Source organism: Brachybacterium phenoliresistens (assembly GCF_000576425.1).
Taxonomy (GTDB): Bacteria; Actinomycetota; Actinomycetes; order Actinomycetales; family Dermabacteraceae; genus Brachybacterium; species Brachybacterium phenoliresistens.
Window position 1 is genome coordinate 57672 of the sequence record NZ_KK069989.1, and the last position, 56245, is coordinate 113916.

General features: G+C 70.8%; 54 protein-coding genes (2 of these 54 only partly in view). 28 read left to right on the top strand and 26 right to left on the bottom strand.

What is annotated here, in order from left to right:
* A protein-coding gene (locus BF93_RS03310) for a xylulokinase (protein WP_038370652.1) crosses the window boundary here: on the bottom strand, positions 1-631 show its start. The gene continues 821 nt to the left of window position 1, outside the view; only the first 631 of its 1452 coding nucleotides appear in the window; its start codon is at positions 629-631; the stop codon falls past the left edge of the window.
* Positions 628-1680, bottom strand: a complete 1053-nt coding sequence (locus BF93_RS03315; protein ID WP_038370653.1) for an NAD(P)-dependent oxidoreductase — start codon at positions 1678-1680, stop codon at positions 628-630. The genes BF93_RS03310 and BF93_RS03315 overlap by 4 nt, the downstream gene beginning before the upstream one ends.
* Before the next feature lie 53 nt (positions 1681-1733).
* On the opposite strand from BF93_RS03315, the gene BF93_RS03320 reads away from it, so the two are divergent.
* Entirely contained in the window at positions 1734-2483 is a 750-nt protein-coding gene (locus BF93_RS03320) for a DeoR/GlpR family DNA-binding transcription regulator (protein ID WP_038370654.1), read from the top strand.
* 26 nt (positions 2484-2509) lie between these two features.
* Here BF93_RS03320 and BF93_RS03325 read toward each other — a convergent pair whose 3' ends face one another.
* Both BF93_RS03325 and rhaI read right to left on the bottom strand, forming a co-directional pair.
* Positions 2510-3829 (bottom strand): MFS transporter, encoded by a 1320-nt coding sequence (locus BF93_RS03325; protein ID WP_084148225.1) that lies wholly within the window; start codon positions 3827-3829, stop codon positions 2510-2512.
* Between the two features lie 202 nt (positions 3830-4031).
* Positions 4032-5210: an L-rhamnose isomerase gene (gene rhaI / locus BF93_RS03330; protein WP_038370655.1), complete on the bottom strand. Its 1179-nt coding sequence runs from the start codon at positions 5208-5210 to the stop codon at positions 4032-4034.
* A gap of 178 nt (positions 5211-5388) precedes the next feature.
* Here rhaI and BF93_RS03335 point away from each other — a divergent pair, with 178 nt between their 5' ends.
* On the top strand, positions 5389-6714 hold the full coding sequence (locus tag BF93_RS03335) for an MFS transporter (RefSeq protein ID WP_051486474.1): 1326 nt from the start codon (positions 5389-5391) through the stop codon (positions 6712-6714).
* A gap of 234 nt (positions 6715-6948) precedes the next feature.
* Entirely contained in the window at positions 6949-8172 is a 1224-nt protein-coding gene (locus BF93_RS03340) for an IS110 family RNA-guided transposase (protein WP_038371013.1), read from the top strand.
* 262 nt (positions 8173-8434) lie between these two features.
* Here BF93_RS03340 and BF93_RS18805 read toward each other — a convergent pair whose 3' ends face one another.
* Together BF93_RS18805 and coaA are read right to left on the bottom strand one after the other, a co-directional pair.
* Entirely contained in the window at positions 8435-9385 is a 951-nt protein-coding gene (locus BF93_RS18805; protein WP_051486475.1) for an HAD family hydrolase, read from the bottom strand.
* A 543-nt stretch (positions 9386-9928) separates the two neighbouring features.
* Positions 9929-10885, bottom strand: coding sequence for a type I pantothenate kinase (gene coaA / locus BF93_RS03350; protein ID WP_038370657.1), 957 nt, complete (start codon positions 10883-10885; stop codon positions 9929-9931).
* Positions 10886-11100: 215 nt separating this feature from the next.
* Between coaA and glmS the strand changes: the two genes are divergently transcribed.
* From glmS to BF93_RS19735, 6 genes are read left to right on the top strand one after another with little or no spacing between them, the layout of a single operon-like run.
* Positions 11101-12969, top strand: coding sequence for a glutamine--fructose-6-phosphate transaminase (isomerizing) (gene glmS / locus BF93_RS03355; protein ID WP_038370659.1), 1869 nt, complete (start codon positions 11101-11103; stop codon positions 12967-12969).
* Between the two features lie 15 nt (positions 12970-12984).
* Entirely contained in the window at positions 12985-13488 is a 504-nt protein-coding gene (locus tag BF93_RS03360; protein ID WP_332248903.1) for a holo-ACP synthase, read from the top strand.
* Entirely contained in the window at positions 13485-14675 is a 1191-nt protein-coding gene (alr, locus tag BF93_RS03365) for an alanine racemase (RefSeq protein WP_038370660.1), read from the top strand. Before BF93_RS03360 ends, alr begins: the two co-directional genes overlap by 4 nt.
* Positions 14672-15292 (top strand): tRNA (adenosine(37)-N6)-threonylcarbamoyltransferase complex ATPase subunit type 1 TsaE, encoded by a 621-nt coding sequence (tsaE, locus tag BF93_RS03370; protein WP_084148226.1) that lies wholly within the window; start codon positions 14672-14674, stop codon positions 15290-15292. The genes alr and tsaE overlap by 4 nt, the downstream gene beginning before the upstream one ends.
* A complete protein-coding gene (gene tsaB / locus BF93_RS19730; RefSeq protein WP_038370662.1) occupies positions 15292-16059 on the top strand; it encodes a tRNA (adenosine(37)-N6)-threonylcarbamoyltransferase complex dimerization subunit type 1 TsaB in 768 nt (255 codons plus the stop codon). Before tsaE ends, tsaB begins: the two co-directional genes overlap by 1 nt.
* Positions 16056-16556: a GNAT family N-acetyltransferase gene (locus tag BF93_RS19735; RefSeq protein WP_232226177.1), complete on the top strand. Its 501-nt coding sequence runs from the start codon at positions 16056-16058 to the stop codon at positions 16554-16556. Before tsaB ends, BF93_RS19735 begins: the two co-directional genes overlap by 4 nt.
* An 11-nt stretch (positions 16557-16567) precedes the next feature.
* On the opposite strand, the gene BF93_RS03385 is transcribed toward BF93_RS19735, so the two are convergent.
* Complete coding sequence (locus BF93_RS03385) at positions 16568-18280, bottom strand: hypothetical protein (protein ID WP_038370664.1); 1713 nt, start codon at positions 18278-18280, stop codon at positions 16568-16570.
* Complete coding sequence (locus tag BF93_RS03390; RefSeq protein WP_232226178.1) at positions 18265-19236, bottom strand: ABC transporter ATP-binding protein; 972 nt, start codon at positions 19234-19236, stop codon at positions 18265-18267. The genes BF93_RS03385 and BF93_RS03390 overlap by 16 nt, the downstream gene beginning before the upstream one ends.
* A gap of 181 nt (positions 19237-19417) precedes the next feature.
* On the opposite strand from BF93_RS03390, the gene BF93_RS03395 reads away from it, so the two are divergent.
* Complete coding sequence (locus tag BF93_RS03395) at positions 19418-20608, top strand: AI-2E family transporter (RefSeq protein WP_051486476.1); 1191 nt, start codon at positions 19418-19420, stop codon at positions 20606-20608.
* Between the two features lie 151 nt (positions 20609-20759).
* Here BF93_RS03395 and greA read toward each other — a convergent pair whose 3' ends face one another.
* Positions 20760-21251 (bottom strand): transcription elongation factor GreA, encoded by a 492-nt coding sequence (gene greA, locus BF93_RS03400; RefSeq protein WP_084148227.1) that lies wholly within the window; start codon positions 21249-21251, stop codon positions 20760-20762.
* 168 nt (positions 21252-21419) lie between these two features.
* Entirely contained in the window at positions 21420-21812 is a 393-nt protein-coding gene (locus BF93_RS03405; protein ID WP_038370668.1) for a DUF4307 domain-containing protein, read from the bottom strand.
* 344 nt (positions 21813-22156) lie between these two features.
* Between BF93_RS03405 and mca the strand changes: the two genes are divergently transcribed.
* Together mca and BF93_RS03415 are read left to right on the top strand one after the other, a co-directional pair.
* Complete coding sequence (gene mca, locus BF93_RS03410) at positions 22157-23002, top strand: mycothiol conjugate amidase Mca (protein ID WP_038371020.1); 846 nt, start codon at positions 22157-22159, stop codon at positions 23000-23002.
* 82 nt (positions 23003-23084) lie between these two features.
* The gene (locus BF93_RS03415) at positions 23085-23519 is read left to right on the top strand and encodes a hypothetical protein (RefSeq protein ID WP_038370670.1); all 435 of its coding nucleotides are present in this window, start codon (positions 23085-23087) and stop codon (positions 23517-23519) included.
* A gap of 259 nt (positions 23520-23778) precedes the next feature.
* On the opposite strand, the gene trhA is transcribed toward BF93_RS03415, so the two are convergent.
* On the bottom strand, positions 23779-24516 hold the full coding sequence (gene trhA / locus BF93_RS03420) for a PAQR family membrane homeostasis protein TrhA (RefSeq protein WP_084148228.1): 738 nt from the start codon (positions 24514-24516) through the stop codon (positions 23779-23781).
* A 205-nt stretch (positions 24517-24721) separates the two neighbouring features.
* On the opposite strand from trhA, the gene BF93_RS03425 reads away from it, so the two are divergent.
* Together BF93_RS03425 and BF93_RS03430 are read left to right on the top strand one after the other, a co-directional pair.
* Positions 24722-25480, top strand: a complete 759-nt coding sequence (locus BF93_RS03425) for an isoprenyl transferase (protein WP_038370672.1) — start codon at positions 24722-24724, stop codon at positions 25478-25480.
* Between the two features lie 122 nt (positions 25481-25602).
* Positions 25603-27018, top strand: coding sequence for a PhoH family protein (locus BF93_RS03430; protein ID WP_232226179.1), 1416 nt, complete (start codon positions 25603-25605; stop codon positions 27016-27018).
* Positions 27019-27209: 191 nt separating this feature from the next.
* On the opposite strand, the gene BF93_RS03435 is transcribed toward BF93_RS03430, so the two are convergent.
* A complete protein-coding gene (locus tag BF93_RS03435; RefSeq protein WP_051486477.1) occupies positions 27210-27602 on the bottom strand; it encodes a helix-turn-helix domain-containing protein in 393 nt (130 codons plus the stop codon).
* On the bottom strand, positions 27583-27960 hold the full coding sequence (locus BF93_RS03440; RefSeq protein WP_156954026.1) for a hypothetical protein: 378 nt from the start codon (positions 27958-27960) through the stop codon (positions 27583-27585). Before BF93_RS03440 ends, BF93_RS03435 begins: the two co-directional genes overlap by 20 nt.
* 122 nt (positions 27961-28082) lie before the next feature.
* Here BF93_RS03440 and BF93_RS03445 point away from each other — a divergent pair, with 122 nt between their 5' ends.
* Entirely contained in the window at positions 28083-28964 is an 882-nt protein-coding gene (locus tag BF93_RS03445; protein ID WP_038370676.1) for a hypothetical protein, read from the top strand.
* 93 nt (positions 28965-29057) lie between these two features.
* Here BF93_RS03445 and BF93_RS03450 read toward each other — a convergent pair whose 3' ends face one another.
* From BF93_RS03450 to BF93_RS03460, 3 genes are all read right to left on the bottom strand, one after another.
* The gene (locus tag BF93_RS03450; RefSeq protein WP_198025334.1) at positions 29058-30023 is read right to left on the bottom strand and encodes a hypothetical protein; all 966 of its coding nucleotides are present in this window, start codon (positions 30021-30023) and stop codon (positions 29058-29060) included.
* Between the two features lie 38 nt (positions 30024-30061).
* Positions 30062-31471 (bottom strand): class II fumarate hydratase, encoded by a 1410-nt coding sequence (locus BF93_RS03455; RefSeq protein ID WP_038370680.1) that lies wholly within the window; start codon positions 31469-31471, stop codon positions 30062-30064.
* Between the two features lie 147 nt (positions 31472-31618).
* On the bottom strand, positions 31619-32539 hold the full coding sequence (locus BF93_RS03460) for a carbohydrate kinase family protein (protein ID WP_038370681.1): 921 nt from the start codon (positions 32537-32539) through the stop codon (positions 31619-31621).
* A 56-nt stretch (positions 32540-32595) separates the two neighbouring features.
* On the opposite strand from BF93_RS03460, the gene BF93_RS03465 reads away from it, so the two are divergent.
* Positions 32596-33267 carry a DUF4245 family protein gene (locus tag BF93_RS03465; RefSeq protein WP_038371024.1) on the top strand — a complete coding sequence of 224 codons (672 nt, stop codon included), beginning with the start codon at positions 32596-32598 and terminating at the stop codon, positions 33265-33267.
* Between the two features lie 23 nt (positions 33268-33290).
* On the opposite strand, the gene BF93_RS03470 is transcribed toward BF93_RS03465, so the two are convergent.
* Both BF93_RS03470 and xseA read right to left on the bottom strand, forming a co-directional pair.
* Positions 33291-33596 carry an exodeoxyribonuclease VII small subunit gene (locus BF93_RS03470; protein WP_198025335.1) on the bottom strand — a complete coding sequence of 102 codons (306 nt, stop codon included), beginning with the start codon at positions 33594-33596 and terminating at the stop codon, positions 33291-33293.
* Positions 33593-34903: an exodeoxyribonuclease VII large subunit gene (gene xseA / locus BF93_RS03475; protein WP_051486479.1), complete on the bottom strand. Its 1311-nt coding sequence runs from the start codon at positions 34901-34903 to the stop codon at positions 33593-33595. The genes BF93_RS03470 and xseA overlap by 4 nt, the downstream gene beginning before the upstream one ends.
* A gap of 185 nt (positions 34904-35088) precedes the next feature.
* Between xseA and BF93_RS03480 the strand changes: the two genes are divergently transcribed.
* On the top strand, positions 35089-37197 hold the full coding sequence (locus tag BF93_RS03480; RefSeq protein ID WP_038370682.1) for a VWA domain-containing protein: 2109 nt from the start codon (positions 35089-35091) through the stop codon (positions 37195-37197).
* A gap of 66 nt (positions 37198-37263) precedes the next feature.
* Here the strand turns inward: BF93_RS03480 and BF93_RS03485 are convergent, their stop codons facing one another.
* A complete protein-coding gene (locus BF93_RS03485) occupies positions 37264-38481 on the bottom strand; it encodes a DNA recombination protein RmuC (protein WP_232226180.1) in 1218 nt (405 codons plus the stop codon).
* Positions 38482-38611: 130 nt separating this feature from the next.
* Complete coding sequence (locus BF93_RS03490; protein ID WP_038370684.1) at positions 38612-39079, bottom strand: hypothetical protein; 468 nt, start codon at positions 39077-39079, stop codon at positions 38612-38614.
* An 82-nt stretch (positions 39080-39161) separates the two neighbouring features.
* Between BF93_RS03490 and ychF the strand changes: the two genes are divergently transcribed.
* Positions 39162-40247 (top strand): redox-regulated ATPase YchF, encoded by a 1086-nt coding sequence (ychF, locus tag BF93_RS03495; RefSeq protein ID WP_038370685.1) that lies wholly within the window; start codon positions 39162-39164, stop codon positions 40245-40247.
* 573 nt (positions 40248-40820) lie between these two features.
* On the top strand, positions 40821-44834 hold the full coding sequence (locus BF93_RS03500; RefSeq protein WP_038370686.1) for an NACHT domain-containing protein: 4014 nt from the start codon (positions 40821-40823) through the stop codon (positions 44832-44834).
* A 338-nt stretch (positions 44835-45172) separates the two neighbouring features.
* On the opposite strand, the gene BF93_RS03505 is transcribed toward BF93_RS03500, so the two are convergent.
* Entirely contained in the window at positions 45173-45820 is a 648-nt protein-coding gene (locus BF93_RS03505; RefSeq protein WP_051486480.1) for a M23 family metallopeptidase, read from the bottom strand.
* A gap of 216 nt (positions 45821-46036) precedes the next feature.
* Here BF93_RS03505 and BF93_RS03510 point away from each other — a divergent pair, with 216 nt between their 5' ends.
* From BF93_RS03510 to BF93_RS03520, 3 genes are read left to right on the top strand one after another with little or no spacing between them, the layout of a single operon-like run.
* Positions 46037-46318 (top strand): type II toxin-antitoxin system RelE/ParE family toxin, encoded by a 282-nt coding sequence (locus BF93_RS03510; protein WP_038370688.1) that lies wholly within the window; start codon positions 46037-46039, stop codon positions 46316-46318.
* Positions 46305-46607, top strand: a complete 303-nt coding sequence (locus BF93_RS03515) for a HigA family addiction module antitoxin (RefSeq protein WP_038370690.1) — start codon at positions 46305-46307, stop codon at positions 46605-46607. Before BF93_RS03510 ends, BF93_RS03515 begins: the two co-directional genes overlap by 14 nt.
* Complete coding sequence (locus tag BF93_RS03520) at positions 46604-47407, top strand: 2-phosphosulfolactate phosphatase (RefSeq protein WP_232226181.1); 804 nt, start codon at positions 46604-46606, stop codon at positions 47405-47407. Before BF93_RS03515 ends, BF93_RS03520 begins: the two co-directional genes overlap by 4 nt.
* A gap of 111 nt (positions 47408-47518) precedes the next feature.
* On the opposite strand, the gene BF93_RS03525 is transcribed toward BF93_RS03520, so the two are convergent.
* Positions 47519-48139, bottom strand: a complete 621-nt coding sequence (locus BF93_RS03525; RefSeq protein ID WP_038370692.1) for a hypothetical protein — start codon at positions 48137-48139, stop codon at positions 47519-47521.
* A 107-nt stretch (positions 48140-48246) separates the two neighbouring features.
* Between BF93_RS03525 and BF93_RS03530 the strand changes: the two genes are divergently transcribed.
* The 5 genes from BF93_RS03530 (at position 48247) to BF93_RS18810 (ending at position 52696) form a co-directional block, all read left to right on the top strand.
* Entirely contained in the window at positions 48247-49059 is an 813-nt protein-coding gene (locus BF93_RS03530; protein WP_038371029.1) for a helix-turn-helix domain-containing protein, read from the top strand.
* On the top strand, positions 49034-49417 hold the full coding sequence (locus BF93_RS03535; protein WP_156954028.1) for a hypothetical protein: 384 nt from the start codon (positions 49034-49036) through the stop codon (positions 49415-49417). The genes BF93_RS03530 and BF93_RS03535 overlap by 26 nt, the downstream gene beginning before the upstream one ends.
* A 71-nt stretch (positions 49418-49488) precedes the next feature.
* Positions 49489-49896, top strand: coding sequence for a hypothetical protein (locus BF93_RS03540; RefSeq protein ID WP_038370693.1), 408 nt, complete (start codon positions 49489-49491; stop codon positions 49894-49896).
* A 282-nt stretch (positions 49897-50178) separates the two neighbouring features.
* Complete coding sequence (locus BF93_RS03545; protein ID WP_038370694.1) at positions 50179-51051, top strand: hypothetical protein; 873 nt, start codon at positions 50179-50181, stop codon at positions 51049-51051.
* A gap of 589 nt (positions 51052-51640) precedes the next feature.
* On the top strand, positions 51641-52696 hold the full coding sequence (locus BF93_RS18810; protein ID WP_051486482.1) for a DUF6357 family protein: 1056 nt from the start codon (positions 51641-51643) through the stop codon (positions 52694-52696).
* A 26-nt stretch (positions 52697-52722) separates the two neighbouring features.
* Here the strand turns inward: BF93_RS18810 and BF93_RS03555 are convergent, their stop codons facing one another.
* The 3 genes from BF93_RS03555 to BF93_RS03565 all read right to left on the bottom strand — a co-directional run bounded on the left by BF93_RS03555 (position 52723) and on the right by BF93_RS03565 (position 54809).
* Positions 52723-53280 (bottom strand): dihydrofolate reductase family protein, encoded by a 558-nt coding sequence (locus BF93_RS03555; protein WP_038370695.1) that lies wholly within the window; start codon positions 53278-53280, stop codon positions 52723-52725.
* A gap of 244 nt (positions 53281-53524) precedes the next feature.
* Positions 53525-54091 carry a hypothetical protein gene (locus BF93_RS18815; protein WP_051486483.1) on the bottom strand — a complete coding sequence of 189 codons (567 nt, stop codon included), beginning with the start codon at positions 54089-54091 and terminating at the stop codon, positions 53525-53527.
* A 286-nt stretch (positions 54092-54377) separates the two neighbouring features.
* Positions 54378-54809, bottom strand: a complete 432-nt coding sequence (locus BF93_RS03565) for a winged helix-turn-helix transcriptional regulator (protein ID WP_038370696.1) — start codon at positions 54807-54809, stop codon at positions 54378-54380.
* Between the two features lie 131 nt (positions 54810-54940).
* Here BF93_RS03565 and BF93_RS03570 point away from each other — a divergent pair, with 131 nt between their 5' ends.
* On the top strand, positions 54941-55807 hold the full coding sequence (locus tag BF93_RS03570) for an oxidoreductase (protein ID WP_038371035.1): 867 nt from the start codon (positions 54941-54943) through the stop codon (positions 55805-55807).
* A 118-nt stretch (positions 55808-55925) separates the two neighbouring features.
* On the opposite strand, the gene BF93_RS03575 is transcribed toward BF93_RS03570, so the two are convergent.
* Positions 55926-56245, bottom strand: the final stretch of a protein-coding gene (locus tag BF93_RS03575; protein WP_038370697.1) for a DEAD/DEAH box helicase. 1411 nt of this gene lie beyond the right edge of the window; 320 of the gene's 1731 nt are visible here — the last part of the coding sequence; its start codon lies beyond the right edge, outside the window; its stop codon occupies positions 55926-55928.

Consider the following 56245-nt stretch of genomic DNA (forward strand, 5'->3'; position numbering starts at 1 on the left):
TGACGGCGCCGACCACGGCCGTGGTCGGCACGATCTCGCCGAGCAGCTCCGCGGGCACCCCGGCCTCGGCGAGGCGCGCATCGAGGGCGCCGGTGGTCTCGTCGAAGGCCTGCAGCAGCGCGGCGGTGCTGTCGTCCAGGGCGGCGCGGCCGGTGAGGCGGCGGACGACGAAGCCGTTGGCGGAGACCACCGTGCGGGTGCGGGCGAGGACCTCGGGCCGCTCCCGGCGCAGCCACAGCAGCTTCGCGGTGCCGAAGAAGGGATCGGCCCCGTGCCGGTGCCCGGGGGCGACGGCCGCGATCTCGTGGGCCTCGGCCTCGGCCCGGCGGTCGAGCCAGGTCAGCGCGGGACCGGCGGGCTCGCCCTCGGCGTCCAGCGGGACGAGCGTCGGGGCCTGGCTCGTCACCGCGACCCCGGCGATCGGCTCGGGGCCGAGGAGGGAGCGGGTGAGCTCCGTGAGCGCCGACCACCATGCCCCGGGGTCCTGCTCGGCGCCGCCGCGGGCGTCCACCGAGGTGGGGTAGCGGCGGGCGCCGTCGCGCACCAGGGCGCCGTCGCGATCGGAGAGGACCACCTTCACCCCGCTGGTGCCGACGTCGATGCCCAGCAGCAGTCCGGTCGCGGCGGTCATCGGGGCACCTCGGTGAGGGGGTGCAGCGGCGCCTCGCCGTCCAGGAAGCGCCGCAGCTCCTCGGCGACGCCCTCGGCGGCGCGGGCGGCGGTCTCGCGGCTGGCCCCGGCGATGTGCGGGGTGAGCACCACGTCGTATCCCTCTCGGGCGAGCGTCAGCACGCCCTCGTCCATGTCCACGGGCTCGTCGGGGTAGACGTCGAAGGCGGCCGCGCCCAGCTGTCCGGAGCGGATCGCGTCCGCCACGGCCGCGTAGTCGACCAGGCCGCCGCGGGCGGCGTTGACGAGGATCCCGCCGGGCCGCATGGCGGCCAGGCGCTCGGCGCTGACGATCCCGGCGGTGTCCTCGCTCAGCCGGGCGTGCACGGAGACGGCGTCGCTGCGGCGGAACAGCTCCTCGACCTCGGCGACCTGCTCGGCGATCCCGTCCAGCGCCCCGGGGGCGAGGTAGGGGTCGAAGACGAGCACCTCGGCGCCCAGGGCGGCGAGCACGCGGGCCACGTGCGCCCCCACGGCCCCGGCGCCGATCAGGCCGATGGTCGCGCCGTGGACCTCCCGGCCCACCTGGTCGTACCGGTACAGGTCGCCGCGCCACCGCCGCTCCAGCAGGGAGCCGTGCGCGGTGGGGATGCGGCGGAACGCCGCCAGCAGCAGGCCCAGGGTCATCTCCGCGGTGGCGATGCCGTTGCGGCCGGGCACGTTGACCACGAGGATCCCGAGCTCCTGCGCGGTGCGCAGGTCCACATTGGTGGGGCCGCCGCGGGAGACGCCGATGAAGCGCAGGTCGGGGCTCTCGCGCAGCACCCGCTCGGACAGCGGGGCGAGCTGGGTGAGGATCGCCGCGCGGCCCTGCAGGGCCTCGAGGAGCTCCTCCTCCGTGCCGGAGGCCTCGTGGATGCCGCCGACGCTGTGGAAGGGGACGTCGGGCCATTCGAGCTGCAGGGTGGAGATGTCCGCGTGCTCGCCAAGGCGCCGGGCGGCGGCCTCGGCGAACAGCTCCGGGAGGATGAAGCGGTCGCCGGCGGCGAGGATCGGAGGGGGCGTCGACATGCGGTGTCCTTTCATGCCCCGGGGTGGGGCGCGGGCTGCTCTATGCTGGTCAGGTGGTATCTCTCGCGGCCCAGGAGCGTCAGGACCGGCTGCTCGCCGAGCTGCGTGCGACCCAGTCCGTGGCCCTGTCCGATGCCGCGATGCAGCTGGGCGTGAGCGAGATGACCGTGCGGCGCGACCTCGATCGGCTCGAGGAGCGGGGGCTGGCGCGCCGCGTGCGCGGGGGCGCGGTCTATGCGGGGCCGGTGAGCTTCGGCGGGCGCTCGCGCTCCCACAGCGAGGAGAAGCGGGAGATCGCCCGCAAGCTGCTGCCGCTGGTCCCGGAGGAGGGCGTGATCGCCCTGGACTCGTCGACCACCATGCACCATCTGGCCGGGGCGATCGAGGGCGGCGGGGACCTCACGGTGGTCACCAACGGCCTGCTCACCTTCGAGGCGCTGCGCGGCCGGCCCGGCATCGTCGCGATCCTCACCGGCGGCAGGCAGGACGCCCGCAGCGACTCGCTGATCGGCCCGGTCGCCACCGCGACGCTCGACGCGATGCGCTTCACCGCGTTCTTCGCCTCCGCCGCGGCGATCGATCCGCAGTTCTGCTTCGAGGACACCTTCGAGGAGGCCGAGGTGAAGAAGGCCTTCGCCCGCGCCGCGGGCCAGGTGGTGCTCGGCGCGCACTCCGACAAGCTGGGCGCCGTGGCGACGGCGGCGGCGGTGCCGCTCGAGCGCGTGGGCGTGCTCGCGACCGAGCTGCCCGCCGCCGCGCCCGAGCTCCAGGAGTACCGCGGGCGCGTGCCCCGCGTGCTCTGAGCCGCGGCCCGCGCGGTGCCGGGGTCTCATCGGCCCGCGGCCTCGCCGGCCGTCGCGGCGGCGGGGGAGGCGGCCGGCGCCCCGGCGTCCTGGGCGAGGGCGCGCTGGTCGACCTTCTGCAGGAAGCTCAGGCCGAAGGAGACGAGGTAGGTCGCGGCGAGGGCGATCACCGTGCCGGTGGTGCCGATGCGGTCCCACAGCAGCGTGACCATGAGCGATCCGATGAACTGGGAGAGCCCGGCGGCGAGGTTCAGCAGGGCCACGGCGCTGCCGCGACGATGCGGCTCGAGGGCCGGCATGAGCGCGGAAAGCGGCACGTAGGCGGCAAGGGCGAAGCCGAAGACGACGACCGCCGCCGCGGTCAGCCACGGGTTCGGGCCGAAGATCACGGGCACGAAGTACAGCAGCAGCGTCGCCGCGCACATGCCGATCGCGCCGAACCAGCGCACGGTGCGCACCCAGCCGATCCGGTCGCCGAGCACGCCCCACAGGAGGTTGGTGAACACGGTGACCAGGTAGACGAGGCTCCACAGCTTCAGCCAGGTGCCCTGCGCGAAGCCGAGGTCGCGCACGAAGACGATCGGCAGCATGACGATGAAGCCGTACAGGGAGATCTGGTTGATGATCCGCTGGATCATGCCGTAGGCGAGCTGCACGTTGCGCACGGGCATCACGAGCGTCTCGGTGAGCACGCCCAGCAGTCCGGCGAGGGTGCGCGGGCCGTGCTGCTCGGGCCCCCGGCCGCGGACGAGGAGGCCGGCGAGCAGGCCGCCGACGGCGATGAAGGCGATCGAGGCCCACAGGGTCGCGATCTCGCCGATCCACGGGATGGTCAGGCTGGGCAGGTAGGAGCCGAAGACGCCGACGCCGATGGAGTAGAAGCACCAGAACCAGCCCATCGCCGAGGACAGGCGGTCCCCCGGCGCGGCGTAGGAGATCCAGACGACGAAGCTGTACACGAACATCGGGTAGGCGGCGGCGCGGATCGCGTACATGACCAGGGTCATGGCGAAGTCGCCCTGCATGACGCCGAAGTACAGGAAGCCGACGTGGAAGACGATCCACATGATCGTCGCGAGGATCATGACGCGGCGGGGCCCGAAGTACTCCGCGAGCACGCCGGAGGCGAAGGCGCCGAGGGCGACGATCAGCCCGTAGACGGTGAAGATGCTGCCGGTCTGGGCGGTGGTGAAGCCGGCGTGGGTGACGAGGTAGTCGGAGAGGAAGGCCTGCTCGAGGCCGTCGCCGGTCATGAAGAAGGCGATCGCGACGTAGCCCCACAGCAGGGCGGGGGAGAGCCCGAGGAAGCTCCGGCCGGTCGTCGGCGACGTCGTTGTCGGGGACATGCAATGACTCCTGTGTCGGGGGCGGGCGCGGACGACCCGCCGAGGTCTGTCAGAACATGTTAGATGATGTGAGAGCGTGTGAAAAGAGGGGTAGGCGCGGCGGGGTCGCGGCGGGATGCGGCCTGCGCGCGCGCAGGAGCCCCCGCCTGCTCGTCCGCGCAGGCGGGGGCTCCGTGGGGGCGCGCGATGCGGGGCGCGGGCGTCAGGCCCCCCATCCCATCTGGTTCCCGCCGACCCGCTCGGCGGCGACCTTCTCCTCGTAGCCGGAGGCGCGGAAGGCCTCGAACGGATCCGCCGGGAGGCCCTGCTCCTCGCGGAAGGCCGCCAGGGCGGGGCGCACGTCGGTCCAGAAGGCATCCATGAGGATGCCGTTCGCCTCGAGCACGTCGTTGCGCTCCTGGGCGTCGGCCAGCGCCTCCCGGTCCACCAGCAGCGCCTTGGCGAGGGTCTCCTGGACGTTGAGCACCGAGCGGATCTGGCCCTGGATCTTCGACTCCACGTTGTGGCACTGGTCGAGCATGAAGTTCACGCCGGAGGCCGGGCGGTGCGCATCCTGCTGGACGATCTCGAAGAGGATCCGGAACAGCTGGAACGGATCGGCCAGGCCCACGATGAGATCGTCGTCGGCGTAGTTGCGCGAGTTGAAGTCGAAGGCCCCCAGGCGGTTCTGGCGCAGCAGCTGGGCGACGATGAACTCGATGTTCGTGCCCGGGGCATGGTGCCCGGTGTCCAGCACGACCAGCGCCTTCTCGCCGAGGGCCAGGCAGTGCAGCAGGCTCGTGCCCCAGTCCGGGACGTCGGTGTGGTAGAACGCCGGCTCGAAGAACTTGTACTCCAGTACGATCCGCTCGTCCTCGCCCAGGCCCTGGTAGACCTCCGCGAGGGACTCCGCCAGACGGTCCTGGCGGGCGCGGATCGAATCCTGGCCGGCGTAGTTGGTGCCGTCGGCCAGCCAGATCTTCAGCTCCTTCGACCCGGCGGCGCGCATGACCTCCAGGCACTCGAGGTGGTGGCCGATCGCGCGGCGGCGCACGGTCATATCCCCCGCGGTGAGCGAGCCCCACTTGTACTCGTCGTCCTGGAAGGTGTTGGAGTTGATCATCCCGATGCTCACGCCGAGGTCCTCGGCGTGGGAGCGCAGCGCCGCGACGTCCTCGACCCGGTCCCAGGGGTAGTGCAGGGACACGCGCGGGGCCAGGCCCGTGTGCCGGTGCGTCTGGGCGGCGTCGGCGATCTTCTCGAACGGGTCGCGGGGGGTGCCCGGGGTGCCGAACACCTTGAACCGGGTGCCGGAGTTGCCGTAGGCCCAGCTGGGGACCTCGATGGAGAACTCCCGCAGGTCCCGGGCGACCTGATCGGGAAGGACGGAGGGGGTGGGCATGGGGTGCTCCTTCGGGATCCGACGTCTTTGAAACGACTCAACGCACACTAGCACGCGCGAGCATCCGGCGAGAAGGTTTCGGCGGGCGCCGGGGGTCCGGCGACGACGTGTTGAAACGACTCACCACGGTCGCTAGCATCGGCCCCCGCATCCCGCCCCGCGCCGAAGGAGACACGCCATGACCCCGCAGCAGGCCGCCGGAACGGTCCAGGACGCCGCCCCCGGCGGGCGGATCCGCGGCTGGAAGGCGACCATCGCCGTCGCGATGTCCAACTACATCGAGGCCGGATCGATCATCGCCCTCGCCACCTCGCTGACCTTCTGGCAGGAGTTCTTCGGCTTCTCCACCTGGATGGTCGGGTTCGTGGCCGCGATCTCCGCCAACGCCTTCGGCGCGGCCATCGGCGCCATGATCGGCGGCCCGCTGGGGGACCGCTACGGGCGCAAGTTCATCTACACCTACGACCTCGTGCTCTACATGGCCGGCACCCTGCTGGTCGTCTTCGCGGCGCAGGCGTGGATGCTCGTGCTCGGCGTCGTGCTCACCGGCATCGCGGTGGGCGCCGGCGTCCCCGTCGCCTGGACCTACATCGCCGAGCAGGCGCCGCACGACCGCCGCGCCCGCCATGTCGGCACCGCCCAGCTGGCCTGGTCGCTGGGCCCGGCCATCGTCTTCGCGATCGCCACCGCGCTGGTGCCGCTGGGGCTGCTGGGCTCGCGGCTCATCTTCGCCCACCTCTTCGTGGTCGCCCTGATCACCTGGTGGGTGCGGCGGGGCCTGGCCGAATCCGACATCTGGACCGCGCAGAAGGCCGAGCGCGAGGCCGCGGCCGCCCAGGGCGCGGCCGTGCACCATCGCGGGCTGAAGGAGCTGCTCTCCCATCCGCGCAACGTGAGCGCCCTGCTGTTCCTCATCGGCGTCTACTCGCTGTGGAACCTCGTCGCCGGGCAGATGGGCATCTTCATGCCGCGCGTCTACCAGAGCGCGGGCGTGGAATCGGCGGCCAGCCAGAACCTCCTCCAGGTGCTCGTGTGGACGCTCACCGTCATCGCCACCTACCTCGGCTTCATGCTCCTGGGCGACCGCATGGACCGGCGCCTGCTGTACGGGATCGGCGCGGTGCTGGGCATCGCCGCCTGGGTGCTGCTGGTGTTCGCGCACGTGACGATGCCGCTGCTGGTGCTGTTCGCGGTGCTGTGGGGCGTCTCCGCCGGCATCGGCGCGCAGGCCTTCTACGCCCTGTGGACCGCGGAGATGTTCGCGACCCCGTACCGCGCGACCGCCCAGGGCGTGCTGTTCTTCATCGCCCGGATCCTGGTGGGCGTGCTGAGCTTCTTCTTCCCGACCCTGCTCGAGGCGCGCGGCGTGCCCGTCGTCGGCCTGCTGATGATCGCGTTCCTGGTGGTCGCCCTGGTGGTCGGCGTGCTCGGCGCCCCGGACACGCGCGGGAAGTCGCTCGAGCAGATCGAGCTGGAGCGCTACGGGCAGCGGGTGGCGCGCTGAGGCGCCCGTTACCTTGTGAGGGCCCCGATGGTCGGGGTCTGGTCGCTCGGCCGGGTATGGCTTTGTTGCCCTGCCATCAATGGTCCGGGGGGTGTTGCCGCCCGGTCGAGAGACACGCGTTGACCGCTGATAGGGACACGGCCCAGGACAGTCTGAGGTCTCGTCGTAACGTGGGTGCCGGCATCGGGTGTCGCGACTGTGACCAGCAGTGATGCGTTCAAGGAGGACGACATCATGGATCCCAGATTCACGGTCGTGATCGGCCTGGACGTCGGGAAGACCGGGCACCACGCCTGCGCCCTCGACCCCGACGGTGAGAGATTGTTCGACAAGCCTCTCCCGCAGGACGAGGCCGAGTTGCGCGAGGTCTTCACAGGCCTGCAGAAGCACGGAGAGGTGTTGATGGTCGTGGACCAGCCCAACACCATCGGGGCACTGCCGATCGCGGTCGCCAAGGACTGCGGCTGCGCAGTCGCCTACCTGCCCGGGCTGGCGATGCGGAAGGCCGCGGACCTGTATCCGGGCCGGTCGAAGACCGATGCCCGGGACGCGTTCATCATCGCCGACACCGCCCGGACGATGCCTCATACCCTCCGGGCCGTCGACCGCGACAACGAGGTCCTCTCCGCGTTGAAGGTCCTCGCGGGCTTCGACGAGGACCTCGCCCAGGAGACCACCAGAGCGCTGAACAGGATCCGGTCGCTGCTCACCCAGATCCATCCCGCCCTCGAACGCGTCTTCACCGGCGGCACGCTCTCCACCGGCATCGTGCTGGACCTGCTGGAGAAGTTCGCAGGACCCACCGGACTCAGAACTGCCGGCAGAGGCAGAGTTCTCCGGTTCGCCCGCGCCCACGCGCGCCGTGATCCCGAGGCTCTGATCGACCAGGTCTTCGCGGCTTTGGACGAGCAGACCGTGGTCGTTCCGGCGACCGCGGCCGTGGAACTGGTGATCCCGAGAGTCGCAGGCCAGGTCAAAGAGCTGAAGGAGCAGCGGGCGACAGTGGCCCGGGAGGTCGAAGCCATGCTGGAGGACTTCCCTCTCGCCGGGGTCTTGATGAGCATGCCGGGGATCGGCATCAAGACCGCCGCCCAGATCCTCCTCGCGATCGGCGATGCCAGCACGTTCGAGAGTGCCGGCCACCTCGCGGCCTATGCCGGCATCGCACCGGTCACGCGACGCTCCGGCACCTCGATCAGGGGCGAGTTCCCCGCCAGATCCGGTAACAAGCGCCTCAAGAACGCCCTGTTCTACTCCTCCTGGGTCGCCTCGCACTCCGACCCTGTCTCCAAGGCCTACTACGACCGCAAACGCGCCGAGGGCAAGCGCCACAACGCAGCGGTGATCTGCCTGGCCCGCCGCCGATGCAACGTCATCTTCGCCATGCTCCGCAACGGCACCTACTACCAACCACCCATCAACGTCCCCAGCCCCGACCCAGCCGCCCTCGCGGCTTGACTCGGAACATAGGGACACCCCCCGCGGCGCCGGCCCGTCGCATGCCCCGTGCATCGAGCGGAGTGAAGTCGTCGCATCCCGACGAGGTAGCGACGGAATCACTCCGATCGTTCGCGTATCGACGGATTCACTCCGCTCGTTCGTGGCCTCGGGGCATCACTCCCACACCCATCCGTTCCGGGACGCGCCCGAAGGGCTGAGCGCGGCCAAGGGGATCCTCGGACGCGCCGGCGCAGCCGCGGCAGGCGCCCGGGGGTCGAGGTCACGGGCGTCCGTCCCAGCCCCCGTCGACCAGGGCGTCGACGATCCGATGCACGGCCTCGTCGGCGCCGTGGGACATGTGCGGGGCGACGATGCGGACCTCGCGCCACTCGATCCGTCGGATGGTCTCCGCACGGTCGATGTCCCGAGCGATCTGCTCCGGGGTGCGATGGTGCTCGCCCTCGTACTCCGCGGCGACGCGGAACCGCGGCCACTGGAGGTCCGGCTCGTGCAGCAGGCGGCCGCCGGGGCCGACGATCGGCACGTTCAGCAGCGGCTCCGGGATGCCCGCCTCGCCGAGGGCCAGCCGCAGCTCGGTCTCCCGCGGCGAGTCGGCGCCGATGCGGACGAGGCCGAGCGCAGCGCGGGCGGAGCGGACGCCGGGCCGGCCGGCGCCGTCCTCGACGACGGCGGCGAGGAGGTCCGGGGAGCTGAAGGGCTCGATCCGGCCTTCGAGTTCCGGTCGGGGGACGCGCACCAGATGATCGCCGATGCTCACCAGGTCCGGCAGGTCCAGATCGGCCGCCAGGTCCAGCCACGTGCGCTCGCACGAGGTGATCGGGACGCCCTGGAATCGCCGCCGATGCGCCTCCGGGATCTCGGCGCGACGGGTCACGATGTCGGCACGGTGCGTCGGCGAGCACCAGGGCGGGATGGTGACCTCGATCGGATCGCCCACGGACCAGCCCTGCAGGTGCTGGGGCAGAGGGAAGCCCCGCGCCCGCGCCGCGCTGCGGCCGGAGAGGACGGCGCCAGGGAGATCGTCCAGCAGCGCGGCGGCCAGGTCGAGCTCCGTCGTGGTCGCTTCGCGGAGGCGATAGACCCCGTAGCCGATGCGCTCCGCATCGGCCCGGCGGAGGCGCTCGGGCCCCGCTCCGAGCCGGGCCGCCTGCGCAACGGTGAAGGCGCCCGGACGGAGACCAGGAGGGAGGGGCTTCGGACGCCGCGGCATGCGACGACCGTGCCATCCCCGTGCCGGACCTGCCCGAAGTCATCCACACCGGGCAGGTCACAGCGATATCCACACCAGCAGCCGACCCTCTCGACCGGGGGATTCGGGGCGCGTGCGGGAGGGAACGATCGTCAGGGGAGGCCTCGGAACCGGGAATGATCGACAGGGGAGGCCTCGCAACCGGGAACGATCGACGAGTCGTCCCAGCGATGACACCGATCGGAGCGATGCCGTCGTGACGACAACGATCGGAGTGATTCCGTCGCTACGGGAACGATCGGAGTGAATCCGTCGCTACCTCGTCGGGATGCGACGGAATCAATCCGCTCGATGGCGAGGTACGGGGGGAGCCGCCCGGGAGGAGGGTCTGGAGCGGCTCGAGCCGGCGGGGAGAGGATGCGGGGCCGGGCTCGGGCTGACGGGAAGGAGAAAGGGGGAGGGGACTGGGGCGGGCTCGGGGCGCGCGGGAGGGGGAGGGGACGGGGCCGGGCTCGGGGCGTCGGGAAGGAGAAAGGGGGGAGGGGGACAGAAGGAGGGCCCGGCTCAGACCTTGCGCAGGAGGACGCTGTGGACGCGGTGGTCGGGGGCCTTGCGCAGGACGAGGTCGGCGCGGCCGCGGGTCGGCAGGACGTTCTCGACGAGGTTGGGGCCGTTGATGGTGCGCCAGATGCGCTGCGCCGTGGCGCGGGCCTGCTCGTCGGTGAGCTCGGCGTAGCGGCGGAAGTAGGAGCGCGGGTCGGTGAAGGCCGTCTCGCGCAGCTGCAGGAAGCGCTCGATGTACCAGCGGCGCACGTCCTCGGGCTTGGCGTCGACGTAGACCGAGAAGTCGAAGTAGTCCGAGACCGCCAGGCCCAGCCGTCCGTCCAGGCGCGGGCGCGCGGGCTGCAGCACGTTGAGGCCCTCGAGGATCAGCACGTCCGGCCGCTCCACGACCACGCGCTCGTCGCGGACGATGTCGTAGACGAGGTGGGAGTACACGGGGGCCTCGACCCGCTCCATGCCGGCCTTCACATCGGCGACGAAGCGCAGCAGGGCGCGCCGGTCGAAGCTCTCGGGGAAGCCCTTGCGGTGCATGATGCCGCGCTCCTCGAGCACGGCGTTGGGGTGGAGGAAGCCGTCGGTCGTCACCAGCTGCACGCGCGGGGTGTCGGGCCAGCGCGCCATCAGCTCCCGCAGCAGGCGGGCCGTGGTCGACTTGCCGACGGCGACCGATCCGGCCACGCCGATGATGTACGGGGTGCGCTCCTGGCTCTGGGAGAGGAACGCGCTGCGGGAGCGGCGCAGGTTCTGGGCGGCGGCGACGTGGATGTTCAGCAGGCGCGAGATCGGGCGGTAGACGGCGTCGACCTCGTGCAGGTCGATCCGGTCGCCGAGGCCGCGCAGATGATCGACATCGGCGGCGGACAGCGGCAGCGGGGTGCGGTCCGACAGCCCGGCCCAGTCGGCTCGGGGGATCTCGTCGAAGGGAGAGGGCGTCCCCGATGACGAAGCAGGCTTCATGGGGCGACATTCTTGCAGGTTCGGGGAGGGGTCGCGGCACGCCGCTGCGGCCGGTCGCCGCGGGGCCCGCCCCCGAGCGCCCCTGAGCGTTTGTGACAGGTCCGCGCACAGCTCCGCCAGCGGCGCGCAGCGACCCCGGCAAGAGTGAGCAGGACCTCTCACCGCGTGGCGGGAGAGGCATGGGAATCCGGGTCCGCGCCGCTACGGTGAGCACCATGTGTGGAATCGTCGGATATGCAGGCCCCGTCAGCGGCGCCCCGTCCCCCCGTCCCGTCGACGTGGCCCTCCAGGGCCTCGCCCGACTCGAGTACCGCGGCTACGACTCCGCGGGCGTCGCCGTGCTGGACGGCGACCAGGTGCGCGTCGACAAGCGCGCCGGCAAGCTCGCCAACCTCCGCGAGGCCCTCGAGGGCCGGCGCGAGACCCCCTCCGCGGTGGCCATCGGCCACACCCGGTGGGCCACCCACGGCGCCCCCACCGACGGCAACGCCCACCCTCACCTGGGCGGCCGCGAGCAGGAGCTGGCCCTCGTCCACAACGGCATCATCGAGAACTTCGCCGCGCTGCGCGCCGAGCTCGAGGCCGACGGCTACCCCTTCCTGTCCGAGACCGACTCCGAGGTCGCCGCCCACCTGGTCGCCCGCGAGATGGAGACCGCCGGCGACCTCACCGAGGCCATGCGCCGCACCGCCGGCCGCCTCGAGGGTGCCTTCACCCTGCTGGCCGTGCACCGCACCGCGCCGGGCACCGTCGTCGCCGCCCGCCGCAACTCGCCGCTCGTGGTGGGCCTGGGCGAGGGGGAGAACTTCCTGGGCTCGGACGTCGCCGCCTTCGTCGACGCCACCAAGGAGGCGCTCGAGGTGGGCCAGGACCAGGTCGTCACGGTCACCGCCGACAGCGTGGACATCATCGACTTCGAGGGGACCCCGGTCACCGACGCCAAGCGCTATACCATCGAGTGGGACGCCCAGGGCGCGCAGAAGGGCGGCTATGCCTCCTTCATGGCCAAGGAGATCCACGAGCAGGCATCGGCCGTGGCCGATACGCTGCGCGGCCGCATCGAGGACGGCAAGCTGCAGCTGGACGAGATGAAGATCGACGAGGCCGTGCTGCGCACGATCGACAAGATCGTCGTGGTCGCCTGCGGCACCGCCGCGAACGCCGGCGCCGTGGTGAAGTACGCCATCGAGCACTGGTGCCGCATCCCCGTGGAGGTCGAGCTCGCCCACGAGTTCCGCTACCGCGACCCCGTCGTCACCGAGAAGACGCTGGTCGTGGCGATCTCGCAGTCCGGCGAGACCATGGACACCCTGATGGCCGTGCGCCACGCCCAGGAGCAGGGCGCGAAGGTCGTCGCGATCTGCAACACCCGCGGCTCGACCATCCCGCGCGAGGCCGACGCCGCGCTGTACCTGCACGTCGGCCCGGAGATCGCGGTCGCCTCCACCAAGGCGTACCTCGGCCAGATCGCCGCCTGCTTCCTGCTGGGGCTGTTCCTCGCGCAGGTGCGCGGGAACCTCTACCCCGACGAGATCGCCCAGCAGATGGAGGACCTCTCCGCCATCCCCGAGAAGATCCAGGAGGTGCTCGACAGCTCCGATCAGGTCGAGCGCCTCGCGCTGGAGATGAAGGACGCCACCAGCGTCCTGTTCCTCGGCCGGCACGTGGGATACCCCACGGCCATGGAGGGTGCGCTCAAGCTCAAGGAGATCGCCTACATCCACGCCGAGGGCTTCGCCGCGGGCGAGCTCAAGCACGGCCCGATCGCGCTCGTGGACGAGGGCCAGCCGGTGTTCGTCATCGTCCCCTCGCCGGGCGGGCGCGACTCGCTGCACTCGAAGGTCGTCTCGAACATCCAGGAGGTCAGGGCCCGGGGCGCCCGCACCCTGGTGATCGCGGAGGAGGGCGACGAGGCGGTCCTGCCGTACGCCGACGAGGTCATCCGCTACCCCCGCACGCGGGCGCTGTTCGCCCCGCTGCTGACGGTCATCCCGCTGCAGATCTTCTCCTGCGAGCTGGCGACCGCGAAGGGGCTGGACGTGGACCAGCCGCGCAACCTCGCGAAGTCGGTCACCGTCGAATGATGTGATACTGCCGGGGTGAACGGCGTGACACAGATCGACGAGCACGGGGCGCACGGACAGGAGCCGGCGCCCCGTGCCGTCGTCGACCCCGCGGCCCGGGCCTTCCCGCCGGCGAGCTCGGCGCTCCTGGCGGGCGTCGGGATCGACGTGGTCTCGGTGGCGCGCCTGAGCGCCATGTTCGAGCGCACCCCGGCGCTGCGGGACCGCCTGCTCACCCCGTCCGAGCGGCATCTGCCGGCCGCCTCGCGCGCCGCCCGCGTCGCCGCGAAGGAGGCCGTCGGCAAGGCTCTGGGAGCTCCCGGCGACTACTCCTGGCAGGATGTGACGGTGCAGCGGACCCCCGACCGGCGTCCGTATCTCGTCCTCAGCGGCGCCGCGCTCGCCGCCGCCGAGCAGCTCGACGTGACCCACCTGCACCTCTCGCTCTCGCACGACGGGGACATCGCCACGGCGATCGTCGTCGCCGAGCGGGGAGCACGGCCCGCTGACGTGGCCGGCACCGATCGAGGAGAACGATGACCGTCCCGATTCCTGCGGAGGATCCGCGCCACGTGCCCAACCGGGCCGTGATCGATCCGTCCGCCATCACCTACAACACCCGTCAGATCACCGGTGTGCTCGAGGAGCAGACCGCCCTGATGGCGATCGTCAAGGCCGACGGCTACGGGCACGGCATGCTCACCGCGGCCCGCGCGGCCCTGGAGGGGGGAGCGACCTGGCTGGGGGCGGCGCATCCCGCATCGGCCCTGGCCCTGAGCCGCGCCGGGCTGGACGTGCCGATCCTGACCTGGCTGTTCGAGCCCTCCACGGCGCAGGTCGTGCTGCCCGAGGTGATCAAGGCGGGCGTGGACGTGTCGGTGGGCAGCGAGCTGATGCTCCGCATGGTGGCCGATGCCGCCCGCGCCGCGGACCGCCGTGCCCGCGTGCACATCAAGATCGACACCGGCATGGGCCGCGGGGGAGTGGTCCCCTCCCGCGTGCGCGAGCTGGGCCACGCCGCGACCTCCGACGACTACCTCTCCATCGCCGCCGCGTGGACGCACCTGTCCGCGGCCGATGACCCCTCCGATCCGATGACCGATCAGCAGGTCGAGACCTTCGACGCCGCCTTCGCGCAGCTGTGCGAGGAGGTCGGCCCGGTCCCGCTGCAGCACATCTCCGCGACCGCGGCCACCCTGACCCGCCCCGAGCTGCACCGCGACCTGGTGCGCATCGGGATCGGCCTGTACGGGTACCCGCCGGTGCCCTCGCCGGTGCGGCTGCGGCCCGCCCTCACGCTCACCACGCGGGTGGCGATGGTCAAGGAGGTCCCGGCCGGTTCGACCGTCGGCTACGGCCACATCCACACCACCGACCAGCCCACCCGGCTGGGTCTGCTGCCGATCGGCTACGCCGACGGCCTGCACCGCGCCTCCTCCGGGAAGGTCGAGGTGCTCGTGCGGACCCGCAGCGGCTACCAGGCCGCCCGGCAGGTGGGCCGCATCAGCATGGACCAGATCGTGGTGGACCTCGGCCCCGAGTCCCGTGCCCAGGCCGGCGACGAGGTGGTCCTGTTCGGCGAGGTGCTCGACGGGCTGCTGCCCGACGAGGAGGGGCGCGCCCTGACCGTCCCCACCGCGGCGGACTGGGCCGAGGCCGGCGGGACGATCCCCTACGAGGTCCTCACCTCCGTCTCCGCCTCCGTGCCGCGGCAGGTGAAGGGATGAGCGCCGGTCACGAGATCGTCGTGAGCACCGGCACCGCCCAGGGGACCCGCCGCGCCGCGCTCGCCCTCGCCGGGCACCTGCGCCGCGGCGACCTGCTGGTGCTGGACGGGCCGCTCGGCGCCGGGAAGACGACCTTCACCCAGGGCCTCGGCGAGGGCCTGGGCGTGCGCGGTCCCGTCGCCTCCCCGACCTTCGTCATCGCCCGCGTCCACCCGAGCCTGGTGGGCGGCCCGCAGCTGGTGCACGTGGACGCGTACCGTCTGGCCGGCGCCTTCGACATCGACGACCTCGACCTCGAGACCGAGATGGACGACGCCGTCACCGTCGTCGAATGGGGCCGTGACCGGGTCGAGCACCTGGTCGACTCGCATCTGCGCGTGGTGCTGCAGCGCCCCGACGAGGGCGACGCGGAGGATCCGGAGAACCCCGAGGAGCCGCGCACCCTCACCCTGACCGCGACCGGGCCGCGCTGGGACGAGGCCGCCGTGGCCGCTCTCGCGCAGGAGCTCGCGGCCGTCGCGGCCGATGCCGACCTGCAGGCCCGCGCAGGAACCGATGTCCGGAGCGGTGCCGGTGCGGCGCCCGCCGACCGCGACCGCACCGAGGAGGAGAGCTGATGCTGCTGGGGATCGACACGTCCGGCGCCGTGAGCGTGGCGCTGGTGCGCGCCGAGGGCACCGGCCTCGGGACGGCGGCAGCGGCCGCCGCCGGGGCCGCCGCCGGAAGCCCCGGGCCCGAGGTGCTCGCGGTCCGCTCCGACGCCCGCGCCCGCCACCACGACGAGGTCCTGCTGACCCTGGTCGACGAGGTGCTCGCCGAGGCGGGCGCCGCCCGCACCGATCTCACCGGCGTGGTCGCCGGCCGCGGCCCCGGACCCTTCACGGGTCTGCGCGTGGGCCTGGTCGTCGCCCGCACCATCGCCGCCGCGCTCGACATCCCCCTGTACGGCGTGTGCTCCCTGGACGCGCTCGCGCTGCAGGCCCTCACCGCCGCAGGCCCCGCGCCGGAGGGGCGCAGCATCGCCGTGGCGCTGGACGCCCGGCGCCGGGAGGTCTACTGGGCGCGGTACCGGGCCGATGCCGAGGGCGCCATGGTCCGCGTCGAGGGACCTGCCGTCTCCGCCCCCGCAGAGGTCTGCGAGGACCTGCGCTCCGCGGATCTCCTCGTCGGATCCGGCACCGAGCTGTACCCGGACCTGCTGCCGGCCACGGCGCGGATCCCGCACGTCGATGCCGGCGCGCTGGTCGCCGTCGCCGCGCGCCTGGCCGCGCAGGGCCAGGACCTCTCCGACACGGAGCCGATGTACCTGCGCGAGCCCGACGCCGCGAAGCCGTCCGTGCGCAAGAGCGCGCTCGGCCTCGGCGACCGCCCGACCGCGCCGTGATCCCCGCGCAGGATCCCCGGGCGCCCGACGGCGATCCCGCCGCCCCGGCGCGCCTGCGCCCGGCGACCCCGGCCGATGTCGAGCAGATCGCGGCGGCGGAGCTCGTCCTGTTCCCCGACGAGGCGTGGACGCCGTGGCAGCTCGCCGAGGAGATCGCCCACTCCTCCCGCCGCTACGTCGTGGCGCTGGCCGAGGACGAGCGCACCATCATCGGCTACGCCGGGATCATGATCGCGGGCGACGCGGCGGACCTGCACACCATCGGCACCACCCGGCCGGGCCGCGGCATCGGACGGGCCCTGCTGGCCTGGTGCGAGGCGCAGGCCCTGGCCGGCGGCGCCCAGCGCATGCTGCTCGAGGTGCGCGAGGACAACACCCGCGCCCGCCGCGTCTACGAGGAGGCGGGATACACCGCGATCGACCGCCGCCGCGGCTACTACCGCATCGGCCCCCGCCGGATCGACGCGATCGTCATGGAGCGCGCCCTGGCGCCCTGACCGCGGCCGGCTCAGACGTGGTGGCGGACCTTCTGGAACAGGTCCACGGCGCGGCGGTCCAAGATCCCCGCGGCGACGCGGAGGCCGACCACGACCACGACGGCCCCGACGACCAGGGCGATCACGCCGCCCAGGGTCTGCAGCAGCGCCGAACCGGTGACGCTGCCCCAGATCGCGACGCCGAAGGCGGGCAGCTGCGGGATCCAGATGACGACCATCGCGACGGCCATGGCGATCATGGCGTTGGAGGACGAGGCGGACTTGTCCTTCATCGGGTTGGTGCCCGGGGCGGAGGTCGGGTAGGGCAGCAGCACCGTGATGATCGCGGACACGCCGAGGCTGCTCATCAGCAGTCCCAGGGTGCCGGTCACGAGCATCGGGATCAGGCCGGGCAGCCCCAGCAGGACGGGCACGAGCAGCGAGGCGACCACCATGAACGGCGCCATGAGCAGGGCCAGCGCCAGCACCCGGCCGGTGAGGTTGGGGCGCGAGGGCAGCCCGGCGGTGATGTTCACCCAGCCGGCCGGCCCGTCGAAGCCGATCTCGTTCATCAGCGAGATCCCGCCCATCCCGGCGACGAGGACCAGGCCGAGGATCCCCATCATCGGGCCGGAGGGCCCCAGCATGCCCATGGCCACGAAGAAGACCAGCATGAGCGGCATGATCGCGATCGCCGCCAGGTAGCGGGCGTCGCGCCGCCAGTAGCGCAGGGACCGGCCCATCGACGCGCCGAGCGCGGTGCGCGGCGCCAGGCGGGGGACCAGCGGCTTCTCGGTGGTGGTGCCGGAGGAGGAGTCGCCGACGAGGGCGGAGGTCAGCGCCGCCCCGAGGGATCGGCGCCACCAGAGCCAGAGGGCGGCGATGCTCGCCGCCCCGATCGCGGCGCGCACCAGGGCCGGGAGGTAGGCGCCCGCCCCGAGGTCCAGGGGGACCGAGAACAGGGCGCCCAGCGGCGTCCAGGCGAGGATCGCGACGGCCTGCCGCAGGGCGGTCGCGGTCTGCTCGACGGTGCTGCCGTCGATGGACTGCGCCACCAGGGAGAAGGCATAGATGCCGCCGATCAGCGCGACCATCCCCAGGATGGAGCCGAGCTCGCGGCCGCGGCGGGAGCTCGAGCGACCGGCCCCGTGGGCGAGGATCGCGCGGGGCAGCAGCACGCACAGCGCCACCCCGGCCACGTTCGCCGGCAGCAGGAGCAGCAGCCCCAGGCCCGCGGCGACGGGCCCCGCCCCGTGCAGGACCAGCCAGATGCCCTCGAAGACGGAGAACAGCAGCATCGCGACCACGGTGAAGACGGTGGGCAGGCTCAGCGCCGCCGCCGCGAACAGGCCGGGCTGCAGCTCGCGCGGGGAGCGCGGGTACAGGGCGAAGGCTCGCGGGTCCAGCGTGTCGTCGATCCCGAAGGCGAAGACCGGCAGGATCAGCCACAGCAGGGTCGCGGCGATGCCGACGCCGCGCACGAAGGGGCCCAGGAAGGTGCCGTCGCCGTCGGCGATCACGAGCGCGATCAGCGCGAAGGTCGCCCCCACGAGCCCGCCCACGCCGTAGAGCGAGCCGAAGATGGTGCCGACGAGCTTGCCGACGTTCTTGCGGTAGGACCGCTTCCACAGCGTCCACTTCAGGCGCACCAGGCCGGCGGCGAGCCGCCGGGGGCCGATGCTCCCGGCCTCGACGTGGCCGATGCGCGCGGCCTGGCGCTGGTCTCCGCTCAGGACTGCAGCCACGACAGGCTCCCCTCGGCGACGTGGCCGCCCCCGACGAGGTCCAGGAACCGCTGGACCAGGCTGCCGCCGGCGCGGACCTCGTCCAGCGTGCCCTCGGCGAGGATCCGCCCCTGGGCGATCACCGCGACGTGCGAGCACAGCTCCTCGACCAGCTCCATGACGTGGCTGGACAGGACGACCGTGCCGCCGCCGGCGACGTAGGCGCGCAGGATCTGGCGGATCACCTGGCCGGAGACGGGATCGACGGCCTCGAGCGGCTCATCGAGCACCAGCAGCTTCGGCGCGTGGATGAGGGCGCAGGCCAGGAGGATCTTCTTGGTCATCCCGGCGGAGTAGTCGACGACGAGCTTGCCGTCCTCCCCGGCGAGGTCCAGCGCCGACAGCAGCGAGTCGATGCGGTCCTCGAGGACGTCGGCGTCCATCCCACGGATCAGCCCGACGTAGGACAGCAGCTCCCGGCCGGTGAGCCGGTCGAAGGTGCGCAGCCCGTCGGCGAGCACGCCGAGGCGCGCCTTGGCCTCCTCGGGGGCGGCCCACATGTCCACGCCGAGGACGTGGGAGGTGCCGCGGTCCGGGCGCAGCAGCCCGGTCGCCATCGACAGCGTCGTGGTCTTGCCGGCGCCGTTGGGGCCGACGATGCCGTAGAAGGAGCCGCGCGGCACGTCCATCGAGATGCCGTGCACGACCTCGGCGCCGTCGAAGGACTTGGCGAGGTCCCGGATGGACAGGGCGGCCTCCTCCGCGGCGGGGACGGGGGCATCGGCCGGGAGCGGCGCCGAGGAGGTGCGCGCCCCGGCCTCGCCGGAGGCGGTGCCGGGCGCGCCCGGCTCGCGGCCTGCGGCGGCGTCGCGGGTGAGGACCTCGCCCGCGGGGGAGAGGACCTGGACCGGCGTGGCGGCCCCGGCCGCCTCGGGGCCGGTCTGCGGGGGCTGCGGGGGCTGATCGTGGGTCGACATGCTGCGAGGCTATCGGCCGGGGCGCGGCGCGGTATCCCGCCCCGGGATCACCCGGGATGCGACTTTGGTCGGTGCTTCCCGCCTGCGGCGGCGCGACCTGACGTCCTCAGCCCCGTCGGTCTAGAGTCATGCTCGTGACGTTCGGCCGACCATCCCGATCCGGCCGATGTGAGGAGATCAGATGATCACGCCCCGTGCCCGCGAACGGCATGCTCCGCAGCCCCAGGAGGTCGAGGAGATCCCCATCGGGATCCGCCGCGCCTCCGCCTGGTCGTGGCGGCTGATCGTGATCGTCGCCGCCGCGCTGATCCTGATGCGCGGGCTGTCCTACGTGTCCGATCTGGTGATCGCGGTGCTGGTGGCGATCCTGCTGGCCGCGATGCTGTCCCCGCTGGTGCGCCTGCTGACCCGCTACACCTTCCTGGGCCGGGCCGCCGCGAGCGCGGTCGCGATGATCGGCCTGGTCGTGGTGGTGATCGGCATGTTCACCCTCGCCGGGCGGCAGCTGATCTCGCAGTGGGTGGACATCCAGGCGCAGGCCGTCACCGGCTTCCAGACGGTCATGACCTGGGCGACGCAGACCTTCAACATCGACAGCCCGATGATCGACTCGGCGCTGGACGAGCTGCTGGTGAAGATCCAGGAGAACGCGGAGTCGCTGCTCAGCGGCGCGCTGTCCACCGCGGCCGTGGTCGGGTCGATCCTCACGGGCCTGGTCATCGCCCTGTTCACCCTGTTCTTCCTGCTGGCCGGCGGGCCGGAGATCTGGCGCTGGGTGGTGGGCCTGCTGCCGCCGGAGTCCCGGATCCCCACCCATGAGGCGTTCCGCCGCGGCTGGAAGGCGCTGTCGGCGTACGTGCGCACGCAGATCCTCGTCGCCGCGGTCGACGCGATCGGCATCTCCATCGGCATGATCGCCCTGGGCCTGGGCTCCTACGCGGTGCCGATCTGGCTGCTCGTGTTCCTGTTCTCGTTCATCCCGCTGGTCGGCGCGATCCTCTCCGGGGCGATCGCGGTGCTGCTGGTGCTGGTGCTCAAAAGCTGGGTGTTCGCCCTGATCATGCTGGGCATCGTGCTGGCCGTGCAGCAGATCGAGGGCAACCTCCTGCAGCCCTTCCTGATGGGCAAGGCCGTCGAGCTGCACCCGCTGGCCGTGTTCCTCGGCGTCGCGGCCGGTGCGACCCTCGCCGGCATCCCCGGCGCCCTGTTCGCGATCCCGCTGCTCGCCTTCGTCAACGCGACCCTGCTGTACGTCACCGGCCGGGACCCCTCACCCGACCTGGGGCATGACGCCCTGGCCCGCGAGCACTTCGCCGAGATCCGGCGGAAGGTCGCGAAGGCCAAGGCCCAGCGGCGCGCCGCGCTGCGCTGACCGGCTCCGCGTGCGGCGCGCCGCTCGCGGGCGGAGCGTCGGCGCTCTGCTCGCGGGCGGAGCGCCGCATGCAGGACGCGCCGCGACGCCGCCGCGATCGACGAAGGGCCCCGCACCGGCTGGTGCGGGGCCCTTCGGCTGCGGTGGGGTCTCAGGCCTTGTAGGGCGTGGCCTTGAGGATCTCGATCGCGAGCGACGTCCCGTTGGGTGCGGTGTAGTCGATGGTCTGTCCCACGGTCGACCCGTGGATCGCGGCCCCCAGCGGCGACTCGGTCGAGTAGACCTCGAGCTCCTCGCCGTCCTCCGCGATCTCGCGATTGCCCAGCAGGAAGGTGCGCTCCCGGCCGGCCATGGAGATGGTCACGACCATCCCCGGCTCGACGACGCCGTCGTCCTTCGGCGAGGCGCCGACGACGGCCGTCTTGAGGAGCACCTTCAGCTCGTTGATGCGCGCCTCCATCTTCCCCTGCTCCTCACGGGCGGCGTGGTAGCCCCCGTTCTCCTTGAGATCGCCCTCATCGCGTGCGGCGGCGATGCGCTCGGCGATCTCCGAGCGGCCCGGGCCCTCGAGCTGCTCGAGCTCGTGGGTGAGGCGGTCGTAGGCTTCCTGGGTGAGCCAGGCGCCATTCGGCTGGCTGCTCATGGTGTCACTCCTCGGTCTCATCGGGCCGAGGACGCCGGTGGCGGCCTCGACACAGGAACACGGGGCACATGTGCGCATGCGCCCCGTGTGCGGGTAAAAAAATCGACCGGCCGATCGGCCGGTATCGAGCCATCGTACACGGAGGCGTCCGAGCACCCCGGCAGCGGCTCAGACCTCCTCGCACCCCAGGACCTCGGCGGAGACCGCATCCCCCTGCGTCGCGATCTCGACGGTGTGGCTGGTGCGCCGGGCGTCGGAGGCGGGGATCTCCACCTCGACGAACCCCACCTGGGCGCGGCCCGCGTTCGTCGCCTGCACGGTGCACGTGGCCCGGGTGCCCGGGTCCTTGGTGACGATGAACGTGACCTGCGTGTGCTCGGCGTCGAGATGGTCGTAGGAGACCGTCTCGACCCGCACGGGCTGATCGGCGAAGCGCAGGCCCAGGAACACCACGACGGCCCCGAAGACGACGATCGCCGCGATCAGCAGGATCCGGGCCGTGCGGGGCGGCACCACGGGGCCGCCGTACCGGGCGCGCAGATGCTCGGGGACCTCGTTCATGCCACCCAGTGTCTCAGGGCGCGCGCGGCGCCGCCTGGGAGCTCGGGCCCGCGCGGCGCGGGGTGGGACGCAGATCATTCGCCGCGGATCCGGATCGGACCGATCGGCGCGAGCCCGTGCCCAGGCCGGTGGCGTACGCTTCCTTCGCGGCCGCTCGCGCTCGGCCGTGCGTGCGCCCGCCCGAGCGCGGGACCCGGTCCCGCCGGGCCGAGCGCGCCCGAGAAGCGTCCCGGATCGGCGCGAGAGCAGGTCCGGTCCCGTCTCGCAGGGCCTGGTCCCTGCCCGAACCCTGTGGAAGGTGCGTCGTGACCGAGCCCGAGTCCCGCCCTGCCGACGGCCTGCGCATGGTCGCCGTGCACGCCCACCCGGACGACGAGTCGAGCAAGGGGGCGGCGACCATGGCCCGCTACGTCCGCGAGGGCGTGCGCGTCACCGTCATCACCTGCACGGGCGGGGAGCGCGGCGACATCCTCAACCCCCGCATGCTCCAGGACGAGGAGGCCCTGCGGGACCTGCCCGCGGTGCGGCGCCGCGAGATGGCCCGCGCCCAGGAGATCCTCGGCGTGGACCACGAGTGGCTGGGGTTCGAGGACTCCGGGCTGCCGGAGGGGGATCCGTTGCCGGCGCTGCCGGAGGGCAGCTTCGCGACCCTCGACGTGGAGACGGCCGCGCGGCCCCTCGTCGAGGCCCTGCGTCGGCTGCGCCCGCACGTCATGACGACGTACGACGAGAACGGCGGCTACCCGCACCCCGACCACATCCAGACCCATCGGGTCTCGATGGCCGCCTACGAGCTGGCCGCGGACCCGCAGTTCGCGCCGGAGCTCGGCGAGCCGTGGGAGGTGCTGAAGGTGTACTACATCAACGGCTTCTCCCGGCAGAAGTTCGCGGCCGTCGCCCGGCATCTGCGCGCCCACCATCAGCCCAGCGAGGACATCGAGCAGATGCTGCTGCGCTTCGACGAGACGCGCGACCGCATGCTCACCACGTTCATCGACATCGCCGACTTCATGGAGCTGCGCGACGAGGCGCTGCGCGCGCATGCGACGCAGGTCGACCCCGAGGGCCTGTTCTTCTCGATCGACAACGAGATCCTCCGCGCCGCCTGGCCGACGGACGACTACGAGCTGAGGACCAGCCGCGTAGGCGTCACGCTGCCCGAGCACGACCTGTTCGCCGGCATCCGATGACCGCGGCGGCATCGGCCGCCCCGCGGCGTCGACAGCCGCGCACGCACCGCAGAACGCACCACCACCACCTCCAGGGAGCACCGTGACGGATCCGACCAGCAGCGCCTTCGGCATCATCTGGGCCGAGCCCTCCGACGGAGGGGAGCTCAACATCGTCACGGTCTCCCCGGGCCTGCCCGGCTTCATCGCCATGTTCCTGCTGGCCGCCGTGGTGGTGCTGCTCGCGATCGACATGACCCGCCGGATCCGTCGCCTCCAGGCGCGCGAGCGCGTCGCCGAGCGCCATCGGCTGGAGGAGGAGGCCGCGCAGGCCGAGCACGATGTTGCCGCGGAGTCCGACGGGGAGGAGCCCGGCACCGCGAAGCCGGGCGAGGTGCCCGACCACGAGCCGGGCGAGGTGCCCGACCATGAAGGGCCCGGGGGAGAGGTCGACCTGGAGGCGGACGGCGGTCGTGCTGGCCACCACGGAGATGACGGCGATGCCGCCCCCGGACATCCAGGGGATCGACGGGACTGAGCGCGGCGCCGAGGCGCGCATCGGCGCCGAGCGTCTCGAACTCCGCCAGCCCGCGCTCGTGCCCGTGCCGGGGTTCGTGCCCGTGCCGGGGTTCGTGCCCGGCATGCCGCCCGTCCCAGCCTGCCCATGGGATCACGGAACCACGGGACCAATACGGGGACACAGGCCGTATTGGGGCCTGTGTCCCCGTATTAGTCCCGTGGTTCGCCCGATGGCGGGTCGGCGGGCTCTCCGGGGACGGGCGTGATGACGTTCCCCGTCAGATGACGGCGAGCGCCACCGCGATGAAGTGGCAGGCGAAGCCCACGACCGTGCAGGCGTGGAAGATCTCGTGGAAGCCGAACCAGGCCGGGGACGGATCCGGGCGCTTGATCCCGTAGACGACGGCTCCGGCCGTGTAGCTGAGCCCGCCCGCGATGATCAGCCAGGCCACGGCCCAGCCGCCGCCGGCGATGATCTGCGGCATGTAGAACACCGCGACCCAGCCGAGCGCGACGTAGGCCGGCACGTACAGCCAGCGCGGGGCGCCGGTCCAGAAGACCCGGAAGCCGACTCCGATGATCGCCCCGGCCCAGGCGATGACCAGCAGGGTCAGGGCGCTGCGCGGCTGCAGGGTCGCGACGGCGATGGGCGTGTACGTCCCCGCGATGATGAGGAAGATGTTCGCGTGGTCGAAGCGGCGCAGCATGATCGCGTGCTCGGGGCTCCAGGTTCCGCGATGGTAGGTCGCGCTGATGCCGAACAGCAGCCCGGCCGTGGCGATGAAGACCATGCACGCCAGGCGGCTGGCCAGGTCCTCGCCGAGGGCGACGAGGGTCAGCCCGGCGATGAGGGCCGTGGGGAAGGTGATCAGGTGGATCATCCCGCGCAGGCGCGGCTTGGGCAGGGCCAGCGAGGGGTGCAGCCGGGCGCTGGGCGTGACATGCTGGCCCGGGGGAGCGGGCCGTGGGCCGTGCGCTGCGGGCCGCGGGCCCGTCGGGGAGGACGTGGAGCTCATCGGCCGAGCGTAACCTACGAAGCCGTAACTTACGGGTGCGGCACCTGTGACGATCCGGTGTGGATCCCCGGGGCGGGCGGCCGATCGGTGCGCGCGATCGGGACCCGTGCCCGATAATGGGGAGGTCGCCCTGCCCGCGGCGCCGGCGCCGCCGGAGGATCGGGCGGGGTGCAGCGACACGGAACGGGACGCTCGGGAGGCGCGCATGGCGGACGATGGTGTGCTCTACCGCGTGTACGAGCGGCGCCTGGCGCGGGAGCTGGCCTCGGTGCCGCTGCCGCAGCACCTCGGGGTGATCGTCGACGGCAACCGCCGCTGGGCGAAGGCCTCCGGGGCGAGCACCGAGGAGGGGCACCGTCAGGGTGCGGCCAAGATCGCAGAGTTCCTCACCTGGTGCGAGGAGCTCTCCATCCCCCTGGTCACCGTGTGGATGCTCTCCCACGACAACCTGCGCCGCCCCGCCGAGGAGCTCGAGGCGCTGTTCGGGATCATCACCGACACCCTCGAGGAGCTCACCGACGCCGGCTACGAGGTCCGCCTGACGGGGAACGACGACGTGCTCCCGGCCGAGGTCCGGGAGCGGATCCGCCGCAGGCAGGAGACCGCCCAGGTCACCCGCGAGCTCGCGGTGAACCTCGCGATCGGCTACGGCGGCCGCGAGGAGATCGTCGTCGCCGTCCAGGAGCTCGTGCGGGAGATGGGCCAGCGCGGTCTGGACGCGGAGCAGATCGCCGACGGGATCACCATCGAGGCGATCGGCGAGCACCTGTACACGCGCGGCCAGCCCGACCCGGACCTCATCATCCGCACCTCCGGCGAGCAGCGCCTGTCCGGCTTCCTGCTGTGGCAGAGCGTGCACAGCGAGTTCTGGTTCTGCGAGACCTACTGGCCCGGCTTCCGGCGGGTCGACTTCCTGCGCGCCCTGCGGGACTTCTGCAAGCGCGAGCGCCGCTTCGGGGCCTGATCCGGACCGCGAAATCCGGGTGACGATCCGGTGAACGCGCACGGCGCGCGGGCCGGAGTGGTCGGGATCACCTGGCGGGCGGGATATCGTCCCTGTCAACCGCGCGAGAACCGGAGGCTCCCATGGATGAGACCACCACCGACCGCAGCGCCCTCGACGGCGCAGGCATCGGATCCGGACAGGAGGTGCCCGTGGTCCCCTCTCTGCGAGCCGGCACGGCGCAGACCGTCCTGCCGGACCTCGAGACCGGTCTGATCACCTACGTGCTGGACACCTCGGTGCTGCTGTCGGACCCGCTGTCCCTGACCCGCTTCGCCGAGCACGACATCGTGCTGCCGATCGTCGTGGTCACCGAGCTGGAGGCCAAGCGGCACCACCCGGACCTCGGCTACTTCGCCCGGCAGGCGCTGCGCATCCTCGACGACCTGCGCGACCGCCACGGGAACCTCTCCGTGCCCCTGCCGATCGGCAGCTCCGGCGGCCATGTGCACGTCGAGCTGAACCACGGCTCCGTCGCCTCCCTGCCCGACGGCTTCCGCCTGGGCGACAACGACACCCGCATCCTCGCGGTCGCCAAGAACCTGCAGCTCGAAGGCAAGAACGTGGTGCTGGTCTCCAAGGACCTGCCGATGCGCATCAAGGCCTCCGCCTCCGGCATCCATGCCGAGGAGTACCGTGCCGAGCTCGCCCGCGACCGCGGATACACGGGGCTGGTGACGGCCGCCGTCGACGACGACACGATGTCCGCGCTGTACGACGGTCAGCTCATCGACATCCCCGAGGTCGCGCACCAGCCCGTGCACACGGGGGTGACCATCACCAGCGCCCGCGGATCGGCCCTGGGCCGGGTCACGCGCGACGGCACCGTGCGGCTGGTCCCCGGGGACCAGACCGTCTTCGGCGTCGCCGGGCGCAGCGCCGAGCAGCGCATCGCCATCGACCTGCTCCTGGACGACTCGATCGGCATCGTGTCCCTGGGCGGGCGCGCCGGCACCGGCAAGAGCGCCCTGGCCCTGTGCACCGGTCTGGAGGCCGTGCTCGAACGGCGCACCCAGCGCAAGATCATGGTGTTCCGCCCGCTCTACGCGGTGGGCGGCCAGGAGCTCGGCTACCTCCCCGGGGACCAGCAGGAGAAGATGGGCCCCTGGGGCCAGGCGGTGTTCGACACGCTCGGCTCGATGGTCTCCCAGAACATCATCGACGAGGTGCTCTCCCGCGGCATGCTCGAGGTCCTGCCCCTGACGCACATCCGCGGGCGCTCCCTGCACGACGCCTTCGTGATCGTCGACGAGGCGCAGTCCCTCGAGCGCAACGTGCTGCTGACCATGCTCTCGCGGATCGGGCAGAACTCGCGCGTGGTCCTCACCCACGACATCGCCCAGCGCGACAACCTGCGGATCGGCCGCTACGACGGCATCGCCTCCGTCGTCGAGGCGCTCAAGGTCCACGAGCTGTTCGCCCACATCACCCTGCAGCGCTCCGAGCGCTCCAAGGTCGCCGAGCTCGTCACCCACGTCCTGGACGAGCCGCTGCCGTAGGGCGCCCCCGGGCGCGACCGGCCCGAGGATCGTGGGACCCCGGTGGCATGCTTCCGCGCATGGTCATCGACGACGGGCCACAGAGCACCGCCTCTGCGCGGTCCGCGACCTCGAGGCGCTCGCTGGGGCCGCGGGATCTGACCTCAGTCGTGGTTCATCGGCCGATGAGCCCTCCGCGGTGCATCGGGTGATCAGCCGGGGAGCGGCGCATCGTGCCAGGGCTCGCCGGAGTCCAGCTCGGCGCGCCACCCGGCGATCAGATCACGTGCTTCCTGCAATGCCTTCTCCTTCTCCGACAGCTCGGCATCCAGACGGTCCAGGCTCGTGCGCGCCGCGTCGATCCTGGTCCTGACCGAAGAGTTCGACTCCTTCGAGGCGAGCAGGCCACGGACCTGGTCGAGCCCGAAGCCGACGCTCCGCAGGCAGGTGATCACGTGGAGCTGGTCGAGCACGGCGGGATCGTAGCGCCGAGCGCCGCCGCTGGTGCGCGGCGGGATGGGGAGGAGCCCTTCGCGCTCGTAGTAGCGCAGGGTCTCGGGGCTCAGCCCACTGCGTCGGGAGACCTCACCGATGGGAAGCGACATACCACGAGTAGAGCACGAGGCTCCCCGCCACGAGGAGTCCTCGCACCAGGTGGTGGCTCGCGTGGAACTCGCCGATGGCACGGCCCCACAGCAGAGGTGCGGCGCAGATCAGCACGCCGGCCAGAGCTGCCAGGGCGATCAAGGAGCCACGGGGGTCCGTCCCCGCGCCACGGGCAGGGATAGCGGCGAGGCTCACGGCGCCGGTGCTCAGCAGGGCGGCGGCGAGGTAGACGAGCAGCGGCACCCCGAGGGCCGTCACCCCGGCCTGCTGGGACGGGGCAACCTGGGCGAAGGCGACGAGGGCGAGCAGCTGGGACAGGGCCAGGAGCGCGTAGGGCAGGAGCAGGAGAATCCACATGCTCCGAGCCAAGACCCTGTAGTCCACTTCAGGTCAAGGGCCGGGCGTGAGGAGCACCGGCCGGGGTGACCTTGCCGGGCACGACCGACAGGCCGTGCCCGCAGGCGACTACAGTCCTGTTCATGACGACGGACGGCCTCGAGTCCCGGCGCCGGCCGATCCGGGCGGAGCTCGAGGATGCCGACGTGGTCGAGTGGGCGCGGCAGGTGCCTGGTCCGGTCGATCTCGGTGAGGCCGAGGCTCGGCTGATCCTGCGGGACGAGCGCCTCGTCGGGGCGGTGCGGGGAACCTCCGCGCGCCGACGTGACGCGGCGGCTCGTGCCGAGCGCGCGGCCGGGCCGGCACATCGGCGGATCGCCGGGTGGGTGCTCTGCGCCGTGCTCGTCCTGCTGCCCGCGCTTCCGCTCCTCCTCGCGCCGGGCCGACGATTCGGCCGCTGGTTCACGCGGGAGCAGGCGGCGCTGTTCTTCGACGTGACGGCCGTCTGCTCCACGCTGATGTGCCTGGTGCTGGCCGCGCTGCTGATCGCCGGGATCGTGCGTCCAGGGCGGCTGATCGGTCCGCGTCTGGCGGCGGCCGGGGCGACGGCGGCCATGGGCGTCATCCTGCCGCTGTTCCTGCTGGTCGTCGGCGTCTTCGAGACCCCGGACGGCTGGCAGCTGCGGCTGATCCCGTACCTGCTGGCGCTCGCGCTGGCGCTCGCGACCCTGAAGACCCTGATCTCGCGACGACATCGTCGGCACCACCTGCAGCAGGACCTCGAGGACGTCCGCCAGAGGCTCCGCGCCGACGCCGATGCTGCGGAGCAGCAGGAGGGGGCTCGCGGCCCCGTCCGGGAGCTGCGGCGCGTCATCCGCCGCCTGCCGCGGCTGGAGCAGGAGGGCCTGGACCGCGATCGGCAGCGGGTGCTCGAGGCTCTGCGCCGACGCGGGGCGATCAGCGAGGAGACCGCCGTGATGGCGACCGAGCTGCCGCTGGGGCGCTGGCACGAGCTGGACCGCTGAACCCCGACGGGCTCCGCCGCCGGTCCCCGCGGAGAGGGCCGCAGGCCCTCTGATCTCCTTCATGTGGCGAGACCTGGCATGAGGGGACGCGGATCATCCGCCGACGAGCCACCCGCGGATCTCGTCGAGGCTTTCGACAGGGATCGTGACGTCCCACCAGGGGTCCCATCGGGGGTGGTCCCGGTAGAACTGTGCTCGCCGCTCGCGGACCGCGAGATGTCCCGCCGCACCGATGCACACCGCGAGCGGGAGCAGCACGGCAGCTCCGGCCCACCCCAGGATGCCGGCCAGGGGCATCGGGAAGGGGACGTCGTGGAGGGGAGCAGTCGATGCGATCCCCAGGGCTGCGCTCATCGCACCGAGAACGGCGACGCAGCGGCTCGCGCTGAGAGCGGGATGCGATCCGTCCAGGCCTATCCGATGAGCGGCAGGAAGCTGCGCCAGGGGAATGTCCACCAGCAGAGCCGGCTTCGATGCGACCGCAGGCCAGAGCTGCTCCATCTGCTCGAGCCGGTGATGCGCCGCCACGATCGCGAAGCGCCGGAGCACCGCTCGGACGCACCACAGCGCCGCTGCGGGGGCCATGCCGATCAGCCCGAGCAGGCTCGTGGGGCTGAATCCGTAGATGACGGCCGCAGAGATCACCGAGACCGCCCCCAGGAAGACCGCCACCACGAGCAGCAGGGTGCACATCCCGCTGAGCCGATGGGCTCCTGAGATCTCCAGCTTCGCCGTGTCCGCGGCAGACGGTCGGACACGGGCAGCGGATGTCCAGGCGACGTGCGTCTGGGCCGCGCCGAGCACGATCCAGTACAGCGCCACCGCTGACAGAGCGGTCGCCGAGACGATGCCGGAGGAGGTGAGCAGCCTCCAGGCCGCGGCGTCTCCCGCATCGCTCTCGAACCACGGCGGCCCACCGAACCACCCCTGGACGACGTCGACCCCCAGCAGCACGACGAGCACGGCGAAGCTGATCCCCACCGTCGGAATCGCCGATGCCGACGCGCTCAGCGCGCCCCGGAGGACGGCGAGCCACGTCGGCATCGGCAGCGGCTGCACGACGGGCGAGGTCCCGTGCTCGTCGTGCATCGGCGGGGTCAGCCCTTCGGCGCGGTCATCGACAGGACGTCGAGGGCCTCGTCCAGCTGGGCCTCGGTCAGCTCGCCGCGCTCGACGAAGCCGAGGGCGATCACGGCCTCGCGCACGGAGATGCGCTCGGCCACGGCGTGCTTGGCGATCTTGGCGGCGGACTCGTAGCCGATGATCTTGTTCAGCGGGGTGACGATCGAGGGGGAGGCCTCGGCGTAGAAGCGGGCCTTCTCCTCGTTGGCGACCAGGCCGTCGACGGTCTTGTCCGCGAGCACGGTCGAGGCGCTGGCGAGCAGGCGGATCGACTCGAGCAGGCTGGTGCCCATCAGCGGGATCTGCACGTTCAGCTCGAAGGAGCCCTGCGCTCCGCCCCAGGCGATCGCGGCGTCGTTGCCGATAATCCGCGCGCACACCATGAGGACGGCCTCGGGGATGACGGGGTTGACCTTGCCGGGCATGATCGACGAGCCGGGCTGCAGGTCGGGGATCGCGATCTCGCCCAGGCCCGTGTTGGGGCCCGAGCCCATCCAGCGCAGGTCGTTGTTGATCTTGGTCAGCGACACGGCGATGGTGCGCAGAGCGCCGGACATCTCCACCAGGCCGTCGCGGGCGGACTGCGCCTCGAAGTGGTTGCGGGCCTCGGTGAGGGGCAGGCCGGTCTGCTCGGCGAGGTTGGCGATGACCTTCTGCGGGAAGCCGGCGGGGGTGTTGATGCCGGTGCCGACGGCGGTGCCGCCCTGGGGGACCTCGGCGGTGCGCGGCAGCGCCGACTCGACGCGCTCGATGCCGTAGCGGATCGCCGCGGCGTAGCCGCCGAACTCCTGGCCCAGCGTCACGGGCGTGGCATCCATGAGGTGGGTGCGCCCGGACTTCACGACGCCCTTCCACTGCTCGGCCTTCTTCTCGAGGGAGACGGCCAGGTGATCCAGCGCCGGCAGCAGCTGGCCGACGACGCCGCCGGTCACGGCGACGTGCACGGAGGTGGGGAACACGTCGTTGGAGGACTGGGAGGCGTTGACGTGGTCGTTGGGGTGGACGTCCAGGCCCGATGCGTTCGAGGCGAGGGTGGCCAGCACCTCGTTCATGTTCATGTTCGAGCTGGTGCCGGAGCCGGTCTGGTACGTGTCCACGGGGAAGTGGGCGTCGTGCGCGCCGGAGATGACCTCGTCCGCCGCGGCGACGATCGCGTCGGCGATCGCCGCGTCCAGCACGCCGAGGTCCTTGTTGGCGCGGGCGGCGGCCTTCTTCACCTCGGCGAGGGCATGGATGTGGGCGGGCTCGAGGCCCTGGCCGGAGATCGGGAAGTTCTCCACGGCGCGCTGGGTCTGGGCGCGGTACAGGGCGGTCGCGGGGACGCGGACCTCGCCCATCGTGTCGTGCTCGATGCGGTACTCGACCTGGGGGTTCGTCTCAGTCATGGATTCTCTTCCTGTGCGTCGCTGCGATGGGGGAGCTGGTGGTGGCGCGAGCCGGAGGTGCACCGGCCGTGAGGGGCGGGCGGCACCTGTCGGTGCGGAGCGCGGGGAGCGTCGGGCCGTGGGAGCGGAGCGCCCGCGCCCCGGACCTCAGATGCCGGTGGCCTCGTGCGCCCAGGGCGGGTTCGCCCCGGGCCGCGACACGGTGATCGCCGCGAGCCCGGCGGCGCGGGAGAGCACCGCCTCGAGCTGGTCCTCGTCGATCGCGCGCAGGGCCTCGCGGTTCTCGGCGCGCAGCATGCCGGCGGAGTCCAGCGCGTCCAGCAGCCCGGCGGAGAAGGTGTCGCCGGCGCCCACGGTGTCGGCGACCTCGACCTTCACCGGCGGGACGGCGACGCGGCCGCACGCGGCGAAGCCGATGGCGCCCTCGCCGCCGCGGGTGATCACGGTGAAGGCCGGCCCGAGCTCGCGCCAGGACGCGACGACGTCCTCGACGTCGTCGGTGCCGTACATCCAGGCGACGTCCTCGTCGGAGGTCTTCACCAGGTCGGAGCGGGCGATGATCGCCTCGACCGCCGCCCGGGTGGCCTCGGCCGAGCCCATGAGGGTGGGGCGGGCGTTGGGGTCGTAGCTGATCGTGGTGGTGGGACGGTAGCGCTCGAGCACGTCGACCACGGTCGCCGCGCCCGGCGCGAGCACGGCGGCGATCGAGGAGGTGTGCACGGCGTCCACGGGCTCGGGCAGATCGGTGGCGCGGGGATCCCAGGTGATGTCGAACTGGTAGGTGGCGGTGCCCTCGGCGTCGATCTGCGCGAGAGCGCTCGAGGTCCGATGGGAGCCGATGCTGCCGCCGGTCAGGAGCACATGCGACTCCTCCAGGTGGCGGCGGATCTGCTCTCCCCGGGCGTCCCCGCCGATCTGGGTGAGGAGGTGGGAGGTGTGCCCCAGGCGGCCGAGGGCCACGGCCACGTTGAGCGGCGAGCCGCCCGGGTACTCCACGGACGTGCCGTCCTCGGCACGGGTCACGATGTCCGTCAGCGCTTCTCCGACGGTGAGGTATGTCGCGGTCACCCGTCGATCATCGCAGTTTTCGCGTCGAGGGGCGAACAGACGCGACAATGGGGTTCATGAGCCCGACCCCCGCCTCCCCGTCCCCTGCGGAGCCCGACGCCCCTGCGGCGGCCGTCCCCTCGTCGGAGGTCGAGGATGCGGACGGCGCGGGCGCGGAGCGTCCGGCGCAGGCGTCGCACTACGCGATGACGAAGAAGAACTCCTCGGTGCGCAACATCGTGTGGGCGCTGGCGGTGATCATGGCGTTCGTCGTGGTGCTCGCGATGCTGTTCTTCGGGGTGGGCAACGATCCCGACCGGTCGATCCCGGAGAGCTCGCGGCTGGACGTGACCGCCAGCGCGGAGCGCGCCGCCGGGGTCGCCCCGTTCCCGGTCATCGTGCCGGAGCTGAGCGCGCAGTGGACGCCGCGGCTGGCGGAGTACACCGGCGGCGCGGACCCGCGCTGGGAGCTGCGGTACACCGCCCCCTCGGGCGCGCTGGTCACGGTGATCGAGCAGGAGACCGTGGATGCGGCCCTGCTCGCCTCGGCCGTGCCCGGCCCGACGGTCGAGGACGAGTACACCGTCTCCGGGGTGCCGTGCCAGCAGCTGCGCAGCTCCGGCGAGGCCGAGGGCACGCGCGCGCTGAGCTGCCAGGGCGAAGGATGGGGGATCCTCGTCCACGGCGACGAGGACCTCGACCAGCTGCGCCTGGTCGCCGAGGCGTCGATCGCCGACGCCCAGGCCTGAGCCGCTCCGGCCCCGCCGCAGCGCTACTGCTCGCCGCGGGCGGCCATCGCGTGGTCCAGGCGCTCCCGGGCGCCGTCCAGCCACTGCTGGCAGCGCCGCGCCAGCATCTCGCCGCGCTCCCACAGGGAGATGGACTCCTCGAGCCCGCCCTGTCCGGACTCCAGCCGCCGCACCACCTCGACGAGCTGATCGCGCGCGGCCTCGTAGCTGAGGGCGGCGATGTCCTCGGGCAGAGGCTGCTCGTCGGCCTCGGCGGCGGGCTGGAGCGGACCATCGGCCGCCGCAGCGGTCCGGGCGTCCTGGGGCTGGTCCTGGGACTGGTCGGTCATGCGTCCTCCTCGGTGCGGTGCGGGGCATCGGGGATGTCCTGCAGGGCGGGTGGGGTGTAGGGGTCCTCGTCGGAGCGCCGGGCGCCGAAGCGGCCGCCGGCGACGCGGATCGACAGCGCATCGCCCGCCTGCGTCGCCGCGGGGGAGCGGACGACCTCGCCGTCCGCGGTCTGGACGACCGCATACCCGCGCTCGAGGGTGGCCAGGGGGCTGAGCGCCCGCACCTGCCGGGCGAGGTGGTCGATGCCGTCCTGGCCGCGGTCCAGGCGGGACCCGATGATGGTGCGCGCGAGGGCGACGCGGGAGCGGATCTCGTCGCGGCGGCCGGTGAGGATGGTCGCCGGCTGCTCGAGCACCGGCCGGGAGCGGGTGGCGTCCAGGGCGGCCTGCTCGCGCTCGATCCGCCCGCGCACGGCCGTGCGCAGCCGGGACCGGTTCAGGGCGAGCTGCTCCGACTCCGCCTGGATGTCCGGGACCACCCGCTTGGCCGCATCGGTCGGGGTGGAGGCGCGGACGTCGGCCACGAGATCCATCAGCGGGGTGTCGACCTCGTGCCCGATCGCGGAGACGATCGGCGTGGTCGCCGCGGCGACCAGGCGCACCAGCTGCTCGTCGGAGAACGGCAGGAGGTCCTCGAGGGAGCCGCCGCCGCGGGAGACGATGATGACGTCGACCTCCTCGGCGGCATCGAGCTCGCGCAGCGCGGCGGAGACCTCGCGCACGGCCTTGTCGCCCTGCACGGCGACCTCCCGGATGTCGAACACGACGGCGGGCCAGCGGCGGGTGGCGTTGACGACGACGTCGCGCTCCGCGGCGGACTGCCGCCCGCAGATCAGCCCGACGCGGCGCGGCAGGAACGGCAGCGGCTTCTTGCGCCGGGAGTCGAACAGGCCCTCCGCCGCGAGGACCCGCTTGAGATGCTCGAGCCGGGCCAGCAGCTCGCCCAGGCCCACCGGGCGGATCTCGTCGGCCTCGAGCTGCAGGCTGCCGCGCTTGGTCCAGAACGTCGGCTTGGCGTGGATGACCACCCGGGCCCCGGGCACCAGCTCGACGGTGAGGGCACGCAGCACGTGCTCGCGGATCGGCACCGAGAAGGACATGTCCACGTCGACGTCGCGCAGGGTCATGAAGGCCAGGCCGCTGCCGGGGCGGCGGTTGAGCTGGACCATCTCGCCCTCGACCCACAGCGGCGACATGCGCGCCACGTACTCCCCGACCTTCACCGACAGCTGCCGCAGCGGCCACGGGTTCTCCGGCGTGGTCTGCGCGGCGGTCGCGGCCAGCGGCGCTCGGGTCTGCTCGGTCATGGCACCACTGTGGCATGCGAGGCGGACAGGCGAGGTCACGGCCCGGCCGAGTGTGGAGAGCCTCGCGGTGGGGAGGAGGGGCACAGACCCCGCTCGCCGGCGGTTCCTCGCCGCGCATCGCACGCTCAGCGCCGTGGTCGCGGCCGCGGCTGGAAGCGTCCCCGACCCCACGGCATGATGGGGCCGTGCACCCCCGACCGATCGCAGCTCCCCTCGCCCTGCTCGCGACGTTCGCCCTCCTCAGCGGGTTCGTCGTGGCCGGGCTGTGGGCCGCGCCGCAGGCCGCCGCGGAGCCGGGGGACACGAACACGGGCCGCACCGCGCCGTCCATGCTGGTGCTGGACGCCAGCGGCTCCATGCGGGAGACCGATGTGGACGGCCGCGCCCGCATGGACGTCGCGAAGGAGGCCGTGGGCTCCCTGATCCCGCTGCTGCCCGAGGACGCCCAGGTCGGCCTCATGACCTACGGCAACAGCACCGAGCAGGTCGCCGCGGACAAGGCCGCCGCCTGCCGGGACATCACGGTGCTGGTCGAGCCGACGGGACTGGACCGGCCCGCGCTCGCCGCCGGCGTCGACGGCGTGAGCGCCCGCGGCTACACCCCGATCGGCGCCTCCCTGCGCGTGGCCGTGGACGCCCTGCCGGAGGCGGAGATGCGCTCGGTGGTGCTGGTCTCCGACGGGATCGAGGAGTGCGACCCCACCCCGCCCTGCCAGGTCGCCGAGGAGCTCGCCGCCGCGCACCCCGAGGTGCGCATCCACACCATCGGCTTCCGCACCGACGAGGCCGCCCGCGAGGAGCTCGCATGCATCGCCCGGGCGACCGGAGGCACCTACGCCGATGCGACCGATGCCGAGATGCTCCGCGAGGAGCTGCTGCTGCGCATGACCCGCGCCCTGCAGGGCTACGACGACAGCGGCCAGGCGATCACCGGCGGCGACGACGCGGCCACGGCCGTGCCGATCGCGCCCGGCAGCTACCTCGACGTGCTCGAGCACGGCAGCCCCGCGGCGGACGACGGCGACGGCGCCGAGCGCTACTACCGCCTTCGGCTGGCGGAGGGGGAGATCGCGCACGTCGCGGCGACGATGGTGATCCCCGCGGCCGGCGGCGCGGACAACAAGCTGGCCCAGCTGTCCCTGCGGATCCTGGACCCCGAGGGGGCCGACTGCCGGGTGGGGGACACGAACGCGCGCACCGAGGCGGCGCTCGGCGACGGCCCGCTGACCGCGATGGTCTCGACGCCACGGATGGGACGGACGCAGAACCTCGCATGCTTCGGGGCCGATGCCGCCGGCGAGGTGGTCATCGTCGTCGAGCGCACGGGCACCCCCTCGCAGGAGGAGTCGGTGCCGCTGGAGCTGCAGATCGTCATCGAGCAGGAGACGGACACGAAGGGCCTCCCGCCGGCCATGCCGTGGATGCTGGAGCGGGAGCCGCTGCCGGTGGTGGCCGATGGGCAGGTCACGGCCCCCGCCTTCGCCTTCGCGGCGGCCACGGAGGTGGGCGACGGGCCGATCCGCGGCACGATCATCCCGGGGGAGGTGCAGTTCTTCCGCATCCCCGTCCAGTACGGCCAGCAGGCCCGGGTCTCGCTGGGACTGGGCGACGTCACCGTGCCCGAGGGCATGTCCCTGACCACGCGGATCACCCTGATCTCGCCCCTGCGCCAGCCGGTGTACACGGCCGCGCCGCCGTCCACGGACGCCTCGCCGTCCGGTGCCTCGGCGCCGGCGCGGTCGGGGCTGCAGATGCACCTGAACCAGGCCGTCCCGGTCCAGTTCCGCAACCGGGAGGAGGGCGGGACCGAGGCGCGCTCCTCCTTCCTCGCCGGCGACTACTACATCCAGCTCGCGCTGATCCCCGATGCGTACGACACCGCCCGGCTGTTCGAGGTCCCCTTCGTGCTGGACGCGGACGTCGTGGGCGAGGTCGACGAGGGGCCGGAGCTGGACGGGCAGGGCGAGGCGGAGCGCGAGGACCAGCTCGCCGAGGACCCCGGGCAGGTGCCGGAGGATGCTGCCGCTGGCGGCTCCGGCGGCTCCGGCGGCTCCGGCGGCTCCGGCGGCTCCGGCGGCTCCGGCGGCTCCGGCGGGACCGCCGGCGGAGCCGGGGCGAGCGACGGGGGCGGGCGCAGCGATGCCGCCGGGACGCCCGGAGCGGATCTCGAGCCGCGCCCGGAGGGTCAGCCGGGGCTGCTGCGGATGCTGCTCCCCGTCGCCGCCGGGCTGACAGGCGGAGCCCTGCTCGCGGGCGCCGTCATCGCCGTCGTCGCGGTGATCCGCCGACGGTAGACGCCGGAGCTGCGGTGGGCGCCGGAAATGCGGTGGGCGCGGGAGCTGCGGCGAGAACCGGACCTCTCAGCCGGCCGCGCGTCCCTGCCGGTCGTCCTGGGAGCCGCGGCGCCCCGTCTCGCCGTCGCCCGCGGAGCGCCCCCGGGAGAGCTCGGCGATCTCCGCCTCGTCCAGCGCCCGCGAGCGCCGGGTGAGCTGGTCCACGTCCTCGAGGCGGCCCGCCGTCAGCTCCATCTCCTCGAAGCGGCGGGCGGTGACCATCACCCGCGACTGGAGGGAGCCGACGGTCTCGTTGAACGAGGCCACGGCGCCGTCGAGGGAGCGGCCCAGCTTCGCCAGGTGCGAGGTCATCGTCCCCAGCCGATGATGCAGCTCCCGGCCCGTGTCCAGCACCGCGCGGGCGTCGCGGTTCAGGGCGTCCGTGCGCCAGGTGTGGGCGACGGTGCGCAGCAGGGCCACCAGCGTCGCCGGGGAGGCGACGACGACCTCCTGGGAGAAGGCGTGCTCGAGCAGGCCCGGATCGGATTCGAGCGCCGCGGCGAGGACGCCGTCGCTCGGCACGAACAGCACGGTGAACTCAGGCGTGTCGCCGAGCCCCGCCCAGTAGGCCTTCTGGCCCAGCCGGTCCACGTGATGACGCAGGGCCTTCGCATGCGCCTGCCGCCGGGTGCGGGCGCGGCGCTGGTCGGTCTCCTCGACGGCGTCGAGATAGGCGTCCATCGGCGCCTTCGCGTCGATCACCACGTGCCGGTCCCCGGCCAGGTGCACCACCAGGTCCGGGCGCTGGGCGGCGCCGCCGGAGACGCGCTGGCCGGCGAGCTGCTCGCTGAAGTCGACGTGCTCCACCATCCCGGCGGCCTCGACGATGCGCCGCAGCTGGACCTCGCCCCATCGGCCGCGGGAGGTGGGGGCGCGCAGCGCGGCGGTGAGCGCGCTGGTGCCCTGATCGAGCTCGTGGGCCCGCCGGGCCAGGTCCTGCAGGTGCTGCTGCAGCGCGCCGTCCGCCTGCACCCGGGCGTGCTCGGTGCGGTGCATGGCACGCTCGAGCTGGCCGAGGGACTCGACGATGGGGGAGAGGGTGCGCTGCAGCTCCGCCTCGCGCGCGGCCTCGGCGGCATCGCGCCGGGCGGCGTCCCGCGCGAAGCGCTCATCGGCGAGGTCCAGCAGCTCCTCCGAGGCGCGCGGCTGCGCCGCCGATGGTGTCTCGGGGCGGCGCCGCAGCAGCAGGACGGTCAGCGCGGCGCCGAGCACGGCGCCGAGGAGGAGGCCGATCAGGAGCGACACGGTGGGATCCATGGGCCCAGCACATCACGGGGGTGGGACGGACGAGCGCAGGCAGGGCTCGCCGGGCCCGTCGGAGGGAAGGCCCGGGCCGGCCTGCGGAGAGCTCGAGGGGAGAGCCGGGGAGGACCGGTCAGACCGGCTGGTACTCCTCGGTCTCCTGGACGGCGTCGACCTTCCAGCGGCCGCCGTCGCGGACCATCTGCATCTCGAAGGCCCCTTCCCACATCTCGCCGTCGGCGCTGTAGGTCTCCTCCAGCGCGACGGTCGCGGTGCTGCCGTCCACCGACGACCCGGTGATGGTGAACCCGTCGGCGCTCAGACCGACGTTCTGCGCGCTCTCGACGAAGTCCTCGCAGGTCGCGAGGCCGTCGGCCCGGAACTCCTCAGTGGTCACGGCCCGGAAGGTCTCGCAGTCCGCCTCGACCCACGCCAGGTAGTAGTCGGTGGCCGTCTCCTCCGGGTCGGAGCGCCCGGAGAAGAACACGGCGACCCCGATGCCCGCCGCGAACAGGAGGACGAGCACGAGGGCGCAGGAGCATCCGCCGATGATCCACGGCAGCGATCGGCGGCCCGGCGAGGACGGAGGTGTCGTGACCATCCCTCAACCCTAGGGGAACGTGCGCAGTGCCTCCCCGTCCGTGGGGGACGGCGGGAGCATCGGCCCCGTAGAATCGCGTCCCGTGGCTCTTACTATCGGAATCGTCGGACTGCCCAACGTCGGCAAGTCCACCCTCTTCAACGCCCTGACCCGCGCCGAGGTCCTCGCGGCGAACTACCCGTTCGCGACCATCGACCCCAACGTGGGGGTCGTCCCGCTGCCGGACGCGCGCCTGGGGCAGCTGGCGGAGATCTTCGGCAGTGAGCGCCTGGTCCCGGCGACCGTGTCCTTCGTGGACATCGCCGGCATCGTCAAGGGCGCCAGCGAGGGCGAGGGCCTGGGCAACAAGTTCCTCGCCAACATCCGCGAGGCCGATGCGATCTGCCAGGTCACCCGCGCCTTCTCCGACCCCGACGTGATGCGCGTGGCCGGCAGCGAGGACCCCGCCGGGGACATGGACACCATCGCCACCGAACTGATCCTCGCCGACCTCCAGACCCTCGAGAACGCGCGCCCGCGCGTGGAGAAGGAGGTCAAGCGCAAGCTCACCGAGGCCTCCGTGCTCGAGGCCATGGACGCCGCGACCGCCCTGCTGGAGACCGGGAAGACCCTGTTCCAGGGCGCGAAGGCCGCCGGCATCGACGTCGCCGAGCTGCGCGAGCTGCAGCTCATGACCGCGAAGCCCTTCATCTACGTCTTCAACACCGACGAGGACGGCCTGGCCGACGCCGCCATGCAGCAGCAGCTGCGCGAGGCCGTCGCCCCGGCCGAGGCGATCTTCCTGGACGCCAAGTTCGAGTCCGAGCTCGTCGAGCTCGACGAGGACGAGGCCAAGGAGATGCTCGAGTCGACCGGCCAGGAGGAGTCCGGCCTGGACAAGCTGGCCCGCGTCGGCTTCGACACCCTGGGCCTGCAGACCTACCTCACCGCCGGCCCCAAGGAGTCCCGCGCCTGGACCATCCCGCAGGGCGCGACCGCCCCGCAGGCCGCCGGCGTCATCCACACCGACTTCGAGCGCGGCTTCATCAAGGCCGAGATCGTCTCCTTCGACCAGCTCCTCGAGGCCGGCTCCATGGCCGAGGCCAAGGCCAAGGGCTGGGTCCGCATGGAGGGCAAGGAGTACGTCATGGTCGATGGGGACGTGGTGGAGTTCAGGTTCAACGTATGAATCGTTGCGTATATGAAGGTCAGAGCCTTAGCCGTCCCACGCGTCCGCAAGAGTTTCGGTCACAAGGGCCCGGTCGGGCTGTTCCCAAAAGGCAGTCACGGGTCTAGTGCTGCAGGTGGGTGCATGTCGGCCGCGAGGCGAGGGTGCGTCACGTGCTTGGGTCGCGTTGTGAGCTGGAGATGAACGAGCGCGGAGTGAACAACAATAGGGTCATCGCGTGATGATCGTTCGTGGACCGGAGTCGCTGCGCCGGGATGAACAAGTTGCATCGGCCAAATATTACGTACTCGGAATGGTTGGCCGCCACGGTGAGTTGTCGCGAAGTTGGCTCGGGCCGCTATGGCTTGGTTGGAGTCGCCCAAAGAATCGACAGGGAGAACGACAATGAGTGTCACGCCGACGTTGCCTGACGTCGACTTTCGCCGAATCCGACCGTATGGGTCGCCTGCCTCGCGGGCTGATGCTTTTGAAGAGCTTGCTTCCATTGTTATCCGTGATGGCCTGGTTTCGTGGCCTGAGGGGACCATCTTTCACAGGTTCGGGAACCCGGATGGTGGTCGCGAAGGAAAGGCCGTGCTCCCGGACGGAAGCGTTTGGGCTTGGCAGGCTAAGTACCTATTCGGGTTTGGTGACAGCGAAATTGGCCAAATCCACCATTCGGTGGTTCGTGTGCTGGAAATGGAGCCGGACCTAAAGCGGTTCTATATTGCTCTGCCGTACGACCTACCTGCCGGCGATGTCGTAAAGTCGGCGACCAAGCGCAAGTCGGCATTCACGAAGTGGACAGAGAAGAAGGCTGAGTGGCAGGCAATGGCCACTGACCGTGGGATGAACGTCGAGTTCATTTACGTAGGTGCCCACGAATTTGTCAGCGAGCTAACGAAGCCCGAGCATGCGGGTCGCCTGCGGTACTGGTTCGAGGCGTCAGTCCTTTCGTCGGAGAATCTGAATCGGCGGCTTTCCGATGTCGTCCTCAAAGTCGGTCGCCGGTACACGCCCGCGCTTCACGTCGAGGTGGGGGCCGTGCAGGCGCTGGAAGCGCTGGGTCGTACTGACCACTACGTCCGTCGAGTCCGGGTTGCTCTCGCAGGGCTTCGCGAGGCACGCACCGGAGCCTGGCACCCGCCCAGAGGCGACGAAGAGGCCTTCGCAAGCAGCATCGAGGCATGTAGAAACGCACTCGTTGAAGCCGAAACCGCGTTGCAGCGATTCTTGGAGGCAGTCACAAGCGCCGGGCCGTTGCCCGATATCATCGACACGGTCCGAGCGGTTGAGCCAGCCGCCGAGGAAGTCCACCGGCTTCTTCAGGACCGGCACCTCCGCGAAGGCCGCTATTATCACGACCAGGCGGCGTCCTTGTATCACACCTATACTAAGGTCCGGCACGCGTGCTGGGCCTCGTTGTCGCTGTTGCGCTCCGCCGACACGCAGACCGCCCGGGACGGTCGCGTTCTGATGACCGGGCGGGCGGGGGTTGGCAAGACTCACCTGTTCTGCGATGTGGCGTCACGCCGCGTCTCGTCGGGGCATCCCACGGTTGTTGTCCTTGGCCAGGACTTTGTTGCCGGCAAGCCCCTCCTTTCTCAAATCGGTGACCTGGCCCAGATCGACGGGACCCTCGACGAGGTCCTTAGTGTCTTCGATGCTGCGGGCGAGGCGGCGGGCTGCTTCACCATGTTGATGATCGACGCGATCAACGAGGGAGCAGAGGCTGAACGCTGGGTCGATGACTTGCGCGTCCTTGCCGGCTCCGTCGATCGTTATCCGCATGTCGTACTGGCAGTCTCCTGCCGAACCGAGTTCGTTGAGTCAGTCGTTGGTAATGCGGAGGGTTTTCCGCGGGTTGAGCATCAAGGTTTCTCCGAGGCGATGAGCGAGGCTGTCGACCGTTACACGGAGGAGTACAATCTCGAACGCTTAACCTTCCCAGTCCTGAATCCTGAGTACGGGAACCCACTGTTTCTGAAACTTGCCTGTGAGGCCCTCTCGACACTCGGTCACACGCGTTTCGCTTTGGGAAGCGCAGGTCTCACCACGGTCTGTGGGGCTTTCCTCGAGGCCGTCAACAAGCGCCTGGCCGCTCCGACCAGGTGTGACTACGACCTCGCAACCAATCTGGTTCAGGCGGCCGTGCGCCAACTTGCTGAAGCTGGCCCAGGGCCCTACCCGCGGTCTGTCGCGGCCGCCATTACTGAGCAACTGCTGCCGGGCACTACGTGGTCCAAAAGCCTCTTTCTCGGTCTCCTTCGCGAGGGGGTCCTCATGGACACGTACAAGGGTCAAGTCGCATTCAGTTATCAGCGCCTTGGGGACGTCTATCGTGCTGTTCTACTCGCCGAGAAGACGCCGAGTGACCTGACCGCTTGGTATCAGGGACTGGGGAATGCGGCCTGGGCAGAGCGCGGCACGCTCGGCGCACTCGCCGTCGTCGCTCCCGAAACGCTGGGTGAAGAAGTCATCGACCTCTTCAAGGAACCTGAGACGGGAGAGATCAAACACGAAGTCATCGATGCGTTCTTAGAGAGCATCGTGCTGCGCTCGCCACTACATGTCACAGACCGGACCGTCCGCATCGTCGAGCAACTTGTCGACTTCGAGGACTGGACCCGTCCAGTCTGGGAAAGGCTCGTACAGGTTGCCTGCGTTCCCGACCATAATCTCAACGCCGACTGGACTCACCGTCTGCTAAAGGCTCGGGACCTCACGACCCGCGATCTCTCCTGGTCCGAGTGGCTCATCGGATCCACCGACAGCAACGGGTACGAAGATGAAGACGCTGTAAGCGTCCTGCTTGATTGGGGGTGGCCGAAGGACGCTGACGCCGAGCCGGGCCATTTGCCGGACGACGTATCACGGCTTGCGACGCTCATCCTCGCTTGGATGCTCACTACCCCGGATCGCAGAGTGCGTAACCGTGCGACGAAGGCGTTGGTGAGTGTTGGTGAGCGCGGAACAGGCGGATTCGCCCAGGGTCTAGCCGAGTTCGCGGGTTGCGACGATCCCTACGTCACCGAGCGTCTCGCCGCTGCCGCATGCGCGGTGACCTTGCGCGCCGCCGACCCCGCCACAATTGTCGTTGTCGCGAATGCAACAGCCGCGATGGTGTCAGCGAGCTGGCCGGAGAACCTCCTGACCCGCGACTACCTGCGCCGGATCTCTGCCTCAGCCCAGGCTCACGGATGGGACGGTCCAGTATGGCTGCCGCCATACGGTACCGACTGGCCGCCGACCGCGAAGTCCTACGATGAGATTGAAGTGATGGACTCCGCCCCGGAATACCGGTATGCGTCCATCTGGGGGTCCGTACACGGCCAATTGGGCGACTTCGGCAGATACGTCATCGAGCCTGCCATCGACCATTTCGACGTTCCAGACAAGAAGGCACTGCGTCACCTCGTCGAGAGGATCGTCTTCACACGTGTTCTCGATCTCGGCTGGACCCCGGAGAAGTTCGATGGCATCGAGCGTCGACGCCATGTCAGGCACGATGGGCCTGTCGAGAGATTCGGCAAGAAGTATCAGTGGATTGCTTTCTACGAAGTTTTAGGAAGGCTGGCCGACAACTTCCAGCTCAAGGAGCGGTGGAGCATCAGCGGCGACCCATTTCCCTTCGAGTACGCTGAGCAACTCGTGTACCGCGACGTCGATCCCACTGTCCTCATCCACGGTGGCCGCTCGGGCCCAATGGAGGGTGAGCCTCCCTGGTTCGCGCCCGTCACGGCCACCTTCCCCGATGAGGTCCCGAATGAATACCCGGAGGATCTCGATGGAGTGCCTGACCCCCTGGACCTAATCCACGTGGTCTCACCTACCGGCACGCAATGGCTGTCGTTGATCAGGCACGAAAGCTGGAAACAGGCGCATCCGCCCGAGATCACCGCACTGAAGGCACCCAATCTGAACGTTTGGATGCAAGTCCGCGGCTACCTCGTTCCGACTGCCGATGTCCCTGCACTTCTCGACTGGTTGAAGGGAACCGACGGCGAAGGCCAAGACTGGGATGGGCGCTGGATGGCGGAGAACGCGGACGTCCACTCCCGACTCCTAGGAGCGCTTCCAGGCTCTCCGGACTGGGACTGGGCCGACGGGAACGCCGAGCCACGATCCATCGGCGATCGCGCTATTCCAGCTGACCTGTATCAACCGATTGCGTGGTACGGCGGAACTGGAGCCGACCGCGACGATGCGGGTACCGATGAACCCACCGGATTCGTACCTAGCAGAATGCTCTTCGACCTCCTGCAGCTACGTGCGGGGCGTGACTTCTGTTGGACCGACGACATTGGGCTTGCCGTTCAGGACCCCTCGGCCGGGATGAACGAGTCCTCCACTCTTCTCATGCGCCGAGACTTGAGCGACCGTCTCGCTGAGGCTGGCTACAGCCTGTTTTGGACTGTCCTCCTGAACAAGGAGAGACACGACCATAGCTATGGTCGACCAAGCGAAGATTATCGGTGGGTCAGCGCCAGCGCCTCGTATGTTCTGGAGGGTCCCGCGGTTGAACTCGTCGCATCGAATGCCTGGCACTGTCGTCCCGGCGAAGGCCGGACCAAGACCATCACATGGGGTCTCAAGACCTCTGAATGAACACCGGTGTTCGTTGTCCGGCTGCTCTTCCTGGATCTACGACCTCGCGCTGGTGGGCGAGAGGCGGAGTGGTCTGGACGCATTGAACGAGATAGACACTGACCGCGCCGCGTACAGCCGCAAACCGGTGGGGGACTTGTCAACATGGACTTCGACGGTGAGCCGCTGTTCGCGCCGCAAGCACACGAGGATCAGGCGTGACGCTCGGAAGCGGAGAGGGCAGGTACCTGTCGTAGTCGCACCGAGCAGACTGCCCTGCGTGTGGGCATGTGGTGGAGTTCCGCTTCAACGTGTAGCCGAGCCCTGCTCCTGCGGCCCCATCTGTCGCAGGGTGAGGACTATCGCGGTCGGCCAGGTCGGTCGTGCCGCCGACGCGGCGGGTCGACGATGTCCCGGTTGCGCGGCAACTCGCCTCCGAATGTCAGCGGTAGGGCGCGGGCACGGTCGATCCGGGCATCGGTGATCGCCTGGAGGTGCAGGTGCGGTTCGGTGCTGTTCCCGGAGTTCCCGCATTCGCCGAGCATGTCACCGGTGCGTATGTCTTGGCCGAGCCGTACGGCGATGCTGCCGCGCGCGAGATGGCAGAGGGCGACGATCACACCGCCCTGCTCGATGAACACGTGGTTCCCCGCGAGGCCGGCCCAGCCGCCCGCCACGCGCTGCCGTTGGGTGAGCGCGTAGCCGAGGGAGGAGAACCCCCGGTAGGCGTGGTGGTCGGGCTCGCCGTCGTGCACGGCGACGACGACCCCGTCCAGCGGTGACAGGATCGGGCGACGGAATCCGGTAAAGCGATCTGGGGGCTCTGCGCGGAGGAGTGAGCCGAGGCCGAACAGGGCTGTTCGCCCGGTGTCGGAAACTGGCACGAAGTCGATCGCGTACGTCGTGGCGAACACCGTCGTCCCGTGGCTGGGCACCCTGTTGGCAGGGCTGTTCTGCGCAAGCCACCGCTGGGTGAACGGGTACTCGAGGTTGACGGGAGTGGTCATAGCACCGTCTCTCTGCGTCTATCTGATGCTACCGACGACGCCAGCCGCGACCTTCTGGCAGAGGCAGGCAGACTGAGTGGCGCTCGCTGTTCGACAGAACCAGCGTGCGACGGTATCTGTGCCGTGTGCCCGACAGACTGCCCCACGTGCGGCGACGTGGAGGAGTTCCGGTTTAACGTCTAGCGTTATTGACGGGTCCCGTTATATCCTGGTTGCGTGATCAGATCGTTCGGAAGCAAGGACACCGAACGGCTGTGGCGTCGTGAGCGGGTGCGCTCGCTGGATCCTCGGATCCAACGTGTCGCGCTGCGCAAGCTTCGTCAGGTGGGATCCGCGGAGTCGCTCGACGACCTCCGCGTCCCACCAGGGAACCGGCTCGACGCGCTCAAGGGCGACCGGGCCGGCCAGCACAGCATCAGGATCAATGACCAGTGGCGGATCTGCTTCGTGTGGACCGATCCAGGACCGGAGGAGGTGGAGATCGTTGACGACCACTGACAAGATCGCGCCGATCCATCCCGGGGAGATCCTCATGGAGGACTTCATCGAGGGTCTCGGCATCACGCAGAACAAGCTCGCCGTGTCCATCGGGGTGCCGCCGCGGCGGATCAACGAGATCGTGCACGGCAAGCGAGGCATCACGGCGGACACGGCGCTGCGTCTCGCGAAGTACTTCGGCACCTCGGCCGAGTTCTGGATCAACCTGCAGAGCCACTACGAGCTTGACCGTGCAGAGGACCTCGCGGGAGAGCAGATCGCGTCGATCACGCCGCTGAGCGTCGCGTGAACTCGCTTCACCGGCAGGCCGTGTTCGGTCAGCACCGCCATCCCGTGAGGTTCGACTGGGGCCCGATGGGGGCGCAGATGGCAGCAGCGGATCTCGCGGTTGTCGTCGACGTCCTGAGCTTCTCGACGTCGGTGTGTATCGCGGTCGAGCGTGGGACGATTGTCTTCCCCTACCGGTGGAAGGGGGTCGGAGCAGCCGACTTTGCTCGTGACCACGATGCTGCCCTGGCCGTCGGTCGTCTCGAGTCGGCTCGGCAGGATTCGCCGACTCCTCTCTCGCTGTCGCCGGCGGTGCTTCTCACCGCACCCGGCGTTCCCAGACTCGTCCTGCCTTCACCGAACGGATCGACTATCGCCACGATCCTGGACGAGTCAGGAGCCCACGTCGTGGTCGGCTGCCTCCGGAACGCGGCCGCGGTGGCGGATGTTATCGCTGCGCGATTGGAGCTTGGCGACACGGTGGCCGTGGTCGCGGCCGGTGAGCGGTGGCCCGACGACGGCTCGCTGCGCCCTGCACTCGAGGATCACCTCGGTGCGGGGGCCGTGCTCTCGGCGCTTGCGGGTCTGGGCTACCGGGATGCGATGAGCCCTGAAGCCTCTGCTGCCGCCGACCTCTTCGACGTGGTGAGGCCACGCTTGGCCCAGGCCATGCTCGAGTGCGTTGGCGCTCAAGAGCTGGAAGTGATGGGTTTCCGCCCTGACGTTGAAGTGGCAGCCGCGCTGGACGTCTCGCAGGTAGTCCCGGTGCTCGTCGACGGGGCCTTTCGGGTGCCCATCGACGAAGCCTCCTGGGACGGGTAGTCCCTGCTGCGCTGTCGGGTCATCAGGTGTTCTCCAGAGGTTGATACGTGCCGGAACGCGGTGGATTTCCGATTCAACGTGTAGACGGTGTGTGCCGGGGAACCGGTCAGCTCAGACCAGCGCGTGCTGGGCCCGGTAGGCATCTCGGCAGGCGACGGCGCAGAATCCGATGGTCTCGCCATCGTGCTCGAGCGTGATCGCGTGTGGTCCTGGACGGACCAGCATGCCGCACATGGGGTCGACCAGCATCCCATCGGGAAACGGTTCGCTGCGGCCTTCTTTCACGGCTTCCTGGTAGTCGGCGACCATTGCTTGCAGGACCTCGTCGGCGGTCGACGCCTTTCCGTCCATGCCGATGCTGCCGTCGACGATGCCGTTGATCAGCACCCACAGAGAGCCGGGTGCACGAGACCAGCCGTGCTCGTTGTCGACGCGACGGACGGCGGCCTTGATCACTCCGATCATGTGGCGAGCGGTCTCGTCCTGCCATGCCTGAGGCACGGACACGGAGGCGATCACGGGCGGCGCATCCTTGCTGTCTACCGGACCATCACCGGTGTGCCAATCGGTGAGCTCGCGAAAACCCAGATGGGCCATCTGCCGGGCCCGGCGCATCGTCTCGGTGGGCGCGTGGTCATCGCTGAGCGCGATGTTCCAGATGTGCTCGACGATCCTGCTGCGGTCCGCTTCGCTGAAGCACCCGGCAGGGCATGAGATCTCGATCAGAATCATTGTCTTCTCCTTCGACTCGGATGCTCCCAGAGTCCTGGAGATGCTGCACGGTGTCGATGACGTCCGAGGTCATGGATCGGCCACCCAGGTGCTGCGAGACTGACCACATGAGTACTGTCCATGCTCCTGTCGGCGCACTGCTTCGGCGATGGAGGATGCGGCGACGCCGCTCGCAGCTCGATCTCGCTGTCGCTGCGGACGTGTCCACCCGGCATCTGAGCTACCTCGAGACGGGGAAGGCAGCTCCCAGCCGCGCCATGATCGCCCGGCTCTGCGATGAACTGGACGTCCCGCTCCGCGATCGGAACACGCTGCTGCTCGCAGCAGGGCTTGCTCCCGAGCACACCGAACACCCCTGGTCGGAGCTGGGGATCGCACGCGCTGCGATCCAGGCGGTTCTCGATGGGCATGATCCGAACCCGGCGGTCGCGATCAATGCCCGTTGGGACGTCCTGGCCGCGAACCGGGCCATGTCCTCCATGCTGTCGAGCCTTCCCACGACCGTCGCCGGCCCGCCGGTGAACATGCTTCGCGCCACGCTCCACCCCGACGGAATCCTCGGCCAGCTGGATGACCCGGGACACTGGCGCGACAACGCCCTGCGCCGAGCCCGGCGACAGTACGAACACACCGCCGATCCTGGCCTGAAGGCTCTGATCGCCGAGATCGAGCACTATCCGATCCCGCCCGCCGCCGGCCAGAACATCGAGGCTGACGAACTCGTCGTGCCCATGCGGCTGCGTACCCCGCTCGGCGAGCTGTCCCTCTTCTACGCAGTGACCGTCTTCGGGGCACCACGCGACATCACCATGGACGAACTCGCGATCGAGTCATTCTTCCCCGCAGATGAGGCCACCCGCGCCCTTCTGCCGCAGCTGATCGCCGGTGTCCCGGGTGGCGGATCTCCTGCCGACGGATGAAGGCCTCGTCCCGCGCTTCGACGCCGCAGTCGTGCAGAGCACGATCGATGCCGTGCACGAGCCCCGAGGGGACGAATGGGAGGCTCTGACGGTTCCGACGCTCGCGATCTTCGCGAAGCACGGGATGGTCAGCGGTGCCGACAAGGATGAGCTGATCCGGCGCAGGCCCGAGACGGACAGAACGGATCTCGGCCGAGGAGGCCGCGATGCGCATCTCGACGCCTTCGATGAGTGGATCGACGTGCTCCGTCGCCGGCTGTCCCGCGGCCGATTCGGCGAATCTCGCACCGGTACCCGATGCCGTCGGTCCGTGCCGGAACTCGGTGGAGTTCCGCGTCAACGTCTGACGGCTCGGTGAGCTACGGTACGCGAGTGGTCCCCCGTCGATCGAAGCGGAATCAGTCACCTCTCGCCCGGAAGCGCTGGGCGGTGCTTGCTGGCACCGCGGTGCTCGTGGTCGGTGGGGGCGCGATGGGCCTGGCCTGGGGTGTCTGGGGCGTGTTCGTGGCCGTGAGCGCCCTGACGGTGGTGGGGTCGACGGCCCCGGGCCTGCTGCTTCTGCCGCGGTCTGCGGTGACGCAGATGCTGGTCATGCAGGTGGCGTCGTGTGCGATGTGGTTCATGCTCATCGGGTGGGGGCTGGTCATGCTGCTGTACCCCGAGTACACCGTCGGGTGGCGATTTCCGGGGAAGAGCGGTGGCGGCATGCGCGTGGAAGAAGTGGACGATGCATGGTGGATCGGTTGGTCCGTGCTCGGCATGGGGGTCTTCTGTGCGGCACTGATCATCACGGTCGAGATACTCCCGAGCATCCGCAGGGCACGAGCGGAGCAGTGAAGCCGGGAGCGTCGTGGCCTGCATCGTGCTGTCCGCTGATCGTGCGGTCTCGGCATCGGCGGGGGAAGACCCGCGTGCGAACCCGCCTGACCGTGCCCGGTGCGCGAGCTGAAGGGCGCGCTCAGCCGCAGTCGCGACCGGATGGAGGCTGCACTCCGGGACGGGTACGGCGGCCCCATCGCGACTCTGGGCGTGTTCAGCTGACGGAGACGACGTGTCGGTTCTCAAGCCGGCCTGGCACAGGTGCGCAGAAGTGCACCGTCGTCCGGTCGGAGGAGCACCGTGATCGGTGTGCGCGTCGACGGCCTCGGCTACGCTGTCCAGGTGCGCCACCAGCAGATCCTCGACAAGCTCGCGGTGGGAGCGGTGGCTCCGACCGCGCGGGACGAAGTGCGGATCCTGGCGCAGAAGAGCTTCTACTCGGCACGGCACCAGGGCCTGGAAGGCGCTCAGCACGCCGACGTCGTGCCCGCCATGAAGGAGCGGTGGCACTTCGTGCTCGACGCGGCCCGCCCGGGGACGGACGCCTCCGAGAGCGAGCGGATGAACGCCTACAAGGTCGCGATCGCCCTGGCCACCTCATTGCACGAGGTCGGATTGACCGATCCTGAGCTCACGGAGCTGGCCGTCGACGGAATCCACGAGCTGAACGACGCCGTGTGGCTGGGGGAGGACTTCCTGCGCCGAACCGACGACATGATCGCGCTGCTGCGGTCCTCACCGGCCCCGCTCACCAGGAAGCCGACCACGCGGGAGACCATCACGTTCACCCGAGGTGGCGATCTCCTCGCGATCCGGCTGCGCAGGCGTTGGGTGGTCGGGCATGTCCACGTCGTCGATGGTCCGAACGCGTATCCGCATATCGAGCTGTACGAGCGCACCTTCGCTCGTCGGCCCGACGCTTCCGAGGTCGTGGGGACTCGCGCGTGGGGGTATGCGTATCTCGGCCGCGACCAGGCGAACGTCACCCGCCTCATCGTGTCGGGGCTGCGCCACCTGCCGGATCCGGCAGAGCAGATCCATCTCATCGCGAGCGGAGTCACGGTGCCGCCGGACAACGCGCATCTGTTTGACGAGCAGATCATCGGCACCCATGTGGACCTGTTCGAGCTGCTCGAGATGGCGCGATCCGTAGGCGGCGAGACGGAGCTCTGACGCCGACGCACGCGGTTTCCGCCCTCGGCGGTATTGCAGCCTGCGCCGAGCGCCGCGAGGGTCGATCTCGTCGGCCCGACGTGATGGTTCCGGCCGTGGAGACGTCGTGGAATTCCGGTGTGACGTCTCGCATCGATGACGGGCTTCGTTATAGAAAGTTCTCGTGGCGTGCTCATCGTCGGCGGCGAGAAGGCTCAGCGCGCCGGCGGCGAGGGTGACGCTTCCGAACAACACGTCGCGGTCGATGACGATCGCGCCGACGCTCACCCCGCCGACGAGCCTCCAGACGCCCAAGACGGTCATGAGAACGCCGGAGAGGAACGCGGCGGCCGCTGTTCTCCTCGTCGGCCGGGGACTCTGACGGCGTGCGCTCATGTGACCTCGATCCTCCGCGGTACGGACCGGATCCGACCGGCGAGGCGCCAGAGCCCCCACCCGTCCCGCGCCGCCGTGGCCAGACCACGTCCGCCTGCTGATCGAACACTCCATAGGCCCTCGTGCCGTCATCGTCCCTATCGAGGCCGGGCCCGGTTAGCCTGGGCGCCAGGTCCTCGAGGTCTCAGGACGATGCACCGAACGGAGTTCTCCCATGGCCGATGTCCCTGCGCCGCAGACGCTGCGCTTCACCGATCAGCACGGCACGGAGCAGTTCTGCGATCGACAAGGGGACGAGGCCGCGGACGCCTTCCTGCTGTTCGTCGCGCAACGGCGAGCTGATGACAACCAGGTCTTCACGGTCGAGGCGTCGGCGGAGCAGTACGGTCTGCGGTTCGATCTCGCCCGGGGAGCCATCGCGCGGTACCGGCACTTCTTCGAGCAGGACGAGGACACCCCGAGCCGCACGTTCGAGGATTACACGCTCCTCGAGGACGAGGAGCGCTCACGGGCCCTCGTGCGGGCACTCGCCGACGACGGGTTCGGCGGTCCGTACCCGCTCGCCGCCTGGATGCCGGGCATCCCCACGGTGCCGGACGTTCCCGACGACGACCCGGACGCGCGGGAGGTCGTGCTGCGCAGCGGTTCCGGTGCATCGCAGATCCTGCGCTTCGCCCACCCGAACGACACCACCTATCCGATGCAGGCGTTCCTCGTCAGGCATGCCGGGCACGACGTCTCGATCGAGTGGCCGGAGGCCGGCGAACGCCTCGAGGTGATGGGCGAGGCGTCCGTGCTCGTGCGCACCGCAGGGCTCGCCGGGGACGGCGCGGCGACCCCGACCGAGCGCAGGGAGTTCCTGAAGGTCGACCAGCCGCGCAGGGTCGCGACCGCTGCCCACCGCTTCCTCGAAGGCGGCTTCGCGGGGCTCGACGGGTTCGGGCAGTGGGTCGCAGACATCGCCGTGCTCGATCTTCCGCCGGCCCAGCTCGGGCGGCACCGGGCGTCGTCGTTCACCTCCGACGCCGAGATCCTCGCCGAGGTCGGGCGCCTCTGGGCGGACTCGGGCATCGTCGATCCGAGCGACCGATTCTGGGTCTTCTTCGAGTCCCGGTCCCGTGACGAGGACGAAGCTGAACGCGCCGAGCTCCTCGCCCTCCTCGACCGGCTCGGCATCGAACCCTCCGACCTTCCCGACGGGGCGCCGACGGGAGAGGTATGGGTTGCGAGGGAGCCCCGTCTCGACGCCGAGATCGACTCCTGGATTTGAGGCGGCCGTCCGCAGGGCGCACCGTCTCAGGACGAGACCGCGTCCGGACGCGAGTACCTCAGTGCGAGGTTGCCCTTCGGGAACTTCCGCACGTCGATCAGCTTCAGCCGCGTGACCTCGGGGAACAGCGGGCTGCCGCCGCCGTAGGCGAAGGGGCCCACCAGCAGGTGGTACTCGTCGACGAGATCCCCACGGACCAGGGCCTGGGCGAGCCGCACGCCGCCGTGCGCGAGGATCGGTCCGCCGTGCTCGGCCTTCAGCCGGGCGACCTCGGTGGCCAGGTCCCCGGAGCAGACGGTGGTCCTCGCCCACGGGGTGTCCAGGGGCGACCGCGAGAAGACGACCTTGGGGATCGAGTTCATCGCCTCGGCCTCGGGCCCGTCCTGGAAGGGCCAGTGCCCGGCCATGTCGCGGTAGGTGCGGGCGCCCATCGCATGGACGCCGGCCGAGCCCAGGAGGGCGGCCATGTGCGCGATGAACTCCTCGTCCTCGTCGTACTCGGGGAAGAGGTCCTCGCGCATCCCTGGGGGCGGCGCGGAGTACCCGTCGAGGGACAGGCTGTGTCGAAGGATCAGCGGACGCATGGCGGCTCTCGTGTTCGTTTCGCCCCCGCCTCCGGGAGGGCGGTGGTCCCACGGTACTCGCGTGCGGCTGCGGGGCCCGGGCGCCAGCAGGGGTGCGGTCGGTCCGGCGCCGGCAGGACGGCACCGGCCGGGACCGGGCCGCGGGGCCCGGACATGGGCCGGCAGCCGGTGCTGCTGCCGAGGACTCGGCGCGTTCCGCGGAGGAGGATCCGTCCCCGGAGCGGCCGCGAACTCGTCCGTGCCCTCACAGGCGGTACTGAGCCAGCTGCATCGCCTTCGGCGGCTCGGGGGCCGCGGCGATCACCGCACGCGTGACGGCGAGCTGCTCCTCATCGACCGCGGACGCGGCGAGCTCCCAGGGGGCCAGGACGTGCTCGAGCATCATGAGGGCGCGCTCGGCCCAGAAGCGCAGCGTCGGGTGGATCCAGCCGGAGATCTTGAACTGCCCGCACGCGGCCGCGACGTAGGCGTCGATCTCGCCGTGCAGGAACCGGGCGTTGTCGGCGTGGGCATCGAGCCAGGCGACGATCTCCTCCTGCGAGCTGTCCCAGACGGACTCGGGCACCAGACCCCAGTCGACGATGAGGGCCGCGATGCAGCCGGGCACGTGCGCGTCCGTCCCTCCCTGCGCGAAATGCTCGTGCAGGGTGCTCAGCGTGTCGTGGCCGTCGTCGGTGCCGAACGGGGCACGGGGATCGTCCTCGCTCCAGAACCAGTCCGGGGCGGCGGCGACATAGGCAGGGTGGCTGGTGGCGGGCGACAGCCCGTCGTCGTCGCGGTCGAGATACGGGACGGGCTTCTGACGGGCCATGGGTTTCCCTGCTTCCAGGAGACGGGAATGTCGCGGGCCGGGCGGCTTCACGATAGCGGCTCTGCGCCCGCATCGCCCCGTCGACCGACCGGCGGCCGCACCCTTCCGTGGACGCACCGCGCCGATCGAGGCGGCCGTGGCGACCGTGCAGACCCTCGCCTGTCCGGTCGGGAACCGCAGCCGCTCGGCCTCGACGTCGACGCGGTCCTGCCCTCGCCCGCTTCGGGGTCGTACGCCGCACGCTCCTCCGGGGCGCCGCGCACCATGTGCAGCTCGGGTCCGGCGTTCAGTCGCCGCTCCGAGCGTCGTAGCGAGCACGGTTCGCGCGGACGGCGTCCATGTTGTCCTGCGCCCAGGCGCGGAGCTGACGCGTGGTCCGGTACAGGGAGGAGCCGAGGTCGGTGAGCGCGTAGTCGACTGTGACGGGCACCGTGGGGGTGACGGTTCGGCTGACGAGCCCGTCGCGCTCCAACGCCCTCAAGGTCTGGGTCAGCATCTTCTGGCTCACCCCGGCGATCAGACGCGAGAGCTCTGAGTACCGGAGGGAGCTCGGGCGCCCTCCCGCATCGGCCCCCTCTCCGGCGAGTGCGCAGAGGACCAGGACGACCCACTTGTCCGCGACCCTGTCCAGGAGCTGACGGCTCGGGCACATCGCGAGGAACGCGTTGTACGCGTCCTTGGCCTCCTGGCGTGCTTCGTCCGCTGTTCTCGTGGCCATGGCGTCCACCTTTCGTGCGGGGAGGCAGCGCACTTCCAGGTACGTACTTCCCACGGGAGAGTTGCTCTCCAATAATCGTCCCCGTGGGCGCGAGACGCTACCGCGACCTGGACGAGGAGAGGCACGACACCATGAGTACAGCATCGACGACACTTCCCGGCGGCACCTGGAACCTCGGTGATCGAACCGTCACGCGCTTCGGATACGGGGCCATGCAGCTCGCCGGCGCCGGGGTCATGGGCCCGCCTGCTGACCGGGACGGTGCGATCGCGGTGCTGCGAGACGCGGTCGAGCAGGGCATCACGCACGTCGATACCAGCGGTGCGTACGGACCGCGCATCACCAACGACCTGATCCGTGCTGCGCTGCATCCGTATTCGGAGTCGATCCTGATCGCGACCAAGGTCGGGGCGAACCGTGACGCGGACGGCGGATGGCCGACCGCGCGGACTCCGGACGAGCTGCGCACGCAGGTCCACGAGAACCTGGACTCCCTCGGAGTCGAACGCCTCGATCTGGTGAACATGCGGATGGGCGACCACACCGGCCCGCAGCCCGGCTCGATCGCCGAGGCGATGGAGACGCTCGCCGCTCTCCAGCAGGAAGGGCTCATCGGGCAGCTCGGCGTCAGCAACGTCACCGCCGAGCAGGTCGCCGAAGCCCGGTCCGTGACACCGATCGTGTGCGTACAGAACATGTACAACCTCGCGAACCGGTGGGATGACCAGCTGATCGACGATCTCGCCGCCGACGGCATCGCCTACGTCCCGTTCTTCCCGCTGGGCGGGTTCAGCCCGCTCCAATCCGCTGCCCTCACGGAGGTGGCGGCCCGTCTGCAGGCGACGCCGATGGCTGTCGCGCTCGGGTGGCTGCTGCAGCGTTCCGAGAACATCCTGCTCATCCCGGGGACCTCGAAGGTCGCGCATCTTCGTGAGAACATCTCCGGTGCTCGTCTCGTCCTGACGGAGCAGGACCTCGCCGATCTCGACGGCATCTGACGGCACGAGACCGGGGCCGGGAGCCCGGAAGGGGACGGCAGCGGCTTCCTGCATGCGGTGACGGGGACGCGAGGTCATCGTGAGCGACAGCCGTGCGGAGATTCCGGCACGAGGGACCTCACCCGCCGTCGGTCAGCGACGCCGCCGGCAGCCAGTCGGCCCCGAGCAGCCGGGCGAGGTCGGCGAGGCCGGCGGTGTCGCCGCCGACGGTGTCGGAGGCCGCGGCGATCCGCTCCACCATCACCTTCGAGACCTGCTCCTCGACGGTGCCCTCGGCATAGGCGATATGCCAGGGGGAGACCTGGTGGTCGCGGTGGGTGCGTCCGGTGACCTGCCGGCCCGCGATGCCCGAGAAGCGGGCCTGATGGAACAGGCCCACCCGCGGCTCGGTGCTGGCCTGCCGTCCGACGGGAAGGGTCTCGCCGGCGTGCAGGCTGA

Bases quoted from the DNA above. Each gene is read 5' to 3' on its own strand.
- BF93_RS03315 (WP_038370653.1), bottom strand. From the start codon at position 1,680: ATGTCGACGCCCCCTCCGATCCTCGCCGCCGGCGACCGCTTCATCCTC.
- BF93_RS03325 (WP_084148225.1), bottom strand. From the start codon at position 3,829: ATGTCCCCGACAACGACGTCGCCGACGACCGGCCGGAGCTTCCTCGGG.
- rhaI (WP_038370655.1), bottom strand. From the start codon at position 5,210: ATGCCCACCCCCTCCGTCCTTCCCGATCAGGTCGCCCGGGACCTGCGG.
- BF93_RS03335 (WP_051486474.1), top strand. From the start codon at position 5,389: ATGACCCCGCAGCAGGCCGCCGGAACGGTCCAGGACGCCGCCCCCGGC.
- BF93_RS03340 (WP_038371013.1), top strand. From the start codon at position 6,949: ATGGATCCCAGATTCACGGTCGTGATCGGCCTGGACGTCGGGAAGACC.
- BF93_RS18805 (WP_051486475.1), bottom strand. From the start codon at position 9,385: ATGCCGCGGCGTCCGAAGCCCCTCCCTCCTGGTCTCCGTCCGGGCGCC.
- coaA (WP_038370657.1), bottom strand. From the start codon at position 10,885: ATGAAGCCTGCTTCGTCATCGGGGACGCCCTCTCCCTTCGACGAGATC.
- glmS (WP_038370659.1), top strand. From the start codon at position 11,101: ATGTGTGGAATCGTCGGATATGCAGGCCCCGTCAGCGGCGCCCCGTCC.
- alr (WP_038370660.1), top strand. From the start codon at position 13,485: ATGACCGTCCCGATTCCTGCGGAGGATCCGCGCCACGTGCCCAACCGG.
- tsaE (WP_084148226.1), top strand. From the start codon at position 14,672: ATGAGCGCCGGTCACGAGATCGTCGTGAGCACCGGCACCGCCCAGGGG.
- tsaB (WP_038370662.1), top strand. From the start codon at position 15,292: ATGCTGCTGGGGATCGACACGTCCGGCGCCGTGAGCGTGGCGCTGGTG.
- BF93_RS03390 (WP_232226178.1), bottom strand. From the start codon at position 19,236: ATGTCGACCCACGATCAGCCCCCGCAGCCCCCGCAGACCGGCCCCGAG.
- BF93_RS03395 (WP_051486476.1), top strand. From the start codon at position 19,418: ATGATCACGCCCCGTGCCCGCGAACGGCATGCTCCGCAGCCCCAGGAG.
- greA (WP_084148227.1), bottom strand. From the start codon at position 21,251: ATGAGCAGCCAGCCGAATGGCGCCTGGCTCACCCAGGAAGCCTACGAC.
- BF93_RS03405 (WP_038370668.1), bottom strand. From the start codon at position 21,812: ATGAACGAGGTCCCCGAGCATCTGCGCGCCCGGTACGGCGGCCCCGTG.
- mca (WP_038371020.1), top strand. From the start codon at position 22,157: ATGGTCGCCGTGCACGCCCACCCGGACGACGAGTCGAGCAAGGGGGCG.
- trhA (WP_084148228.1), bottom strand. From the start codon at position 24,516: ATGAGCTCCACGTCCTCCCCGACGGGCCCGCGGCCCGCAGCGCACGGC.
- BF93_RS03425 (WP_038370672.1), top strand. From the start codon at position 24,722: ATGGCGGACGATGGTGTGCTCTACCGCGTGTACGAGCGGCGCCTGGCG.
- BF93_RS03430 (WP_232226179.1), top strand. From the start codon at position 25,603: ATGGATGAGACCACCACCGACCGCAGCGCCCTCGACGGCGCAGGCATC.
- BF93_RS03435 (WP_051486477.1), bottom strand. From the start codon at position 27,602: ATGTCGCTTCCCATCGGTGAGGTCTCCCGACGCAGTGGGCTGAGCCCC.
- BF93_RS03440 (WP_156954026.1), bottom strand. From the start codon at position 27,960: ATGTGGATTCTCCTGCTCCTGCCCTACGCGCTCCTGGCCCTGTCCCAG.
- BF93_RS03445 (WP_038370676.1), top strand. From the start codon at position 28,083: ATGACGACGGACGGCCTCGAGTCCCGGCGCCGGCCGATCCGGGCGGAG.
- BF93_RS03455 (WP_038370680.1), bottom strand. From the start codon at position 31,471: ATGACTGAGACGAACCCCCAGGTCGAGTACCGCATCGAGCACGACACG.
- BF93_RS03465 (WP_038371024.1), top strand. From the start codon at position 32,596: ATGAGCCCGACCCCCGCCTCCCCGTCCCCTGCGGAGCCCGACGCCCCT.
- BF93_RS03470 (WP_198025335.1), bottom strand. From the start codon at position 33,596: ATGACCGACCAGTCCCAGGACCAGCCCCAGGACGCCCGGACCGCTGCG.
- xseA (WP_051486479.1), bottom strand. From the start codon at position 34,903: ATGACCGAGCAGACCCGAGCGCCGCTGGCCGCGACCGCCGCGCAGACC.
- BF93_RS03490 (WP_038370684.1), bottom strand. From the start codon at position 39,079: ATGGTCACGACACCTCCGTCCTCGCCGGGCCGCCGATCGCTGCCGTGG.
- BF93_RS03505 (WP_051486480.1), bottom strand. From the start codon at position 45,820: ATGACCACTCCCGTCAACCTCGAGTACCCGTTCACCCAGCGGTGGCTT.
- BF93_RS03525 (WP_038370692.1), bottom strand. From the start codon at position 48,139: ATGATTCTGATCGAGATCTCATGCCCTGCCGGGTGCTTCAGCGAAGCG.
- BF93_RS03530 (WP_038371029.1), top strand. From the start codon at position 48,247: ATGAGTACTGTCCATGCTCCTGTCGGCGCACTGCTTCGGCGATGGAGG.
- BF93_RS18810 (WP_051486482.1), top strand. From the start codon at position 51,641: ATGGCCGATGTCCCTGCGCCGCAGACGCTGCGCTTCACCGATCAGCAC.
- BF93_RS03555 (WP_038370695.1), bottom strand. From the start codon at position 53,280: ATGCGTCCGCTGATCCTTCGACACAGCCTGTCCCTCGACGGGTACTCC.
- BF93_RS18815 (WP_051486483.1), bottom strand. From the start codon at position 54,091: ATGGCCCGTCAGAAGCCCGTCCCGTATCTCGACCGCGACGACGACGGG.
- BF93_RS03565 (WP_038370696.1), bottom strand. From the start codon at position 54,809: ATGGCCACGAGAACAGCGGACGAAGCACGCCAGGAGGCCAAGGACGCG.
- BF93_RS03570 (WP_038371035.1), top strand. From the start codon at position 54,941: ATGAGTACAGCATCGACGACACTTCCCGGCGGCACCTGGAACCTCGGT.